54 protein-coding genes are annotated in these 57,671 nt (G+C 70.0%); 30 read left to right on the forward strand and 24 right to left on the reverse strand.

Annotated features, from left to right (window positions below):
- Positions 1–166 precede the first annotated feature (166 nt).
- From ASF96_RS13390 to ASF96_RS13420, 7 genes are all read left to right on the forward strand, one after another.
- Positions 167–1,378, forward strand: coding sequence for an MFS transporter (locus ASF96_RS13390; RefSeq protein WP_055940050.1), 1,212 nt, complete (start codon positions 167–169; stop codon positions 1,376–1,378).
- Positions 1,379–1,503: 125 nt separating this feature from the next.
- Positions 1,504–3,768: a maltose alpha-D-glucosyltransferase gene (gene treS / locus ASF96_RS13395; RefSeq protein WP_244630765.1), complete on the forward strand. Its 2,265-nt coding sequence runs from the start codon at positions 1,504–1,506 to the stop codon at positions 3,766–3,768.
- 35 nt (positions 3,769–3,803) lie between these two features.
- The gene (locus tag ASF96_RS13400) at positions 3,804–4,355 is read left to right on the forward strand and encodes a GIY-YIG nuclease family protein (protein ID WP_055940052.1); all 552 of its coding nucleotides are present in this window, start codon (positions 3,804–3,806) and stop codon (positions 4,353–4,355) included.
- Between the two features lie 89 nt (positions 4,356–4,444).
- The gene (locus ASF96_RS17445) at positions 4,445–4,807 is read left to right on the forward strand and encodes a hypothetical protein (protein ID WP_055940053.1); all 363 of its coding nucleotides are present in this window, start codon (positions 4,445–4,447) and stop codon (positions 4,805–4,807) included.
- A gap of 55 nt (positions 4,808–4,862) precedes the next feature.
- Positions 4,863–5,162, forward strand: a complete 300-nt coding sequence (locus ASF96_RS17450) for a hypothetical protein (RefSeq protein ID WP_235560612.1) — start codon at positions 4,863–4,865, stop codon at positions 5,160–5,162.
- Between the two features lie 97 nt (positions 5,163–5,259).
- Positions 5,260–6,867 carry a sensor histidine kinase gene (locus ASF96_RS13415; RefSeq protein WP_055940058.1) on the forward strand — a complete coding sequence of 536 codons (1,608 nt, stop codon included), beginning with the start codon at positions 5,260–5,262 and terminating at the stop codon, positions 6,865–6,867.
- On the forward strand, positions 6,864–8,027 hold the full coding sequence (locus ASF96_RS13420; protein ID WP_055837775.1) for a diguanylate cyclase domain-containing protein: 1,164 nt from the start codon (positions 6,864–6,866) through the stop codon (positions 8,025–8,027). Before ASF96_RS13415 ends, ASF96_RS13420 begins: the two co-directional genes overlap by 4 nt.
- Positions 8,028–8,064: 37 nt before the next feature.
- On the opposite strand, the gene ASF96_RS13425 is transcribed toward ASF96_RS13420, so the two are convergent.
- Entirely contained in the window at positions 8,065–8,433 is a 369-nt protein-coding gene (locus tag ASF96_RS13425; protein ID WP_055940063.1) for a response regulator transcription factor, read from the reverse strand.
- 116 nt (positions 8,434–8,549) lie between these two features.
- Here ASF96_RS13425 and coaE point away from each other — a divergent pair, with 116 nt between their 5' ends.
- From coaE to ASF96_RS13440, 3 genes are all read left to right on the forward strand, one after another.
- On the forward strand, positions 8,550–9,152 hold the full coding sequence (gene coaE / locus ASF96_RS13430; RefSeq protein ID WP_055940400.1) for a dephospho-CoA kinase: 603 nt from the start codon (positions 8,550–8,552) through the stop codon (positions 9,150–9,152).
- Positions 9,153–9,230: 78 nt separating this feature from the next.
- Entirely contained in the window at positions 9,231–11,300 is a 2,070-nt protein-coding gene (gene uvrB / locus ASF96_RS13435) for an excinuclease ABC subunit UvrB (protein WP_055837767.1), read from the forward strand.
- A 114-nt stretch (positions 11,301–11,414) separates the two neighbouring features.
- Positions 11,415–11,837 (forward strand): VOC family protein, encoded by a 423-nt coding sequence (locus ASF96_RS13440; RefSeq protein ID WP_055940065.1) that lies wholly within the window; start codon positions 11,415–11,417, stop codon positions 11,835–11,837.
- Between the two features lie 198 nt (positions 11,838–12,035).
- Here ASF96_RS13440 and ASF96_RS13445 read toward each other — a convergent pair whose 3' ends face one another.
- Positions 12,036–12,272, reverse strand: a complete 237-nt coding sequence (locus ASF96_RS13445; protein ID WP_055837761.1) for a hypothetical protein — start codon at positions 12,270–12,272, stop codon at positions 12,036–12,038.
- 36 nt (positions 12,273–12,308) lie between these two features.
- On the opposite strand from ASF96_RS13445, the gene ASF96_RS13450 reads away from it, so the two are divergent.
- The 11 genes from ASF96_RS13450 to ASF96_RS13500 all read left to right on the forward strand — a co-directional run bounded on the left by ASF96_RS13450 (position 12,309) and on the right by ASF96_RS13500 (position 24,479).
- Positions 12,309–12,737, forward strand: a complete 429-nt coding sequence (locus ASF96_RS13450) for a MarR family winged helix-turn-helix transcriptional regulator (protein WP_055940067.1) — start codon at positions 12,309–12,311, stop codon at positions 12,735–12,737.
- Between the two features lie 82 nt (positions 12,738–12,819).
- On the forward strand, positions 12,820–15,789 hold the full coding sequence (uvrA, locus tag ASF96_RS13455; protein WP_055940068.1) for an excinuclease ABC subunit UvrA: 2,970 nt from the start codon (positions 12,820–12,822) through the stop codon (positions 15,787–15,789).
- 21 nt (positions 15,790–15,810) lie between these two features.
- Positions 15,811–17,736: an excinuclease ABC subunit UvrC gene (uvrC, locus tag ASF96_RS13460; protein ID WP_055837751.1), complete on the forward strand. Its 1,926-nt coding sequence runs from the start codon at positions 15,811–15,813 to the stop codon at positions 17,734–17,736.
- Between the two features lie 30 nt (positions 17,737–17,766).
- On the forward strand, positions 17,767–18,645 hold the full coding sequence (gene rapZ, locus ASF96_RS13465; protein ID WP_055940070.1) for an RNase adapter RapZ: 879 nt from the start codon (positions 17,767–17,769) through the stop codon (positions 18,643–18,645).
- A gap of 40 nt (positions 18,646–18,685) precedes the next feature.
- Positions 18,686–19,663, forward strand: coding sequence for a DNA-binding protein WhiA (gene whiA / locus ASF96_RS13470; protein WP_055837743.1), 978 nt, complete (start codon positions 18,686–18,688; stop codon positions 19,661–19,663).
- A 327-nt stretch (positions 19,664–19,990) separates the two neighbouring features.
- Entirely contained in the window at positions 19,991–20,617 is a 627-nt protein-coding gene (locus ASF96_RS13475) for a superoxide dismutase (RefSeq protein ID WP_055837740.1), read from the forward strand.
- Positions 20,618–20,720: 103 nt separating this feature from the next.
- Positions 20,721–21,731, forward strand: a complete 1,011-nt coding sequence (gap, locus tag ASF96_RS13480) for a type I glyceraldehyde-3-phosphate dehydrogenase (protein ID WP_055837737.1) — start codon at positions 20,721–20,723, stop codon at positions 21,729–21,731.
- A 6-nt stretch (positions 21,732–21,737) separates the two neighbouring features.
- The gene (locus ASF96_RS13485; protein WP_055837734.1) at positions 21,738–22,952 is read left to right on the forward strand and encodes a phosphoglycerate kinase; all 1,215 of its coding nucleotides are present in this window, start codon (positions 21,738–21,740) and stop codon (positions 22,950–22,952) included.
- On the forward strand, positions 22,943–23,761 hold the full coding sequence (gene tpiA / locus ASF96_RS13490) for a triose-phosphate isomerase (RefSeq protein WP_055837733.1): 819 nt from the start codon (positions 22,943–22,945) through the stop codon (positions 23,759–23,761). The genes ASF96_RS13485 and tpiA overlap by 10 nt, the downstream gene beginning before the upstream one ends.
- 114 nt (positions 23,762–23,875) lie before the next feature.
- Positions 23,876–24,124: a preprotein translocase subunit SecG gene (gene secG / locus ASF96_RS13495; RefSeq protein WP_013586744.1), complete on the forward strand. Its 249-nt coding sequence runs from the start codon at positions 23,876–23,878 to the stop codon at positions 24,122–24,124.
- A gap of 1 nt (position 24,125) precedes the next feature.
- On the forward strand, positions 24,126–24,479 hold the full coding sequence (locus tag ASF96_RS13500) for an RNA polymerase-binding protein RbpA (protein ID WP_055837729.1): 354 nt from the start codon (positions 24,126–24,128) through the stop codon (positions 24,477–24,479).
- A 280-nt stretch (positions 24,480–24,759) separates the two neighbouring features.
- Here ASF96_RS13500 and pgl read toward each other — a convergent pair whose 3' ends face one another.
- Genes pgl through tkt form a run of 6 tightly spaced genes read right to left on the reverse strand, consistent with a single transcriptional unit; the run spans position 24,760 to position 32,905 of the window.
- On the reverse strand, positions 24,760–25,551 hold the full coding sequence (gene pgl / locus ASF96_RS13505) for a 6-phosphogluconolactonase (protein ID WP_055940072.1): 792 nt from the start codon (positions 25,549–25,551) through the stop codon (positions 24,760–24,762).
- Positions 25,548–26,495 carry a glucose-6-phosphate dehydrogenase assembly protein OpcA gene (locus tag ASF96_RS13510; protein ID WP_055837723.1) on the reverse strand — a complete coding sequence of 316 codons (948 nt, stop codon included), beginning with the start codon at positions 26,493–26,495 and terminating at the stop codon, positions 25,548–25,550. The genes pgl and ASF96_RS13510 overlap by 4 nt, the downstream gene beginning before the upstream one ends.
- Positions 26,492–28,042: a glucose-6-phosphate dehydrogenase gene (gene zwf / locus ASF96_RS13515; RefSeq protein ID WP_055837719.1), complete on the reverse strand. Its 1,551-nt coding sequence runs from the start codon at positions 28,040–28,042 to the stop codon at positions 26,492–26,494. Before zwf ends, ASF96_RS13510 begins: the two co-directional genes overlap by 4 nt.
- Positions 28,043–28,044: 2 nt before the next feature.
- Positions 28,045–29,670 carry a glucose-6-phosphate isomerase gene (locus tag ASF96_RS13520; protein WP_055940074.1) on the reverse strand — a complete coding sequence of 542 codons (1,626 nt, stop codon included), beginning with the start codon at positions 29,668–29,670 and terminating at the stop codon, positions 28,045–28,047.
- Positions 29,667–30,788 (reverse strand): transaldolase, encoded by a 1,122-nt coding sequence (gene tal, locus ASF96_RS13525; protein ID WP_055940076.1) that lies wholly within the window; start codon positions 30,786–30,788, stop codon positions 29,667–29,669. Before tal ends, ASF96_RS13520 begins: the two co-directional genes overlap by 4 nt.
- Before the next feature lie 17 nt (positions 30,789–30,805).
- On the reverse strand, positions 30,806–32,905 hold the full coding sequence (gene tkt / locus ASF96_RS13530) for a transketolase (RefSeq protein ID WP_055940078.1): 2,100 nt from the start codon (positions 32,903–32,905) through the stop codon (positions 30,806–30,808).
- 229 nt (positions 32,906–33,134) lie between these two features.
- Here tkt and ASF96_RS13535 point away from each other — a divergent pair, with 229 nt between their 5' ends.
- Positions 33,135–34,061, forward strand: a complete 927-nt coding sequence (locus ASF96_RS13535; RefSeq protein ID WP_055837705.1) for a heme o synthase — start codon at positions 33,135–33,137, stop codon at positions 34,059–34,061.
- Positions 34,062–34,405: 344 nt separating this feature from the next.
- On the opposite strand, the gene ASF96_RS13540 is transcribed toward ASF96_RS13535, so the two are convergent.
- Together ASF96_RS13540 and ASF96_RS13545 are read right to left on the reverse strand one after the other, a co-directional pair.
- Positions 34,406–34,888 carry a hypothetical protein gene (locus ASF96_RS13540; protein WP_055940080.1) on the reverse strand — a complete coding sequence of 161 codons (483 nt, stop codon included), beginning with the start codon at positions 34,886–34,888 and terminating at the stop codon, positions 34,406–34,408.
- 259 nt (positions 34,889–35,147) lie between these two features.
- Entirely contained in the window at positions 35,148–36,134 is a 987-nt protein-coding gene (locus tag ASF96_RS13545; protein ID WP_055940081.1) for a COX15/CtaA family protein, read from the reverse strand.
- Positions 36,135–36,381: 247 nt separating this feature from the next.
- On the opposite strand from ASF96_RS13545, the gene sufB reads away from it, so the two are divergent.
- From sufB to ASF96_RS13575, 6 genes are all read left to right on the forward strand, one after another.
- On the forward strand, positions 36,382–37,800 hold the full coding sequence (gene sufB / locus ASF96_RS13550; RefSeq protein ID WP_055837990.1) for a Fe-S cluster assembly protein SufB: 1,419 nt from the start codon (positions 36,382–36,384) through the stop codon (positions 37,798–37,800).
- Between the two features lie 64 nt (positions 37,801–37,864).
- Positions 37,865–39,058: a Fe-S cluster assembly protein SufD gene (sufD, locus tag ASF96_RS13555; protein WP_055940083.1), complete on the forward strand. Its 1,194-nt coding sequence runs from the start codon at positions 37,865–37,867 to the stop codon at positions 39,056–39,058.
- Positions 39,055–39,384 carry a non-heme iron oxygenase ferredoxin subunit gene (locus tag ASF96_RS13560; RefSeq protein ID WP_055837695.1) on the forward strand — a complete coding sequence of 110 codons (330 nt, stop codon included), beginning with the start codon at positions 39,055–39,057 and terminating at the stop codon, positions 39,382–39,384. The genes sufD and ASF96_RS13560 overlap by 4 nt, the downstream gene beginning before the upstream one ends.
- Positions 39,385–39,421: 37 nt before the next feature.
- Entirely contained in the window at positions 39,422–40,192 is a 771-nt protein-coding gene (gene sufC / locus ASF96_RS13565) for a Fe-S cluster assembly ATPase SufC (protein ID WP_055837692.1), read from the forward strand.
- 9 nt (positions 40,193–40,201) lie between these two features.
- Positions 40,202–40,531, forward strand: coding sequence for a metal-sulfur cluster assembly factor (locus ASF96_RS13570; RefSeq protein WP_055837689.1), 330 nt, complete (start codon positions 40,202–40,204; stop codon positions 40,529–40,531).
- Between the two features lie 107 nt (positions 40,532–40,638).
- Positions 40,639–41,802 (forward strand): MalY/PatB family protein, encoded by a 1,164-nt coding sequence (locus ASF96_RS13575; RefSeq protein ID WP_055940084.1) that lies wholly within the window; start codon positions 40,639–40,641, stop codon positions 41,800–41,802.
- A gap of 141 nt (positions 41,803–41,943) precedes the next feature.
- Here ASF96_RS13575 and ASF96_RS13580 read toward each other — a convergent pair whose 3' ends face one another.
- Genes ASF96_RS13580 through ASF96_RS13600 form a run of 5 tightly spaced genes read right to left on the reverse strand, consistent with a single transcriptional unit; the run spans position 41,944 to position 46,964 of the window.
- The gene (locus ASF96_RS13580) at positions 41,944–42,852 is read right to left on the reverse strand and encodes a siderophore-interacting protein (RefSeq protein ID WP_055940086.1); all 909 of its coding nucleotides are present in this window, start codon (positions 42,850–42,852) and stop codon (positions 41,944–41,946) included.
- The gene (locus tag ASF96_RS13585; RefSeq protein WP_055940088.1) at positions 42,836–43,690 is read right to left on the reverse strand and encodes an ABC transporter ATP-binding protein; all 855 of its coding nucleotides are present in this window, start codon (positions 43,688–43,690) and stop codon (positions 42,836–42,838) included. Before ASF96_RS13585 ends, ASF96_RS13580 begins: the two co-directional genes overlap by 17 nt.
- A 52-nt stretch (positions 43,691–43,742) precedes the next feature.
- Positions 43,743–44,807 carry a FecCD family ABC transporter permease gene (locus ASF96_RS13590; protein ID WP_055940403.1) on the reverse strand — a complete coding sequence of 355 codons (1,065 nt, stop codon included), beginning with the start codon at positions 44,805–44,807 and terminating at the stop codon, positions 43,743–43,745.
- A 56-nt stretch (positions 44,808–44,863) separates the two neighbouring features.
- Entirely contained in the window at positions 44,864–45,910 is a 1,047-nt protein-coding gene (locus ASF96_RS13595; RefSeq protein ID WP_235560613.1) for a FecCD family ABC transporter permease, read from the reverse strand.
- A gap of 31 nt (positions 45,911–45,941) precedes the next feature.
- On the reverse strand, positions 45,942–46,964 hold the full coding sequence (locus ASF96_RS13600; protein ID WP_055940090.1) for an iron-siderophore ABC transporter substrate-binding protein: 1,023 nt from the start codon (positions 46,962–46,964) through the stop codon (positions 45,942–45,944).
- A 268-nt stretch (positions 46,965–47,232) separates the two neighbouring features.
- Between ASF96_RS13600 and ASF96_RS13605 the strand changes: the two genes are divergently transcribed.
- A complete protein-coding gene (locus ASF96_RS13605; protein WP_055837672.1) occupies positions 47,233–48,831 on the forward strand; it encodes an ABC-F family ATP-binding cassette domain-containing protein in 1,599 nt (532 codons plus the stop codon).
- A 40-nt stretch (positions 48,832–48,871) separates the two neighbouring features.
- Here ASF96_RS13605 and menC read toward each other — a convergent pair whose 3' ends face one another.
- The 5 genes from menC to ASF96_RS13630 are packed head-to-tail and all read right to left on the reverse strand — an operon-like array spanning position 48,872 to position 53,445.
- The gene (gene menC, locus ASF96_RS13610) at positions 48,872–50,017 is read right to left on the reverse strand and encodes an o-succinylbenzoate synthase (RefSeq protein ID WP_235560614.1); all 1,146 of its coding nucleotides are present in this window, start codon (positions 50,015–50,017) and stop codon (positions 48,872–48,874) included.
- Positions 50,014–50,835, reverse strand: coding sequence for a hypothetical protein (locus ASF96_RS13615; RefSeq protein ID WP_055940092.1), 822 nt, complete (start codon positions 50,833–50,835; stop codon positions 50,014–50,016). The genes menC and ASF96_RS13615 overlap by 4 nt, the downstream gene beginning before the upstream one ends.
- Entirely contained in the window at positions 50,832–51,614 is a 783-nt protein-coding gene (locus ASF96_RS13620; protein WP_055837667.1) for an amino acid ABC transporter ATP-binding protein, read from the reverse strand. Before ASF96_RS13620 ends, ASF96_RS13615 begins: the two co-directional genes overlap by 4 nt.
- Positions 51,611–52,549, reverse strand: a complete 939-nt coding sequence (locus ASF96_RS13625) for an amino acid ABC transporter permease (protein WP_055837664.1) — start codon at positions 52,547–52,549, stop codon at positions 51,611–51,613. Before ASF96_RS13625 ends, ASF96_RS13620 begins: the two co-directional genes overlap by 4 nt.
- Positions 52,546–53,445, reverse strand: coding sequence for a transporter substrate-binding domain-containing protein (locus ASF96_RS13630; protein WP_055940094.1), 900 nt, complete (start codon positions 53,443–53,445; stop codon positions 52,546–52,548). Before ASF96_RS13630 ends, ASF96_RS13625 begins: the two co-directional genes overlap by 4 nt.
- Before the next feature lie 98 nt (positions 53,446–53,543).
- Here ASF96_RS13630 and ASF96_RS13635 point away from each other — a divergent pair, with 98 nt between their 5' ends.
- On the forward strand, positions 53,544–55,151 hold the full coding sequence (locus ASF96_RS13635; RefSeq protein ID WP_156458871.1) for a PucR family transcriptional regulator: 1,608 nt from the start codon (positions 53,544–53,546) through the stop codon (positions 55,149–55,151).
- Positions 55,152–55,204: 53 nt separating this feature from the next.
- Here the strand turns inward: ASF96_RS13635 and ASF96_RS13640 are convergent, their stop codons facing one another.
- From ASF96_RS13640 to ASF96_RS13655, 4 genes are all read right to left on the reverse strand, one after another.
- Positions 55,205–56,059, reverse strand: coding sequence for an SURF1 family cytochrome oxidase biogenesis protein (locus ASF96_RS13640; protein ID WP_055940413.1), 855 nt, complete (start codon positions 56,057–56,059; stop codon positions 55,205–55,207).
- Positions 56,060–56,191: 132 nt separating this feature from the next.
- On the reverse strand, positions 56,192–56,398 hold the full coding sequence (locus tag ASF96_RS13645; RefSeq protein WP_055940098.1) for a hypothetical protein: 207 nt from the start codon (positions 56,396–56,398) through the stop codon (positions 56,192–56,194).
- Entirely contained in the window at positions 56,395–56,769 is a 375-nt protein-coding gene (locus ASF96_RS13650; RefSeq protein ID WP_082509693.1) for a DUF3099 domain-containing protein, read from the reverse strand. The genes ASF96_RS13645 and ASF96_RS13650 overlap by 4 nt, the downstream gene beginning before the upstream one ends.
- 118 nt (positions 56,770–56,887) lie before the next feature.
- The gene (locus ASF96_RS13655) at positions 56,888–57,604 is read right to left on the reverse strand and encodes a DUF4190 domain-containing protein (protein WP_055940100.1); all 717 of its coding nucleotides are present in this window, start codon (positions 57,602–57,604) and stop codon (positions 56,888–56,890) included.
- Positions 57,605–57,671 lie beyond the last annotated feature (67 nt).

Genomic DNA, 57,671 nt, shown 5'->3' on the forward strand with positions numbered 1-57,671 from the left:
GACACCGCCGGACTTCTTTTAGTCGGAATGGCCACCCAATGTTGGGTGGCCATTCCGCATTTACGGGCACATTTCGTGTTCGTGGTCAGCGCCGGGTGGCGTTCCCCGTTGTGGGGGACACCACCCGGCGCTTCGTCGTACCCCGACGACTGGCTAGAGTCGAGGGGTGAGCGCGTTCTCGGGGCACGTACCCGGGAGTCGCGACTACCGGATGCTGCTGATCGGTCTGTTCTTCGGCGGCGTCGCGACGTTCGCGCAGCTGTACGCCACCCAAGCGGTGCTTCCTCAGATCGCCGACGACATCGGGTCTGGACCGGCCTCGGCAGCCCTCACGGTTTCTGCGTCGACGCTGGGGCTGGCGGCCGCGGTGCTTCCCTGGTCCTTGGTCGCCGACCGCATCGGTCGGGTGCCCGCGATGGCATCCGGTCTCGTCGTGGCGACCGTGCTCGGGGCGGCGACCCTGCTCGCCGACGACCTCGTCGTGCTGCTGACGCTGCGGCTGCTCGAGGGGGCGGCGCTCGGCGCCGTTCCTGCCGTGGCCTTGGCCTACCTGAGCGAAGAGGTGCATCCTCGACACGTGGCGGCGGCGGCCGGCTCGTACATCGCGGGAACCACCGTGGGCGGCCTGTCGGGCCGGGTGGTGTCGGGTTGGGTCGGCGAGCTCGCCGGATGGCGGTGGGGAGTGGCATCCGTCATTCTTGTCTGCGTCGTGGCGGCGGTGATCTTCCTGGTTCTCATTCCCCGTGCGCGGGGTTTCGTGTCGGGGCGCGATCGCGAAGAGCGCGGACCCACGGTGCGCAGGAGGATCGGCGTCAATCTGCGATCCCCGGTGCAGCGGGCGCTGTACGCGCAGGGCTTCCTGCTCATGGGTGCGTTCGTGGCGGTCTACAACTACCTGGGGTTCCACCTCGCCGCTCCACCCTTCTCGCTGGCGCCCGCCCTGGTCACCCTGCTCTTCCTCGCCTATCTCGCGGGCACGGCGTCATCCCCACGCGCGGGGGCCCTGGCCGTGCGGTACGGGCGGTTCCCCGTGCTGGCGCTCTCGATCGGCGTGATGGCGACGGGGGTCGCGCTGATGGCGGTCCCGGCTCTGGTCGTCGTGGTGGTGGGGTTGATCCTCTTCACCGCGGGCTTCTTCGGCGCGCACGCGGTGGCATCGGGGTGGACGCCCGTCGCAGCCGCGCCCGAGGCGCGCGCGCAGGCGTCGTCTCTGTACTACCTCGGTTACTACGCCGGGTCGAGCGTGTTCGGATGGCTGCTCGGCGTGGTGTTCGGCTCGGTGGGGTGGTTCTCGTTCCTCGTCGTGGTCTTGGCGATGTGCGCCGCGGCTCTCGGCGCCGCCCTCGTGTCGCTGCGCGCGGTTCGCCCCTCGCCGTGACCGTCTGAGCCCTTCTCCTATCCGACCCGCCGAGGTCAATGGCCCGGGGCGATGTCGCCGGAACCGGGTAGCGTCGGAGGTCAGACGTGAGGAGGTCGGGAGTGGACGACGCCGACGAGCGGACGATGGATCAGGGTACCGATGGCGAGACGGTGGGAGAGGTGACTGCAGACGACGTGGCCGAGACCGCGTCGGAGATCAGTTACGACGAGCAGAGGTACCCGGCTCGACCCCGCAGGCTCCGCCCGCGGGATCAGTTCCGAGGGGGAACTCTGCGACGGTTCCTGACGGATCCGCGCAACGCGAACGGAATGAACCCCTCGTACGTCGAGTGGCTCGTGCGCCAGTCGATGCTCAAAGACGCCGACGTCCTCAGCCGACAGCTGTCGGGACAGCCGTCGATGTGGCGGAACCCCTACGCTCGGCCCGACGCGCGACGCGCCATCGATTCGACGGACGTGTGGTTCACCGCCTATCCCATCTCGCTGATCACGCGACCGGGGGAATCCTTCCTCGAATCCCTCGGCAACGAGGCGCTCTGGGAGGCCTTCGAGTGGGTGGGCATCAACGGCATCCACACGGGTCCGGTGAAGCGGGCCGGCGGGATCACCGGATGGCAGGAGACCCCCAGCGTCGACGGCCACTTCGACCGCATCAGCACCCAGATCGACCCGGACTTCGGCGATGAGAACGCTTTCCGCCGCGTCGCCGACGTGGCCGACGCACACGGTGGCAGCGTCATCGACGACATCGTGCCCGGCCACACCGGCAAGGGCGCCGACTTCCGGCTCGCCGAGATGGCGTACAAGGACTACCCCGGCATCTACCACATGGTCGAGATTCCCCGGGAGGACTGGGGACTGCTGCCGGAGGTGCCCGCGGGACGGGACTCGGTCAACCTCGACTCCGACACCGAGCGCGAGCTCAGTGCGCGCGGATACATCATCGGCGAACTGCAGCGGGTCATCTTCTACACGCCGGGCGTGAAAGAGACCAACTGGAGCGCGACCGCCCCGGTGGTCGGCACCGACGGCATGGAGCGCCGGTGGGTCTACCTGCACTACTTCAAAGAGGGCCAGCCGTCGATCAACTGGCTCGACCCCACCTTCGCGGGGATGCGTCTGGTGATCGGCGACGCGCTGCACTCCCTCGGAGACCTGGGCACCAGCGCTCTGCGCCTCGACGCCAACGGCTTCCTCGGCGTCGAGAAGAGCGCGGAGGGTCTTCCGGCCTGGTCGGAGGGGCACCCCCTGTCGCACGCGGCGAACCACATCATCGCCGGCATGGTGCGCAAGGTCGGGGGGTTCACCTTCCAGGAGCTGAACCTCACGATGGAGGACATCCGCGACACCGGTGCGGTGGGTGCCGACCTCTCGTACGACTTCGTCACGCGTCCGGGATACCACCACGCTCTGGCGACGGCCAACACGGAGTTCCTTCGCCTCGCGTTGACCACCGCGCTCGAGACCGGTCTCGAACCGGCGCAGCTCGTGCACGGCATGCAGAACCACGACGAGCTGACGTACGAGCTGGTTCACTGGGCGACCACGCATCGCGACACCCTGTATCCGTTCCGTCACGGCGAGCACACCGGTGGCGAGATCGCCGAGATGGTGCGATCCGAGTTGACCGAGAAGCTGACCGTCGAGGCCGACTACAACCTCGTCTTCACGCAGAACGGCATCGCGTGCACGATGACGTCGCTCATCGCGGCGACGCAGGGCAAGGCGACTCTCGCCGAGATCTCCGAGAGCGACGTGCCGGCGATCCGCGACGCCCACCTGCTGCTGGTGAAGTACAACTCGTGGCAGCCCGGGGTGTTCGCGCTGTCGGGATGGGATCTGACCGGATCCCTGACCCTCCCCGCCGACGATGTGCGACACCTCATCTCGTCGGGCGACACGCGATGGATCGAGCGCGGGGCGCACGACCTGCTCGACGTGGCCCCGGAGGCCTCGTCATCGGCATCCGGGATGCCGCGGGCCCGGTCGCTCTACGGCTCGCTGGGCAGCCAGCAGGACGACCCCGATTCTTTCCTCTCGGGGCTCCGCGACGTGCTGCGGATCCGGCGCGAGAACGGCATCGCCGTCGCCTCGCAGGTCGACATCCCGCAGGTCGGACACCCGAGCATGCTCGTGATGGTGCACCGGCTCGACGGTGGCGACAAGCACCTCGACGAGGCCCCGCTGCAGATCACGGTGCTGAACTTCTCGGGCGAGACGATCGAGGGAACGGTGCGCTCCGAGTGGTTGGTCCCGCAGAGCACCGCCGTCGACGCCGAGACGGGCGACGTGGTGGGTCGCGTCGACGAACTGCAGAGCTTCTCGCTCGAGCTCGGGCCGTACGCCGGGCTCTTCCTGACGCTGGAGGCCCCGGTCGCGGGGGAGTGAGCCCCGATGTCGGGGGCCGGACGTAGCGTGGAGCCGTGTCCGCCCCCGACTGTCTCGCCGATCGCTGCCTCGCGCCCGCCGTCGCCGACGCCCCCGTCTCGCTCTGCGCGTGGCATCTGGCCGTCAGCGCCGAGTGGGCGGCATCCGCCGACGGGGTGACCGATCTGCTCCCGACCCCCTGCATCCTCTGCGGATCGCGTCTGGGGGTGCGGTGGCCGAGTGGGTGGCTGTGCGCCGTGTGCGAATGGCGGCACGGGGATCCGATCGACGGGGAGCTCCCGCCGCCGCGCGTCGACGTCGTCTACTACCTGCGATTCGGCGACCACATCAAGATCGGCACCTCGGCCCGCCCTCGCAGGCGTCTGGCCGCGATCTGGCACGACGAGCTGCTGGCGTTCGAACTCGGCGATCGTCTGGTCGAACGGCGCCGGCACGCCCAGTTCGCCGACGACCGATTCGACCGGACGGAATGGTTCCGCCGCAGCCCGGTGCTGTCGGCACACGTGGCAGCTCTGGCCGAGGGGGTCGACGACCCCTGGGCGCGATACGCGCGGTGGACGAGCGAGGCTCTCGCCCGACGGGGATGAACGGGGCGCCGGGGAGGACAGCACAAGCCCCAGCCCGCTCCAAGCCTCGCCTCCTACCGTGAGCGGACACCACCCGGGAAAGGGATCTGATGGGCTTCCTCGATCGACTGTTCGGCTCCGGCGACACCCCTGAGCGCGGCCCCGCCGTACCACCCGCACCCCGGCAGGCGGCCAGCGGACTGCGCGACGGCGACGGGCGCTATGCGCCGCCCCCGCCCCAGAGCCCGACCGGGGCGATGTCGAGCCCGGTCGCGGGCCCCGACGCAGGGTCCGACGAGGATCGCCAGGCCGTCGAGCGGTACCGCTACCTTCTGCGCACGGCGCCGCCCGAGACGGTCGAGCAGGTGCACGCCGAGGCGTTCGGCCGGTTGACTCCCGCGCAGCGCCAGCAGGTGCTGCAGGAGATGTCGGCCGGCCGGCCTGCCGGCGTCGGAGCGACCGACCGGCGATGATCCGTCGTCGTTGGCGCGCGCGGCGACCCGCGCCGAATACACGCAGCCGGGTTTCATGGAGCGCACCTTCGGCGGGCGGTCGTTCGGGGGCGGACCCGGGTTCGGATCGATGCTCGGGGCCTCGATGCTCGGCACCATCGGCGGCTACGTGGTGGGGTCGGCGCTCGTGGGCGCGCTCTTCGATCCCGGCTACGACGCCGGATTCGCCGACGGGGCGTCCGCGGATTCAGCCGACGCCGACCTCGCCGGGGGAGAGAGCGACGCCGGTGCAGCAGACGTCGGCGGGGGTGATTTCGGAGGCGGTGACTTCGGCGGCGACTTCGGCGGTGATTTCGGAGGAGACTTCGGCTTCTGAACCGAGCGCTGCGCGACGGGCGCCATTTCTGCGCGCCACGGGTGCCCGCGCCCCCACCGAGCCAATGAAAAGGCTATGGTCGAGGCCATGGCGCACCATGAACAGTGAGCGTCTCGGCCTCCGTCGCAGCATCCTGTCGAACCAGTTGCTTCTGTCGGCAGCGACCCTGATCGTTGTCGTGGTGTCGATCGCGCTCGGTCAGGTCGTCTCGAGCCCCTTCTTCGTCGCCGGTGCGGCAGTGATCTTCATCGTCGCCATCGTCAGCGTCCTGGCGCCGTGGCAGCGGATTCCGTGGTGGACCGTCGGTCTCGTGCCCATCGTCGACGTGCTCGCGGTCGCCATGCTGCGTGTGGGCGCTCCCCTCGCCGGAGTGGGTCTGCTCTGGGCCTTCCCCGCGATCTGGGTGGGCATGATCCTCGGCCTGCGCGGCGTGATCGCGTTCACCGCGGTGATCTGCGCGGTCATGGTGCAGCAGTTGGCGACCGACCCCCTGCAACGCTTCAGCGCCTCCACGCTGATCCTTCCCTTCACCCTCGCCGCTCTGGCATCCATGGCGCACTTGACCTCCCGCCGGACCCGCGCCCAACGTGCTCTGCTGGAGAAGCAGTCCACCGAGCTCCGGCGCGCCGTCGACCGGTCGCGCCGACAGGAGGATCTGGTCACCGAGGTGCTGGATGCCGTCGACTTCGGCGTCACGAGCGTGACGCCGACGGGGGAGCTCGTGGTCACGAACACCGCGCACGCGCGCCTGCTCGACCCCGTCGACGCCCTGGGACGCGACCTGGCCGTCTTCGCCGCGGACGGCGCGACGCCCATCGCGCCGCGGGACGCCCCGCTGGCCCGCGCGCGCGCCGGCGAAGCCTTCGAGGGCGAGCTCGTCTGGTACGGACAGCCCGGCGAGGGCCGCCGCGCGCTGAGCGTCACCGCGCGGCGTCTCCCCGCTCGAGCGGGCGAGGATGCCGGCGGCATCATCGTGTCGCGCGACGTCACCGTGGAGGAGCAGGCGCGTCGCATCCGGGAGGACTTCGTCGCGAGCGTCTCGCACGAGCTGCGCACCCCGCTGACTTCGATCCTCGGGTACCTCGATCTGGCCCTCGACGACGACACGATCACCGAGGCCACCCGGGAGCGGCTCGAGGTGGCCGAGCGCAATGCGGCACGTCTGTCGGAACTGGTCGCCGACATCCTCGCCCTGTCCACGGCGTCGGGAGAGGGCTTCGGGGTCGACCTGGAACGTGCGCCGGCCGATGTCTCGGCCCTGGTCCGCACCGCCATCCACTCGATCATGCCGCGCGCCGTCGAACAGCAGATCCGCCTCGACGGAACGGGGATCGACGACGGAGTCATCGCCGTCGTCGACGCGCACCGAGTGCGGCAGGTGATCGACAACCTGCTCTCCAACGCGGTCAAGTACAACCCGCGCGGCGGAGCGGTGGCCGTCACCGTGACGGCGGATGCCCGATCCGTGACCGTCGTGGTCGCCGACGACGGCCCGGGCATCAGCGTCAGCGAGCAGGCGCGTCTGTTCGAGCGCTTCTTCCGCGGTGACGCCGTGCGCAAGTCCTCGACGCACGGGAGCGGGCTGGGGCTGGCCATCAGCCGCGACATCGTGCGAGCCCACGGCGGCGAGATCACGGTGCGCACCGCACCCGGTGACGGCGCCGCCTTCGCCGTGCGGCTTCCCCGGACCGGAGAAGAGGGGTGAACCTCGACGTGCTGACGCTGCAGGCGGCGGCGTCGCTCGTCATCGTCGTGTCCACCGTCATGTTCCTGCTCGACACCCTCATGTCGCAGGATTCCCCGCCGGGACGATTGTGGGCGGGCGCCTACCTGTCGGGCACGCTGTCGGCCGTCTGCTATCTCGCGTGGATGCTCCTCCCCGACGCATGGATGGCCGTCGCGCTCGGCAACGGCGCCTTCGTCGCCGCCACCGGTTTCATCTGGCTGGGGTGCGTGTCGTACAACCGGCACGCCATGAGGGCGCCCGCCGTCGTGATGGCGGTGACGGTTTTCATCGTCATCTCGGCCGCGCTCATCGCCGGCCCCGAGGGCGGCGAATGGGCCGGTGCCGTGCCGTACTTCCTCGGCAACGCGCTGTTCGCGATCGCCGGCGCCGTCGAGACGCGGCGCGCCGCCATCGGCCGACGCTGGAGTTCGGGCGGGCTCACCCTGGTGCTGAGCGTGGAAGCGGTCTGGTTCCTCGCCCGCAGCGTGGTCTTCGTCACCGTCGGCCCCGACAGCGACCTGTTCCGCACCGTCTTCGACACCCGTGTGTCCGCACTGCTCACCATGACCCTGGTGATCGCCGCGGTCATCGTCACCTCGGCGCTGCGCGCGAACGAGTCGGCGCTGCGCGGACTGCCCGACATCCGACGGCTCTCCGTCGATCGCGACGGCGTGCTGTTGCGCGAATCGTTCGAAGCCGCTCTGGCCATCACCTGTGCGCGGGCGGAACGGGCGGGCGAGGGCGTGTGCGTCATCGGCATCCGTATCGACGACCTGCGTCGCGTGGTGACCGCCTTCGGACCCGACGAAGGCGAGGGGATCGCCCGCGAGCTCTGGGCGTCGGTCCGCCGCCACGCGCCCACGATGGCGCTGGTGGGGGAGATGGATGCCACGGGGCTGAACGTGGCGTTCACGACCACGCCGACGACCGACGTGCGCCGCGCCGCGCGGGTGCTGCACGCGCGGGTGATCGCCGACCTGGCGGGAGTGGGGGCGTCGGTCGTCCCGGTCGTCGGGGTCGGGATGGCGCTCTCGGACGAGCACGGGCACGACGCGGCGGTCCTGTCCGAGCGGGCCGACGCCGCGGCGGCGCAGGCGGCGCTCACGGGCGATCAGCCGTTCGGCCTCACCGGGCACTGAACGCCGGCGGGCCTGCCCGGGCGTCGCCCGGCGTCGCTCAGCTCGACGCCACGAGCTTCTGGACGAGCTTGCGCAACTCTCGCGGGCGGAAGGGCTTCGTGAGGTAGTCGTCGGCGCCGGCATCGCGGCCCGAGAGCTGCTCGAGTTCGTCGACGCGGGCGCTCACCATCAGGATTTTCGTGGAGCTGAACTCGCGGATCCGCCGGGCCGTCTCGAACCCGTCGATGCCGGGCATGCTCACATCGAGCGTGGTCACGGCCGGATCGTAACGTTGGACGAGATCGATCCCGTCGAAGCCGTTCGGGGCCGTGTGCACGACGAAGCCCGCGCTCTCGAGCACCGCGGCGATCAGCGTGCGGATGTCGAGGTCGTCCTCGATCACCACCGTGATGTTCGGGTCGGTCATCGTCGTGCTTCCTCGGTGGGGGCCGGAGAAGATCCCGCCTCTGGACGAATGCTAGACCACGCTCCGCCCGCGGGACGTCTCCGGGCGCGAGGGCCGAGGTGTGGCATCCTCGGATCGTGCCTCTTCTCGCGTTGACGGGCGGAATCGCCTCGGGCAAGTCCACCATCTCCGGTTTTCTCGCCGCCAAGGGTGCCGTCGTCGTCGACGCCGACGCGATCGTGCGCGAAGTGCAGGCGCCGGGGACCCCGGTCCTCGACGGCATCGCCGCGGAGTTCGGCCCCGAGGTGCTCCGCGCCGACGGATCGCTGGACCGCGCGGCGCTGGGTGCTCGCGTGTTCGGGCACCCCGATCGACTGGCCGCGTTGAACGCGCTCGTGCATCCCGCGGTGCGGGCGGAGTCGGTCCGGCGCTTCCGGGCGGCGCTCGACGCCGACCCCGAGGCCGTCGTCGTCTACGACGTCCCCCTGCTCGCCGAGGCGCGGGCGGGCGACGAGTGGGATCTCGTCGTCGTCGCCCACGCCCCGGCGGCGGTGCGCGTGCGGCGTCTGGTCGAGACCCGGGGGATGAGCGAGGACGACGCGCGTGCGCGGATCGCATCGCAGGTCAGCGACGACGAACGCCTCGCCCTGGCCGATGTGGTCATCGACACCGCCGCCGACCTCGATGCCACGCGCCGCCAGGTCGACGAGCTCTGGGCGCGCGTGACCGAGGCCGGCTGAGGGCGATCGCGCCGGCGCGCTCGCCCAGGGCGAACGCAACCCGCCCCCGATGTCGGAGGCCCCGCCTACGCTGGAAGCATGCAGGCCACCCGATCCGTTCGCCCCTTCGAGGTCATCAGCGAATACACCCCCTCCGGCGATCAGCCACACGCGATCGCCGACCTCGCCGCGCGCATCAACGCCGGCGAGACCGACGTGGTCCTGCTGGGCGCGACCGGAACCGGCAAGTCGGCCACCACGGCGTGGCTGGTCGAACAGGTGCAGCGCCCCACCCTGGTGCTGGCGCACAACAAGACCCTGGCCGCGCAGCTGGCGAACGAGTTCCGAGAGCTCATGCCCAACAACGCCGTCGAGTACTTCGTGTCGTACTACGACTACTACCAGCCCGAGGCGTACGTCCCGCAGACCGATACGTTCATCGAGAAGGACAGCTCGATCAACGCCGAGGTCGAGCGTCTGCGGCACTCCACCACCAACTCCCTCCTGTCCCGCCGCGACGTCATCGTGGTGTCGACGGTGTCCTGCATCTACGGCCTCGGTGCGCCCGAGGAGTATCTGCGCGCCATGGTCGCGTTGCAGGTGGGGGAGCGCTACGACCGCGACGCGCTGATCCGCAAGTTCATCTCGATGCAGTACAACCGCAACGACGTCGACTTCTCGCGCGGGAACTTCCGCGTGCGCGGCGACACGATCGAGATCATCCCGGTGTACGAGGAGTACGCCATCCGCATCGAGATGTTCGGCGACGAGATCGAGGCGCTGTACACGCTGCACCCGCTCACGGGCGACGTCATCGAGAAGATGGACTCCGTACCGATCTTCCCGGCCTCGCACTACGTGGCCGGTACCGAGACGGTCCAGCGCGCCATCGGCACCATCGAGCACGAGCTCGAGGAGCGACTCAAAGAGTTCGAGTCCCAGGGCAAGCTGCTCGAGGCGCAGCGGCTGCGCATGCGCACGACGTTCGACCTCGAGATGCTGCAGCAGCTGGGCTTCTGCTCCGGGATCGAGAACTACTCGCGTCACATGGACGGCCGCATGCCCGGCGACCCGCCGCACACCCTGCTCGACTTCTTCCCCGACGACTTCCTGCTGGTGATCGACGAGTCGCACGTGACGGTTCCGCAGATCGGGGCCATGTACGAGGGCGACGCCTCGCGAAAGCGCACGCTCGTCGAGCACGGCTTCCGCCTCCCCAGCGCCATGGACAACCGACCGCTCCGCTGGGACGAGTTCAAGGAGCGCATCGGGCAGGCGGTGTACCTCTCGGCCACGCCGGGGCGGTACGAGATGGGGATCGCCGACGGTGTCGTGGAGCAGATCATCCGCCCCACGGGGCTGGTGGATCCCGAGATCATCGTGAAGCCCTCGAAGGGGCAGATCGACGACCTGCTCGAAGAGATCCGGGTGCGTGTCGAACGCGATGAGCGCGTGCTCGTGACGACCCTGACGAAGAAGATGGCAGAGGAGCTGACCGACTTCCTCGGCGAGCACGGGGTGCGCGTGCGCTACCTGCACTCCGACGTCGACACCCTGCGCCGCGTCGAACTGCTGACCGAGCTGCGGGCCGGCGTCTACGACGTGCTGGTGGGCATCAACCTCCTGCGCGAGGGGCTCGACCTTCCCGAGGTCTCCCTGGTGGCGATCCTGGATGCCGACAAAGAGGGGTTCCTGCGCAGTGGCACCTCGCTGATCCAGACGATCGGCCGCGCGGCGCGAAACGTGTCGGGCGAGGTGCACATGTACGCCGACCGCATGACCGACTCGATGCAGAAGGCCATCGAAGAGACCGAGCGCCGCCGGGAGAAGCAGGTCGCCTACAACCTGGAGCACGGGATCGACCCGCAGCCGCTGCGCAAGAAGATCGCCGACATCACCGACGTGCTCAACCGTGAGGCCTCCGACACCAAGAAGCTGCTCGCGCGCACCGACAAGGGGGGCAAGGGCAAGTCGCCGACTCCGTCGCTGCGCCGGACCGGTATCGCCGCCGAGGGTGCCGACCAGCTCGAATCGACCATCGCCGATCTGACGCAGCAGATGCTCGCGGCCGCGGCGGAGCTGAAGTTCGAGCTCGCCGGCCGACTGCGCGACGAGGTGCAGGACATGAAGAAGGAGCTGCGGGCGATGGAGCGGGCCGGTCACGCCTGACCCGGTGGCAGAACCGTCGCGCAGCCGGGGGAGTCACGAGATGCGGCAGGCGATGACGTTGCAGGCGATGACGTCGCGGGGGATGATGCCACAGGGGATGCCGCAGGAGGGCTCATGCAGCAGAGAGTGTCGCTGATCACGCTGGGCGTGCGCGACCTGGCTCGGTCGCTGGAATTCTACGAGGGCCTCGGGTGGAGACGCCACGCGGATTCTGTCGAGGGTGAGGTGGCGTTCTTCGACACCGGGGGCATGGTGGTGGCGCTCTGGGCCCGCGCGTCGCTCGCCGAGGACTCCGCCGTGGACGACGCCGGGGGATGGGGCGGGATCACACTCGCCCACAACGTCCGGCGAGCCGACGAGGTCGATGCGATCCTGCACGCCGCCGTTGCCGCCGGTGCACGCCTCGGTCGTGGCGGTGCGCCGACGCCGTGGGGCGGGTACTCGGGTGTGTTCGTCGACCCCGACGGGCATCCGTGGGAGATCGCGGTCAATCCGGGATGGCCCCTCGACGAGAACGGGCGGCCGCGCCTCGGGTGACGGCGCGGCCGGGGCGCGCTGCGCCTCGGCTCAGCGCACGGCTGATGAGCGCTCCGCCTCGGCCGAACGCGCGGCTGACGAGCGCTGCGCCTCGGCCGGACGCGCGGCTGATGAGCGCTGCGCCTCGACCGAACGCACGGTGGGCGTGCGCACGAACCGCGGGCATCGATCGCGCGCGTGCGCACGATCGGGACCTGGTCAGGGGCAGTGCAGCAAGGGCTTCGGGCCGGTGCGGTCGACCGAGTGCTCCGTCATCGCGTGCCCGCAGAGCGGGCAGGGCCGACCGGTTCGAACCGGCTCGGGGGTCGTCTCGTACGGGCCGACCGATGCCGGGCCGGCCACCTTGATGAGGCGCGTGTTGAGGTACTGGTACCAGCCACCGGCTTCGCGCACGCGCTCGCGGAGCGGTGGGCGATCGGCATCCTTTCGTGTCATGATCTTTAGTGTACTAACGAATGGGAAGGTGCGGTGATGGACGATCCCCTGAAGCTCGAGAACCAGGTGTGCTTCGCGCTCGTGACGGCCGCACGCAACGTGGTGTCGATCTATCGCCCCGTGCTCGAGCCGCTCGGGCTGACGCACCCGCAGTACCTGGTCATGCTCGCGCTGTGGCAGCGCGCCCCGCGATCGCTCGGCGACCTCGCCGCCGAACTCGCCATGGAGCCGGCCACGCTCTCGCCGCTCGTCAAGAGACTCGAGGCGCAGGGGCGCGTCGCGCGTACCCGGCGGGCCACCGACGAGCGCGTGCTCGACATCGACCTGACGGACGAGGGTCGGGCGCTGCGCGAACGCGCGCTCGCGGTGCCCGCGCAGATCATGGCGCGCGTCGGCATCGACGAGCGTCAGCTCGTCGCCCTGCGCGATGATCTCGCGCCCTTCGCCGCCTCGCCGCGCGACTGAGGAGACCGGGCGCGGGTATGCACATCCGTGCGCCGGGTGCGAACCCGGGGCCGATGTCGGAGGCCCGACCTAGACTTAACACGTGCCCATCGTTCCCGTTTCCTCCCCCTCGTCGTCAGCGAACTCCGGCACCAGCGGAAAGCTGAGCGTTCGGGGTGCCCGTGTCCACAACCTGAAGAACGTCGACCTCGACATTCCGCGCGACTCGCTCGTCGTGTTCACGGGGCTGTCCGGCTCGGGAAAGTCGAGCCTCGCGTTCGACACGATCTTCGCCGAGGGCCAGCGACGCTACGTCGAGTCCTTGAGCGCCTACGCACGTCAGTTCCTCGGCCAGGTCGACCGGCCCGACGTCGACTTCATCGAGGGACTCAGCCCGGCGGTCTCGATCGACCAGAAGTCGACCAACCGCAACCCCCGATCCACGGTGGGCACGATCACCGAGATCCACGACTACATGCGTCTGCTGTGGGCGCGCATCGGCGTCCCCCACTGCCCCGACTGCGGCGCGCGCATCCAGCGTCAGACCGTGCAGCAGATCGCCGATCAACTCATGGAGCTGCCCGGGCGCACGCGGTACCAGATCGTCGCCCCCGTGGTCACGCAGAAGAAGGGCGAGTTCGTCGACCTCTTCAAGGAGCTCAGCGCGAAGGGCTACGCCCGCGCCGTCGTCGACGGTGACCTCGTGCAGCTCGCCGAGCCGCCGACGCTGAAGAAGAGCTACAAGCACGACATCGCCGTCGTCGTCGACCGGCTCGTGGCATCCGGAGACAACCTCAGCCGCGTCACCGACTCGGTCGAGACGGCCATGGGCCTGGCCGGTGGCATCATGCAGGTGAACTTCGTCGACGAAGAGGGCGACGACGCCTGGCAGTCGTTCTCCGAGAAGCTCGCGTGCCCCAACGGCCACCCGCTGCAGCTGACCGAGATCGAGCCGCGCACCTTCTCGTTCAACGCCCCGTTCGGCGCCTGCCCGGTGTGCTCCGGCCTCGGCACGCGCATGTCGGTCGACGTCGACCTCATGCTCGGCGACGAAGACCTGTCGATCCGCGAAGGGGCGATCCTCCCGTGGACCACGCAGGGCAAGGGGCTCTTCCAGTACTACGAACGCCTGCTCGAGGGACTCGCGCGCGACCTCGACTTCTCGCTCGACACCCCGTGGCGCAAGCTTTCCCACGACGTGCAGCAGGCCGTGCTGCGCGGCGAGAACTACAAGGTCACGGTCAAGTGGAAGAACCGTTACGGCCGTGAGATGCGGTACGCGTCGGGCTTCGAGGGCGTCGTGCCCTACATCGAGCGGCAGTACCTGCAGGCCGAATCCGACACGCAGCGTCAGCGGTGGTCGGAGTACCTGCGCGAGGTCCCCTGTGCCGTCTGCGACGGCGACCGCCTCAAGCCCGAGGTGCTGGCGGTGCTCGTCGACGACACGTCGATCGCCGCGGCCTCGCGCATGAGCCTCGCCGACGCCCGGGAGTTCTTCTCGAAGCTGAAGCTCACGGCCCGTGAGGCCACCATCGCCGCCGCGGTGCTGCGCGAGATCCGCGCCCGCCTCGACTTCCTGCTGCAGGTCGGCCTGAACTACCTCAGTCTCGGTCGGGCGGCCGGAACGCTGTCGGGCGGAGAGGCGCAGCGCATTCGACTGGCCACGCAGATCGGCTCCGGCCTCACCGGCGTGCTCTACGTGCTCGACGAGCCCTCGATCGGTCTGCACCAGCGCGACAACCGCCGCCTGATCCAGACGCTTGAGACGCTGCGCGACCTCGGCAACACCCTCATCGTCGTCGAGCACGACGAAGAGACCATCCACGCGGCCGACTGGGTCGTCGACATCGGTCCCCGGGCCGGCGTCGACGGCGGCAATGTCGTTCACTCCGGCCCCCTCGCCGGGCTCCTGACCGACGAGAACTCTCTCACCGGCGCGTACCTCTCGGGGCGCCGCGCGATCGAGGCGCCCACGAAGCGCCGCAAGATCGACAAGAAGCGTCAGGTGACGGTCGTCGGCGCACGCGAGAACAACCTGCAGAACGTGACGGTCGACTTCCCGCTCGGGGTGCTGACGGCCGTCACCGGCGTCAGCGGCTCCGGCAAGTCGACGCTGGTCAACGGCATCCTGTACGAAGTGCTCGCCTCGAAGCTCAACGGTGCCCGCCGCGTTCCCGGCAAGCACACGCGCGTCACCGGGCTCGACAACCTCGACAAGGTCGTGCACGTCGATCAGGCGCCCATCGGCCGCACCCCGCGCTCGAACCCGGCGACCTACACCGGCGTGTTCGACCGCGTGCGCAGCCTGTTCAGCGAGACGCCCGAGGCGAAGGTGCGCGGCTACCAGGCCGGGCGCTTCAGCTTCAACGTCAAGGGCGGACGCTGCGAGGCCTGCTCGGGCGACGGCACGCTGAAGATCGAGATGAACTTCCTGCCCGACGTGTACGTCGACTGCGAGGTCTGCCACGGCAAGCGGTACAACCGCGACACCCTGTCGGTGCACTACAAGGGCAAGAACATCGCCGAGGTGCTCGAGATGCCGATCGCCGAGGCCGCCGAGTTCTTCGAGCCCATCCAGGCCATCCACCGCTACCTCAAGACGCTCGTCGACGTGGGCCTCGGCTACGTGCGCCTCGGGCAGTCGGCCACGACCCTGTCGGGTGGAGAGGCGCAGCGCGTGAAGCTCGCCACCGAGCTGCAGCGTCGGAGCAACGGTCGGTCGATCTACGTGCTCGACGAGCCCACCACGGGCCTGCACTTCGAAGACGTCTCGCTGCTGCTCAAGGTGCTCAACGGCCTCGTCGACAAGGGCAACACCGTGATCGTCATCGAGCACAACCTCGACGTGATCAAGAGCTCCGACTGGGTGATCGACCTCGGCCCCGAGGGCGGCTCCGGCGGCGGCATGGTCGTCGCGACCGGAACCCCCGAGCAGGTGTCGAAGGTCGAGGCGAGCCACACGGGTGCGTTCCTGGCCGAGCTGCTCGAGTCCGGACGCACGGGAACGCAGCGCAACGCCGCCGCGCTCGACGCCGCACGCGCCGAGCCGGAGCTCGTGAGCGCGGCGGGCTGAGCCGTGGCATCCCGAGAACGGATGTCGCACCTGCCCTATCGTCCGAAAGCCGGCGAGATCCCCACCAACCCGGGGGTTTACCGGTTCCGCGATGCCGAGGGCCGTGTGCTGTACGTCGGCAAGGCCAAGAACCTGCGCGCCCGGTTGTCGAACTACTTCGCGCCCCTGCACTCGCTGCACGAACGCACCCGTCGCATGGTCACGACCGCAGCGAGCGTGGAGTGGACGGTCGTGCCCAGCGACATCGACTCGCTGCAGCTCGAGTTCATGTGGATCAAAGAGTTCGATCCGCCCTTCAACGTGCGCTACCGCGACGACAAGTCGTACCCCTTCATGGCGATCACCCTCGCCGACGAGGCGCCGCGCGTGATCGTGACCCGCAACCCCAAGATCCGCGGGGCGAAGTACTTCGGGCCGTACCCCAAGGTGTGGGCGGTGCACGACACGATCGACCTGATGATCAAGGTCTTCCCGATCCGCACCTGCAGCGATTCGTCGTACAAGAAGGCCATGGCCTCGGGGCGGCCGTGCTTCCCCGGGCAGATCGGCCGCTGCGGCGGACCCTGCTCGATGAAGGTCACCATCGCCGAGCACCGCGCGATGGTCGACGATTTCGTCGCCTTCATGTCGGGCGGCGACCAGCGTTTCGCGCGCGAGCTCACCGCCCGCATGAAAGAGGCGTCGGCGGCGATGGACTACGAGGCCGCCGCCCTCTACCGGGACCGCCTGCAGGCCATCGACGCCGTGCTGGGCAAGAGCGCCCTGGTGCTGGCGCCCGACACCGATGCCGATCTCTTCGGCATCGCCGAAGACGAACTCGCCGCCACCGTGCAGCACTTCGTCGTGCGGGGCGGGCGCGTGCGCGGCGTGCGCGCCACGACGATCGAGAAAGAGATCGACATCTCGGGCGCCGACCTCGTCGACCAGGTGCTGCAGCGCACCTACGGCGATGCGGATGCCGCCGACATCCCGCGCCAGGTGATGGTTCCCGAGCTGCCCGACGACGCCCCGCAGCTCGAGGACTGGCTGCGCGAGCGACGCGGCCGCCCGGTGACGCTGCAGGTCGCCCAGCGCGGGCGCAAGGCCGACCTGCTCAAGACCGCCACCCTCAACGCGCAGCAGGCGCTGATGCTGCACAAGACGCGGCGCACGAGTGACTACGTCGCCCGGTCGCAGGCTCTCACCGACCTGCAGGAGGCGCTCGGCATGACCGAGGCGCCGTTGCGCATCGAGTGCTTCGACATCTCGCACCTGTCGGGGACCAACGTCGTGGCCTCGATGGTGGTCTTCGAAGACGGGCTTCCCCGCAAAGACCAGTACCGCTCGTTCGGGGTCGCCGAGACGACCGACGACACCGACTCGATGTACCAGGTGCTCACGCGACGCGTGGCGTACCTGGACCGACCCGACGAGATCGAGCCCGAGACGATCGACGGCGCGATCGTGACGTCGCCCGACTCCGAAGAGGCCACGGCCGACGGCGACGTCGTGACGGCGCGGAAGCGCCCCCGCTTCGCGTATCGCCCGCAGCTGCTCGTCGTCGACGGCGGTCAGCCCCAGGTCGCGGCCGCCGCACGGGCGCTGGCCGACGCGGGGCACGAGGAGATCGCGCTCTGCGGGATCGCCAAGCGTCTCGAGGAGGTGTGGCTGCCGGGGGAGGAGTACCCGGTGATCCTGCCGCGCACCTCCGAGGCCCTGTACCTGCTGCAGCGCCTGCGCGACGAGGCCCACCGGTTCGCGATCGTGCATCAACGCAAGCGCCGCAAGCGCGACATCACGAGCGTGCTCACCGAGGTGCCGGGACTCGGCGACACCCGCATCAAGGCGCTGCTGCGCCACTTCGGGTCGGTCTCGGCATTGAAGAACGCCACTCCCGACGAGATCACGGAGCTGCCGGGTATCGGTCCGACGCTGGCCGAGGCCATCCACACGCACCTGTCTCGGTAGGCTGGACACGACAACGGGAGGCGATCGCCCATGGAACCGGCACGCGACGAGCCAGGCGAGGTGCTGATCGTCACGGGAATGTCCGGCGCGGGGCGGTCCACCGTGGCCAACGCCCTCGAAGACCTCGACTGGTACGTCGTCGACAACCTCCCGCCGCAGATGCTGCGTCCACTGCTCGAGCTCACCGAGCTCGCCGGTGGGGCGGTCCCGCGCGTCGCGGTGGTCGTCGACGTCCGCGGTCGCAGCCTGTTCAGCGATCTGCCCGAGGCCATGCGCAGTCTGCAGGCGGGCCGCCAGGTGCGCGTGGTGTTCCTCAACGCCAGCGACGCGGTGCTGGTTCGGCGGTTCGAAGCCGTGCGGCGTCCCCACCCGCTGCAGGGCGAGGGCACCATCCTCGACGGCATTCGCCGGGAGCGCGAACGTCTCGCACCCGTGCGGGAGGCCGCCGACGTCGTGATCGACACCTCGTCGCTGAACGTGCACCAGCTGTCGTTGCGCACGGTCGCCCTCTTCGGCGACGAGGGCGCTGCACGCCACACGGTGACGCTCATGAGCTTCGGGTTCAAGTACGGGCTGCCCCCCGACGTCGACCTCGTCGCCGACATGCGCTTCCTGCCGAACCCGTTCTGGAACGAAGACCTGCGCGCTCTCACGGGCGAAGACCCGCGCGTGCGGGAGTACGTGCTCGGGCAGGAGGGGGCGGCGGAGTTCCTCGGCGCGTACGCCGCGGCGTTGAACCCCGTGCTCGAGGGCTACCAGCGCGAGAACAAGCGGCACTCGGTGGTGGCGATCGGCTGCACGGGCGGCAAGCACCGGTCGGTCGTCATGGCCCGTGAACTCGCTGCACGTCTGTCCGATGTGCCCGGGGTGGCCGTGCGTGTGGCTCACCGCGACCTCGGTCGCGAGTAGGCTGTACCGTCGTCCCCGCTGCCCCCACCCGAGGAGAACCGTGCCCCTGACCGCCGACGTGAAGGCCGAGCTCATCACCGTCCGCGACCCGCGCCCGACCGCGCGGATCGCCGAGCTCACCGCCCTCCTGCGCTTCTCCGGTGGTCTGCACTCCATCGCCAACCGCGTCGCCGTCGAGGCCGAACTCGACTCCGACATCCTGGCCCGCCGGGTGGCCCGCGACCTCATGGAGCTGTACGGCGTGCGCCCCGAACTGCACCACGTGCAGGGGTCGGGCGGACGCACCGGCGGCCACTACGCGGTGCGCGTCATCGAGGCGGGCGAGACACTCGCTCGTCAGACCGGCCTGCTCGACCAGCGCCGTCGCCCCGTGCGCGGCCTCCCCAACAAGCTCACGACGGGATCGCGTCCCGACCTCAGCGCCATCTGGCGCGGTGCGTTCCTGGCGAGCGGCACCCTGAGCGACCCCGGCCGCTCGGCTGCGCTCGAGATCTCGTGCCCGTCGTCGGAGGCCGCGATGGCCCTCGTCGGCGCGGGGCACCGCATCGGCATCCCCGCCAAGGCGCGAGAGGTGCGCGGTGTGCCGCGCGTCGTGGTGCGCGACGGAGAAGCCATTCGGGGCGCCCTGTACGAGATGGGCGCGCGCCGCACCGCGGGGGAGTGGGACCAGATGCGTCAGCGCCGCGAGGTGCGCGCGGGCGTGAACCGTCTCGTCAACTTCGACGACGCCAACCTGCGTCGCTCCGCCCAGGCGGCCGTCGCCGCGTGCGCGCGCGTCGAGCGCGCGCTCGAGATCCTCGGCGACGAGGTTCCCGACCACCTGCAGCAGGCCGGCGCTCTGCGCCTGGCCCACCGCGACGCGAGCCTCGACGAGCTGGGTCACCACGCCGACCCGCCCCTGACCAAAGACGCCGTGGCCGGTCGCATCCGCCGCCTGCTGGCGATGGCCGACAAGAAGGCCGAGGTCGAGGGCATCCCCGGCACCGAGGCCGCGGTTCCGGTCGGCGCCGAGGACTGATTCCCCGACTCCGGATGCCGCGCTGTCGACGCGCCGGCGGATGGGGGCCCGCGGGGCGTGCGTCGTCCCCGACTGCGGCCCGCGACGGCGCGCATCGAGCCCGCGTCTACGCCGCCCGTTTCTCGCCGTGTGTGTTCCGGCATCCGAGGCGCTCTCGTCACGCTGAGCGACGCGCCCGGGCGATCTATCCTCCGTCATTCGGGGAAGCAACCCCGTGGCTCGTGCGTTACCCGTCACTAGGATGAAAACGTCACCCTCGCTGCTCGGTTCCTCGGCACGCCTTCCCGGTGAAGAGGCCTCGGCAGCGACCGATCGGAAGTAGAGAACATGGCGACCTACACGCTGCCCGAACTGCCCTACGACTACTCGGCGCTGGAGCCGCACATCAGTGCGACCATCATGGAGCTGCACCACAGCAAGCACCACCAGACCTATGTCAACGGCGCGAACACCACCCTCGAGCTCCTCGCCGACGCGCGCGAGAAGGGCGATTTCGCCAACATCAACCGCCTGCAGAAGGACCTCGCGTTCAACCTCGGCGGTCACACCAACCACTCGATCTTCTGGACGAACCTCTCGCCCCACGGCGGAGACAAGCCCACCGGTGATCTCGAGTCGGCCATCGACGACCAGTTCGGTTCGTTCGACGCGTTCCGCGCGCAGTTCACCGCCGCCGCTCTCGGCGTCCAGGGCTCGGGCTGGGCGGGTCTGTTCTGGGACTCGATCGGTCAGAACCTGCTGATCCAGCAGTTCTTCGACCAGCAGGGCCAGATCGTCGCCGGCACGGTTCCGCTGCTGCTGCTCGACGTGTGGGAGCACGCCTACTACCTCGACTACAAGAACGTCCGCGCCGACTACGTGAAGGCGTTCTGGAACATCGCGAACTGGGCCGACGCCCAGGACCGCTTCGCCGCGGCCCGAGAGAAGACCACGGGTCTGCTGGTACTGTCGTAAACGGTGCGGCGTCCCGGTGGGACACCTCACCGGGACGCCGTTGTCCGCCAGCGAACACCGCAATCACGCGCTTCTCGCGCACAACTGATTCAGGAGATATTCCGTGACCGTCAAGATCGGAATCAACGGCTTCGGCCGTATCGGACGCAACTACCTCCGCGCGGCTCTCGCGCAGGGTGCCGACCTCGAAATCGTGGCGGTGAACGACCTCACCGACAACAAGTCGCTGGCGCACCTCCTCAAGTACGACTCCGTCGGCGGCGTTCTCGCCGAGGACGTCTCGTACACCGCAGACTCCATCACCGTCGGCGACAAGACCATCAAGGTCTTCGAAGAGCGCGACCCGGCGAACCTCCCCTGGGGCGAGCTCGGCGTCGACATCGTCATCGAGTCCACCGGCCGCTTCACCAAGGCCGAAGACGCCAAGAAGCACATCACCGGCGGTGCCAAGAAGGTCCTCATCTCGGCTCCCGCCACGGGTGACGACGCGACCATCGTGATGGGCGTCAACGAAGAGACGTACAACCCCGAGACCGACGTCATCATCTCCAACGCGTCGTGCACCACGAACTGCCTCGCTCCTCTCGCCCAGGTCTTCAACGAGGCCTTCGGTATCGAGCGCGGCTTCATGATGACGGCTCACGCCTACACGGCCGACCAGAACCTGCAGGACGGCCCGCACAGCGACCTGCGTCGTGCCCGCGGTGCAGCGATCAACATCGTTCCCGCCTCGACCGGTGCCGCCAAGGCCATCGGCCTGGTGCTGCCCGAGCTCAACGGCAAGCTCAGCGGCTCGTCGTACCGCGTTCCGGTTCCCACCGGCTCGATCGTCGACCTCACGATCGTCACGCCCACCGAGGGTCTGACCGTCGACCAGGTCAACGAGGTCTACAAGAAGGCCGCTGCCGAGGGTCGCCTCAACGGCATCCTGCAGTACACCGAAGACCCGATCGTCTCGAGCGACATCCAGGGCAACCCGCACTCGTCGATCTTCGACGCCGAGCTGACCAACGTCAGCGGCAACCTCGTCAAGGTCTCGTCGTGGTACGACAACGAGTGGGGCTACTCGAACCGTCTCGTCGACCTCACCGAGTACGTCGCCGAGCGCCTGTAAACCTTCATGGCTCTGCGCACCCTCGATTCGCTGGGGTCGCTCGCCGGCACGCGCGTCATCGTCCGTTGTGATCTCAACGTTCCTCTCAAGGACGGGATCATCACGGACGATGGCCGCGTGCGGGCGTCGCTTCCGACTCTCAACGCACTGATCAACGCCGGCGCGCGTGTGGTCGTGTGTTCGCACCTGGGCCGCCCCGACGGCGCGCCCGACCCGAAGTACTCGCTCGAGCCGGTCGCGCAGCGGCTGTCCGAGCTGCTCGGCCAGCCGGTCGCGTTCGCGCGCGACACGGTCGGCGAGTCGGCTCAGGATGCCGTGGCCTCGCTCGAGAACGGCGAGGTCGCCGTCATCGAGAACCTCCGCTTCAACGCGGGCGAGACCTCGAAGGACGAAGCCGAGCGTCAGGCCTTCGCACGGGAGCTCGCCGGACTCGGCGACGCGCTCGTGTCGGACGGCTTCGGCGTCGTGCACCGCAAGCAGGCGAGCGTCTACGACCTCGCCCAGCTGGTGCCCTCGGCCGCGGGTCTGCTCATCCAGAAGGAGCTCGAGGTCCTCGACCGCCTGACCGAGAACCCGGAGCGTCCGTACACGGTCGTGCTCGGCGGATCGAAGGTCAGCGACAAGCTCGGCGTCATCGAGCACCTGCTGCCCCGCGTCGACAAGCTCCTCGTCGGTGGCGGCATGATGTTCACCTTCCTCGTCGCCGAAGGGCACAAGGTCGGCTCGAGCCTGCTCGAGAAGGACCAGATCGACACCGTGAAGGGCTACCTCGCCACGGCGAAGGAGCGCGGCGTCGAGATCGTCCTCCCCGTCGACGCGGTCGTCGCGGCCTCGTTCTCGGCGGACGCCGAGCACGTGATCGCCGACGCGGACGCGCTCGAGGACACCGACTTCGGCGCCTCGGGTCTCGGTCTCGACATCGGCCCGCGCACGGCGGAGATCTTCGCCGACGCGATCCGCGCCTCGCGCACCGTCTTCTGGAACGGCCCCATGGGCGTGTTCGAGATGGCGGCGTTCGAAGCCGGCACCAAGACGGTCGCTGCCGCCCTCACCGAGGTCGACGGCCTCAGCGTGGTCGGTGGCGGCGACTCGGCCGCGGCCGTGCGTCAACTCGGATTCTCGGATGACGAGTTCGGCCACATCTCCACGGGTGGTGGCGCGAGCCTGGAGTTCCTCGAAGGCAAGAAGCTCCCCGGACTGGAGGTCCTCGGATGGTCGTAATCGACACGGAATCGTCTGCTGCGCAGAACAGGCGAACCCCCCTCATCGCAGGCAACTGGAAGATGAACCTCGACCACCTGCAGGCGGTCGCGTTCGTCCAGAAGCTGCACTGGACGTTGAAGGACGCCCAGCACGACGACAGCAGCGTCGAGGTGGCGGTCTTCCCGCCGTTCACCGACCTGCGTACCGTTCAGACGCTGCTCGACGCCGACAAGATCCCGTTCGCCCTCGGCGGCCAGGATCTGTCGGCACACGACTCCGGTGCGTACACGGGTGAGATCTCGGGCCAGTTCCTGGCCAAGCTCAACGCGCGGTACGTCATCATCGGTCACTCCGAGCGTCGTCAGTTCCACGCCGAGACCGACGAGGTCGTCGCGGCCAAGACGCAGGCGGCTCTGCGCCACGGCGTCGTGCCGGTCATCTGCGTCGGCGAGACCTCGGAGGACCTCGAGAAGTTCGGCGCCAGCGCCGTGCCCGTGGGTCAGCTCGAGGTCGCGCTCGAGGGCGTGGCATCCGATGCCGACATCGTCGTGGCGTACGAGCCGGTCTGGGCCATCGGCTCCGGCCAGGCGGCGACGCCCGACCAGGCGCAGGAGGTCTGCGCGAAGCTCCGCGCCGTCGTCGCCGACAAGCTCGGCGCCGACGCCGCCGCACGCACCCGTGTGCTGTACGGCGGGTCGGTGAAGTCGGGCAACATCGCCGGCTTCATGCGCGAGCCCGATGTGGACGGCGCCCTGGTGGGTGGCGCGAGCCTCGTCGTCGACGAGTTCGCCGCGATCATCCGCTTCCAGAAGCACGTCGGGGTCTGACCCCCGCACGGATGCCCGCGGCGCTTCGCCGCGGGCATCCGTGCGCCCGGCACGCCTCCCCGTATACTTGACGCTTGTGCGGTCGACTGGGCCGCTCGCGAAAGGCTTTCGACAGTGCAGATTCTCGAGTTCGTCCTGCAGGTGCTCCTGGGAGTCACCAGCCTCCTGCTGACCCTGCTCATCCTGCTCCACAAGGGGCGTGGCGGCGGTCTGTCCGACATGTTCGGCGGCGGCATGAGCTCCGCGCTCGGCTCGTCGGGCCTGGCGGAACGCAACCTCAACCGATTCACGATCGTGCTCGCGCTGGTGTGGTTCGTCACCATCGTCGGCCTCGGTCTGCTGACCAAGTTCGCGGAGATCTGACATGGCGACAGGCGGAAACGCGATCCGGGGTTCGCGCGTAGGCGCGGGCCCGATGGGCGAGCAGGACCACGGCTTCCACGCCGACCGCGTGGCCGTGTCCTACTGGGATGCCCTCGGCAACGAGACCGTGCGGTACTTCGCGGCGGGCATCGCCGATGCCGAGATCCCCGAGACCATCGACTCCCCGCACTCCGGCCTCCCCGCCGGTCGCGACAAGAGCAACCCGCCGGCCCTCGCGAAGGCCGAGCCCTACAAGACGCACCTCGCGTACGTGAAAGAGCGTCGCACCGAAGAAGAAGCGGCGTCGCTTCTCGACGACGCGCTGCAGCAGCTGCGCGATCGCCGCGGCCAGTAATCTCGAGCGAAAGGGCCGGATGCCGAGGCATCCGGCCCTTTCGCGTTCCTCCGGGCGTCGACGCGCAGCGACGAGGAAGCCGCCGGGCATCGGCATCGTCCGATGACCGAGCAGCCGTGCAGCGCGAGGCCCGCTCTCCGGCTCTGTGCGTCGTCCGGCGGCGCCACGTGTGTCTCGCGGCCTCGAACGCCGGGGGCGGCCGCATGGAGCCGCACGGAGCGCGACAGCGAAGAGGGCCGGATGCCTGGCATCCGACCCTCTTCGCTGTCTCCCGCGTGTCTCAGTACTCGCGTTCGATGAGCTGCGGCGGCACCTGATCTGCGGCCGCCTCGTCGACGAAGAACGCGGTGCGGCGACGACCCTTCGCCCCGGCGGCGGGCACGCTCTGGTAGCTGGCTCCCGCGAGGGCGAGTCCGAGGGCGGCTGCCTTGTCGGCGCCGGCGATCACCATCCAGACGCGCTTCGACGAGTTGATCACCGGGCGCGTCAGCGAGACGCGATCACTCGGCGGCTTCGGTGATTCGCGCACGGGAACCGTGGCGCGGTCGGTCACCGAGATCTCGGGACGATCGGGGAAGAGCGAGGCGATGTGCGCATCGGGACCGACACCCAGGAAGCAGATGTCGAACGACGGCCACGGCCCGGTCTCGCTGCGGTCCGACGGCGCGAACTGCGCGAGCTCGTCGGCGTAGGCGATCGCCGCGGCATCCAGATCGAGCCCCTCGTCGCTCGAGGCGACGGTGTGGATGTTCTCGGCCGGGATGTCGAGATGGTCGAGGAAGGCCTCGCGCGCCTGCTTCTCGTTGCGGTCGTCGGAATCACGGGGGACGAACCGCTCGTCGCCGAACCAGAAGTGCACGAGCGACCAGTCGACCCGCGCCGCACGCTCGTCGCGCGCCGCGGTCCGCAGGACCGCTCCGCCCATCGTGCCGCCGGTGAGGCAGATGTGCATGCGCTTGCCTTCGGCCACGCGCTTCACGATGCGGTTCATGAAGCGCGTCGCGACGTACTCGGCGAGCGTGTCGGTGTCGTGCTTGATGATGACGTTCTTGGTCGCTCCGGTGTCGGTCATGAGGCGTTCCGTTCGCTCGCGGCCAGCAGCATCTCCTGGCCCTCGGTGATGACGCGGCCGTAGAGCACATCGGGGTCGAGGCGGCGCAGCTCTTCGGCCAGGCACTCGCGGAGCGTGCGCCGGGGGAAGGCCAGGTCGTGGGTCGGCTGACCCGGCTGCGTGAGCACCGCGACGCTCGCCTCGGGGCGCTCGAGCAGCGTGTCGCCGCTCGCGCGGGTGAGCCGCACCGATTTGATGCCGCTGGACCATTCGTCGGCGGGCAGGTACGCGTAGTCGACGGGGGCGTCGAGCTTCATGCCCAACCACGCTGCCAGCAGCGCCGTGGAGGGGGAGTCGGCGGCGCCGCGCACCTCGATCGCGGTGACGGGCTCGTACGGCGGCTGGTCGAGCACGGCCGCGAGCTGCTCGCGCCAGCGGGTGACGCGCGTCCACGCGAAGTCGGTGTCGCCGGGGGAGTAGTGCTCACCGAGGTGGGCCACCCACGCGGCGGGGTCGGACTGCGACGAGGCGTCGGTGATGCGGCGCTGCGCGATGCGCCCGATGGGGGAGTGCGCGGGGTCGGCGGGCGCCTCGGCCGGCCACCAGGCCACGACGGGGGCGTCAGGCAGCAGCAGGCCTGTGACCAGGCTCTCGGCGTTGGAGCCGGCGGCGCCGTGCGCGCGCAGCACGACGACCTCGCTCGCGCCGGCGTCGCCGCCCACGCGGATCTGGGCGTCGAGTCGCGGCTCTTCGTCCTCATCGCCGAACAGCACGGCGATGACCCGCATGGGGTGCTCTCGGGAGGCGTCGTTGGCGGCCTCGATGACCTTCTCTTCGGCCCCGTGGTGGGTCACGATGATGAGCGTGAGCACGCGGCCGAGGGCGACGGCGCCGCCCTCTTCGCGCACGCTGACGAGCTTCTTCGAGATCGCGCTGACGGTGGTGTCGGGCAGATCGATGATCACGGGCGTCTCCAAGTGCGGCCGTCACGGGCGAGCAGTTCGTCGGCGGATGCCGGTCCCCACGACCCGGGCGAATACTGTTCGAGCGGACCGCTCTGGGCGGCCCAGAACTCCTCGATCGGGTCGAGGATCTTCCAGCTGAGCTCCACCTCTTCGTGACGCGGGAACAGCGGCGGGTCGCCGAGCAGCACGTCGAGGATGAGGCGTTCGTACGCCTCGGGGCTGGCTTCGGTGAACGCGTGGCCGTAGCCGAAGTCCATGGTGACGTCACGCACCTGCGTGCCGTCGCCGGGGACCTTGGAGCCGAAGCGGATCGTGACGCCCTCGTCGGGCTGCACGCGGATGACCAGCGCGTTCTGACCGAGCTCCTGCGTCTGGCTGCGCGAGAAGAGCTGCTGCGGGGCGCGCTTGAACACGACGGCCACCTCGGTGACGCGACGGCCCAGCCGCTTTCCGCTGCGCACGTAGAACGGCACGCCCGACCAGCGGCGGGTGTTGATCTCGAGCTTGATGGCCGCGTAGGTCTCGGTGACGGACTCGGGGGCCATGCCGTCTTCTTCGAGGAAGCCGAGGACCTCCTCGCCGCCCTGCCATCCGCCGGCGTACTGGCCGCGGGCCGTCGCCTCGGCGAGGTTTTCGGGCAGGTGCACCGCCGCGAGGACCTTCTCTTTCTCGGCGCGCAGATCGGAGGCGTTGAAGCTGATGGGTTCTTCCATCGCGGTGAGCGCGAGCAGCTGCAACAGGTGGTTCTGGATGACGTCGCGCGCGGCGCCGATCCCGTCGTAGTAGCCGGCACGGCCGCCCACTCCGATGTCCTCGGCCATCGTGATCTGCACGTGGTCGACGTAGTTGCGGTTCCAGAGGGGCTCGTACAGCTCGTTGGCGAAGCGCAGCGCCAGGATGTTCTGCACCGTCTCTTTGCCGAGGTAATGGTCGATGCGGAAGATCGAGTCGGCGGGGAAAGCGCTCTCGACGACCTCGTTCAGCTCTCGCGCCGAGGCGAGGTCGTGGCCGAAGGGCTTCTCGATGACGACGCGGCGCCACCCGGTGGTGTCGTCGGCGGATTCTCCGACGAGTCCCGACGCCTTGAGCTGCGTCGTCACCAGGGGGAACGCCTTGGGCGGGATCGACAGGTAGTACGCGTGGTTGCCCATGGTGCCGCGCTCGGTGTCGAGCTTGTCGACCGTGCTCTTCAGCCGCTGGAACGCCTCGGGGTCGTCGAACTCGCCCTGGACGAAACGGATGCCCTCGAGCAGTTCCTTCCACGTCTCTTCGCGGAACTCGGTGCGCGCGTACTTCTTGACGGACTCGTAGACGACCTCGGCGAAGTCCTGGTCTTCCCAGTCGCGTCGCGCGAAGCCGACCAGCGCGAAGCCGGGGGGCAGCAGCCCCCGGTTCGCCAGGTCGTAGACCGCGGGCATGAGCTTCTTGCGCGAGAGGTCGCCGGTGACGCCGAAGATGACGAGGGCGCTGGGCCCCGCGATCCGGCTCAGTCGGCGGTCCTCGGGGTCCCGGAGGGGGTTGTGACCCGGTGTGATCTCTACGACCATGCTTATTGTGCCGCCTCGAAGAGTGAGAGCACCTCGACCTGCGGGTCGGTCAGCGTCAGCGTGACGACGGGACGGCCGTGGCCCTCCGCCAACACGCTCGCGTCTCCCGCGGCCTGTGCCTGGATGAGTTGTCCGAAGGTGAACGGCCGACCGGGGATCTCGAGATCGAGGTCGGTGCGTTCGAGGATCTGCAGGAAGACGCCGTTGGCGGGTCCGCCCTTGTGGTACTGACCGGTCGAGTGCAGGAAACGCGGACCCCAGCCGAACGTCGTGGGGCGACCGGAGTCGGCCGCGACGAGCTCGCGGAGCCCGGCCAGCTGCGACAGGTCGAGACGGTTCACGTACGCCTGGATGCTGACGTAGCCGTCGGCGGGAACCGTCTGCCACAGCGCCGCCAGCACGCCGGCGACCGTGCCGCTGGAGGCCAGGGCCGGGTCGGAGACGCGCACCTCGACGCCGTCGACGACGAAGGCCGGCGCGGTCGGTTCGGGGCGGGCGTCGAGCAGGCCGCGGGTGGCGACCTTCGCCGACTCGACGTCGGGCTGGTCGAAGGGGTCGATGCCGATCATGCGGCCGGCGATCGCGGTGGCGTACTCCCACACGACGAACTGCGCCCCGAGCGAGCCGCTGACGAGCACCTCGCCGGTGTGCCGCTCGAAGAGGTGGAAGGCGTGGGCGTCGTCGACGAAGCGCACGACCTGGAGGTCGGCGGGCTTCGCGTCGAGCTCGGGCGAGACGGGCAGCAGCACCACGGGCAGGATGCCGGTTCCCTGCTTGCCGGTCGACTCGGCGACGAGCTGCTCGATCCAGTCGGGCAGGCCGATGAGGTGGCTGCCGTCGGTGACGAGCCCGAGCTTGTCGCGCCGCGCGACGCCGCCTCCGGCGATCGCCGCGGCGAGCACGAGGGCGGGGTTGTCGGGCGAGTCGATCGCGACCTCGAGCAGGGTGGCATCCGCCTCGTCGAGGAGGTCGCCGATGTCGACGCCGGCCAGTCCCGCGGGCACGAGGCCGAAGGCGGTGAGCGCGGAGTACCGGCCGCCGACGGTGGGGTCGGCCATGAAGACGCGGTAGCCGTCGGCGCGGGCCGATTCCTCGAGCGGGGAGCCCGGGTCGGTGACGACGACGATGCGTCCGGCGGGGTCGATGCCCAGATCGCGGAAAGCGGCTTCGAACGCGCGCTTGGCCGAGTCGGTCTCGATGGTGGAGCCGGACTTGCTCGAGACGACGAGCACCGTCTGGGCGAGACCACCGGACTCGGCGTCGCCGTCGATGGCGGCGAGCACCTGTCCGGGCGAGGTCGAATCGAGGATGACCAGCGGAACGCCGGCCGACTGCGCGATGACCTCGGGGGCGAGCGAGGATCCGCCCATGCCCGCGAGCACGACGCGGGTCACGCCCTGCGCGACGAGTTCGTCGCGCAGGGCGGTGACCTCGGCCACGAGCGGGCGCGAGACGGAGACCGCTCGCACCCACCCGAGGCGATGTGACGCCTCGTCTTCCGCGGCGGCGCCCCAGAGGCTGGCGTCGCCCGCGGTGATCCCCGACGCGATGAGTGAACCGGTCAGGCCCGGCAGCTCCGCGTCGACGACCGACTTGACGTGGCCCGTGACCTTGACCGCGAAGCTCACTGGGCGGCCTGGGCGCTTCCGGCGTCGAGAGCGGTCTTGACCGTGTCCTGCAGCTCGTGCCACGAGGCGATGAACTTCTCGACACCCTCGTCCTCGAGCGTCTGCGTCGCGTCGGTGACGTCGACGCCGGCCGCGGCGAGGCGGTCGAAGACGTCGTGCGCCTCGGCGTAGCCGCCGGTCACGGTGTCGCCGGTGATGACGCCGTGGTCGAAGGTCGCCTCGAGCGTCTTCTCGGGCATCGTGTTGACGGTGCCGGGGGCGACGAGCTCGGTGACGTAGAGCGTGTCGGGCAGGGCGGGGTCCTTGACGCCGGTCGACGCCCACAGCGGACGCTGCACCGTGGCGCCGGCCTCGAGCAGCTTCTTCGCGCGGTCCTCGCCGAACTTCCGCTCGAAGAGCTCGTAGGCCAGGCGGGCGTTGGCGATGCCGGCCTTGCCCTTGAGGGCTGCGGCCTCGTCGGTGCCGATCGCGGCCAGACGCTTGTCGATCTCGGTGTCGACGCGCGACACGAAGAACGAGGCCACGGACTGCAGGTTCGCGATGTCGTGACCGGCGGCCCGCGCCTTCTCGACACCAGCGAGGTACGCGTCGATGACCTCGGCGTAACGCTCGAGGCTGAAGATCAGCGTGACGTTGACCGAGATGCCCGCGCCGATGACCTCGGTGATGGCCGGGAGGCCGGCCTTGGTCGCGGGGATCTTGATGAGGACGTTCTTGCGGTCCACGCGGGCCGAGAGGTCCTTCGCCTGGGCGATCGTGCCCTCGGTGTCATGCGCCAGATCGGGCGAGACCTCGATCGACACGCGGCCGTCGACGCCGTTGGTGGCGTCGAAGACGGGGAGGAAGATGTCGCACGCGTCGCGCACGTCGTCGGTGGTGATCGAGAAGATCGCCTCGTCGACGCTGGCGTCGGCCGCGGCGAGCTCCTTCACCTGGCCCTCGTAGGCCTCGCCCTTGGACAGGGCGCCGGCGAAGATCGTCGGGTTGGTGGTGACGCCGACGACGTTGCGCTGCTCGATGAGCTCGGCGAGGTTGCCGGACTGGATGCGCTGGCGCGAGAGGTCGTCGAGCCAGATGCTGACGCCGGCGGCCGAGAGGTTCTCAGTGGGAGTGCTCATGGTCGTTATCTCCTCGATTACTTCTTCGCCGCAGCGAGCGACTCGCGTGCGGCCTCGACGACGGCCTCAGCCGTGATGCCGAACTTCTGGAACAGGGTCTTGTAGTCGGCCGACGCACCGAAGTGGTCGATCGCGACCGAGCGGCCGGCGTCGCCGACGATGCCCTGCCAGCTGAGGGCGGATCCGGCCTCGACCGAGACGCGCGCCTTCACCGAGGCGGGCAGCACCGACTCGCGGTACGCCTCGTCCTGCTCGGCGAACCACTCCAGCGAGGGAGCCGACACGACGCGGGCGTGGACGCCCTCGGCGGCCAGCGTCTCGCGCGCCTCGACGGCGAGCTGCACCTCGGAGCCCGTCGCGATGAGGATGACGTCGGGCTCGCCGTTCGCGGCCTCGGCCAGCACGTACGCGCCCTTGACGGCACCGGCGGCCGAGGCGAACTCGTCACCGGATGCCGCACCCTCGCCGCGGGCGAACACGGGGATGTTCTGGCGGGTCAGGGCGATACCGGCGGGTCCGGCCGTGCGGCGCAGCATCTCGAGCCACACGACGCTCGTCTCGTTGGCATCCGCGGGACGCACGAGGGCGAAGTTCGGGATGGCGCGGAGCGTCGCGATCTGCTCGATCGGCTGGTGCGTCGGGCCGTCCTCGCCGAGCGCGACGGAGTCGTGCGTCCAGACGAAGATGGTCGGGATGTTCATCAGCGCGGCCAAGCGCACCGGGGGGCGCATGTAGTCGCTGAAGATCAGGAACGTGCCGCCGAAGGGGCGCGTGGGCCCGTGCAGCACGATGCCGTTGAGGATCGCACCCATGGCGTGCTCGCGGATGCCGAAGTGCAGCACGCGGCCGTAGGGGTCGCCCGACCACTCGTGGGTCGACCACTCCGACGGGATGAAGGACTTGGCGTCCTTGATCGTGGTGAGGTTCGATTCGGCGAGGTCGGCCGAACCGCCCCAGAGCTCGGGGAGCTCGGCGGCGAGGGCGTTGATGACGGTGCCGGAGGCGGCACGGGTCGACACGTCCTTGCCGGCTTCGAAGGCCGGGAGCGCGTCGGCGATGTCGGCGGGGAGCTCGCGCGCCTGCAGACGGTCCCAGAGCTGCTTGCGCTCGGGGTGAGCCGCGGCCCACTCGTCGAACTTCTGCTGCCAGGCGGCCTTCTCGGCCTCGCCGCGCTCGACGAGCGCGCGGGTGTGCTCGAGCACGTCGTCGGCGACGGCGAAGTGCTGCTCGGGGTCGAAGCCGAGGACCTCTTTCGTGGCCTTCAGTTCGTCGGCGCCGAGGGCCGAACCGTGGATCTTGCCGGAGTTCTGCTTGCCGGGCGAAGGCCAGCCGATGATCGTCTTGAGCACGATGAGCGAAGGCTTGCTCGTCTCGCCCTGGGCGGCCTCGATCGCGGCGTGCAGCTCGGCGACGTCTTCGACGTACTGACCGGTCTTCTTCCAGTCGACCGTCTGGACGTGCCAGCCGTACGACTCGTAACGCTTCTGGACGTCTTCGGTGAAGGCGACGTTGGTGTCGTCTTCGATCGAGATCTGGTTGGAGTCGTAGATCGCGATGAGGTTGCCGAGCTCCTGGTGGCCGGCGAGCGACGACGCCTCGCTGGTCACTCCCTCTTGCAGGTCGCCGTCACCGGCGATCACGTACACGAAGTGGTCGAACGGGCTCTCGCCGGCGGGCGACTCGGGGTCGAACAGGCCGCGCTCGTAGCGGGCGGCGTAGGCGAAGCCGACGGAGGAGGCCAGGCCCTGGCCGAGAGGGCCGGTCGTGATCTCGACGCCGTCGGTGTGGCCGTACTCGGGGTGACCGGGGGTCAGCGAACCCCAGGTGCGCAGCGCCTCGAGGTCCTTCTTCTCGAGACCGAAGCCACCGAGGTAGAGCTGCACGTACTGCGTGAGCGAGGAGTGACCGACCGACAGGATGAAGCGGTCGCGGCCCGGCCAATGGGTGTCGGCGGGGTCGTGGCGCATGACGCGCTGGTAGAGCAGGTACGCGGCGGGTGCGAGCGACATCGCGGTTCCGGGGTGGCCGTTGCCCACCTTCTCGACGGCATCCGCCGCGAGGATGCGGGCGGTGTCCACCGCGCGCCGATCGATGTCATCCCATTCGAAGTCCGACAACAGGGTCGCCTTTCTCGATACTGAGCGCCCGGTTTCACTTCCGACGCCGCACTCACCACCGTAGGAGTGGGAGTGGGGTGGGGTGTCGGCGCGGGGCGCGCGTTCTTCGCCAGCATAGCGAGAACGACCGGCACCGTTGCCTCTCGTGACGGGGGTCGACAGGCGGCCGGTCGTGTGGTGGACATGGCATAGAATCGTGGAGGTTCTATACGCGCTACCCCGGGGGACGATGGACATCTCGACGACGTCGCACGTCACTGCGACGACCGATCGCCGCTCCGTCGGACGCACCCTTCGGGCGTACATCGCCCTCACGAAGCCGCGCGTCCTCGAGCTGCTGCTGGTGACGACCGTGCCGGTCATGATCCTGGCGCAGAACGGTCTGCCCCACCTGGGGCTGGTGTTCGCGACCGTCATCGGCGGCTCGCTGAGCGCGGGCTCGGCGGCGGCGTTCAACATGTACCTCGACCGCGACATCGACGCGCACATGCAGCGCACCGAGAAGCGCCCCCTCGTCACCGGCGAGGTCTCTCCGCGCGGTGCCCTGGTGTTCGCCTGGTCGCTCGCGGTGGTCTCGACCGTGTGGCTGTGGGTCTTCACCAACCCGCTCGCGGCGGGGCTGTCGGCCGCGGCCATCTTCTTCTACGTCGTGATCTACACGATGATCCTCAAGCGCCGCACCGAGCAGAACATCGTGTGGGGCGGCATCGCCGGCTGCTTCCCCGTGCTCATCGGCTGGTCGGCGGTCACCGGATCGCTGTCGTGGGCGCCGGTCATCCTGTTCGTGCTCGTCTTCCTGTGGACGCCGCCGCACTACTGGCCGCTGTCGATGAAGTACGCGGACCAGTACGACGAGGTCGACGTGCCCATGCTCGGCGCGACCCGCAGTGGATCGCAGGTCGGCCTGCAGGTCATCCTGTACGCGTGGGCCACGGTGGCCTGCTCGCTGCTGCTCATCCCCGTGGCATCCATGGGCCTGGTGTACTCCGTGTCGGCGCTGGTGTTCGGCGGGTGGTTCATCTACGAGTCGCACCGTCTCTACGCGCGTGCCGTGCGCGGTGGTGAGCCGCGGCCGATGCGCGTGTTCCACGCGTCGATCACGTACTTGACGCTGCTCTTCGTCGCGATCGCCGTCGACCCGCTGCTGCCGTTCTGACGGCGGCCCCGCACGCCGCGAAAGCGCCCACCCCGACGTGAGGGGGTGGGCGCTTTCTCGTGGGGGAGCGGGTCGGGATCGTCGGCCGACCGCGTCCGGCGTCGGGGGCGCGGACTCCGCAACATCGAGAGCGCGGAGCGGGCCTGGGCGGGGTGCGGATGCCGCGAGCCGGGCGCCGCGGACGGGCTGCCACCTCCGTGCAGGCGGTGGCCGGGCGGCGGGGGTGCGCGCGAGCGCATCGGCGAACGAGACGCTCGTCGTCACGGCATCCGGTCCGGGCGACGAGGGCACACACGAAAAAGCGCCCGCCCCGGGGATCGGGGCGGGCGCCTCGTATCGCGGTGTCAGCGACGGCTGGGATCGTCGTTCGCGTCCTGCTGCGCGGCGGCGGCGGCGGCCGGCGGAGCGGGGGTGTTCGACGACGTCTCGACGTCGGCGTCTTCGACCGCCAGGGGCGCCGCGGTCGCGGCGGGGGCGGTGTACGACGGAATCGACGACACGTGCGGCTCGGCCGAGGTCTCGTCGTCGCTCGTCCAGTCGATGGTCTCGATCGCGACGTCGGCGCGGGCACGCGTGGTCACCACGGCGGCCACGGCCAGGGCGGAAGCGATGCCGATGGCACCGGCGGCGAGGACGGCGGCGCCCACCGAAACCCACGCCTGTGCGACGTAGACGGTCACGACCGTGGCGTTGGGGTCGTTGACGAGGGCTTGGATCTCGTCGACCTGACGGAAGACGAGGACGAGTCCGCCGATCACTGCGGCGAGCGACGCGACCACGAGCACCCAGAACGGGATGCTGGTCACCAGGCGGGGACGGGTCTGCATGAGATGAACTCCTTGTCGTACCGTGCTCCGGGGATGCACGACGGCTGTTTCCGGTACCGGGGCACCGGGAGGGGATCCGGGCCTCTCAGGGCACCGGAAGTCCCACAGTGTCGCACGGGTCGGGGTGTCGGCTAGGGGACGCCGATGAATCGCCTATGAGGGTATAAGGGCCGCGGGCTGCCGGGGCGACCGCGCGGACGATGGTGGCCTCCCCGCGGAAACGCGCGAGAAGTGCCGCCCCGAAGCGATTCTTCCGGCCTCAGCCGCGTGCGGCCGCCGTCTGGCGCGGGGGCGCGGGGCGTTCGGTGACCGCGGGCTCCTTGAGGCGCAGCACGACCACCGTCATGGTGGCCGCGGCGAGGGCGGCGAGCACCATGTGCGTGCCGACCGCGATCTCGGGCAGGCCGTTGCGGGCCTGGTACAGGCCCACCGCGATCTGCACGAGCTCGACCGCGAGCAGCGCCGTCGCCCAGCGTCGAACGCCCAGGCGCAGGCGCCACGCGAGCACCACGACGATGAGCGTGAGGAAGAACAGCGCGTAGCCCGGCCACGCGTGCACGTGTTCGAGCACCTGGGCGTCGAAGCCGTTGCGCACCGAGGCCGCATCGCCCGAGTGCGGCCCCGCTCCGGTGGTGAGCACGCCGAACACGATCGTGAGGGCGAGGACGGCGGTCGTCGTGTGCACGAGACCGGCGAACCACTGGGGAACCGCGAGCGTACGCGGGCCGGCGGGTGCGTTCATCAGCACCAGGAAGGCGGCGCACACCGCCACCAACGACACCGAGGCGACGTAGTGGAATCCGACGATGAAGGGGTTCAAGCCGGTCAGCACGGTCACGCCGCCGACGAGCGCCTGAGCGACGACGCCGCCGAGCACGATGAGCGACAGGACGAAGAGGGCGCGACGCTCGCGACGCAGGCGCCAGACCAGCACGACGACCACGATCGCCAGGATGCCGACGAGCCCCGTCAGCGTGCGGTTGCCGAACTCGATGATGCCGTGGATGCCCATCTCGGGCGTGTTCACGATCGAGTCGGCGGTGCAGCGCGGCCAGGTGGGGCATCCGAGGCCCGAGCCTGTCAGGCGCACGGCACCGCCCGTGCCGATGATGAGCACCTCGGCGAGGAACGACAGCCAGGCGAAGACGCGCACGCGCCGATCGACGTCGGTGGGAAGCCACGCGAGGAAGCGACCGGGGATCGTGGCGGCGCGGGACGAGGGGGGCGTGGTCGAGGCGGGGGACATGCGCTGGCTTCCTGGCATCGGTCCGCTCGGGCTGCGGGAACAGCGGACCTGCCGTGCCGGGAGCGGGTGTTGCCTGTAGAATCAAAGGGTCCGGGTGCAGCGCTCACGCGATCCGCACCGGAGACAGTCTAGGCGCGCAGCCAGCGCCTTCGAACGGGCCCACCAGCGACATTCCTGGGACTTCGACCGGAGTCCGGAATGCCGGGGCGGATGACACCGTTGAGGCCCGAGAAGGAGAGTGATCACCATGTCCGATGTACTCATCGACCGACCCGAGCTCGAAAGCCTGGGGCAATACGAGTTCGGCTGGCACGACACCGACGCCGCCGGTGCGCTCGCGCAGCGCGGCATCAACGAGGACGTCGTGCGCGGGATCTCCGCTCTGAAGTCCGAGCCCGAGTGGATGCTGAAGACGCGCCTCAAGGGCTACCAGCTCTTCGGTCGCAAGCCCATGCCCACGTGGGGTGCCGACCTGTCGGACATCGACTTCGACAACATCAAGTACTTCGTGCGCTCCACCGAGAAGCAGGCGCAGACCTGGGAAGACCTTCCGGAAGAGATCCGCAACACGTACGAGAAGCTCGGAATCCCCGAGGCTGAGCGTCAGCGCCTGGTCGCCGGCGTCGCCGCGCAGTACGAGTCCGAGGTCGTCTACCACCAGATCCGCGAGGACCTGGAGCAGCAGGGCGTCATCTTCATGGATACCGACACGGCGCTGCGCGAGCACCCCGAGTTCTTCGAGGAGTACTTCGGCACCGTCATCCCCGCCGGTGACAACAAGTTCGCCGCGCTCAACACCGCCGTGTGGTCGGGCGGATCGTTCGTATACGTGCCGAAGGGCGTGCACGTGGAGATCCCGCTGCAGGCGTACTTCCGCATCAACACCGAGAACATGGGCCAGTTCGAGCGGACCCTGATCATCGCCGACGAAGACAGCTACGTGCACTACATCGAAGGCTGCACGGCGCCGATCTACAAGAGCGACTCGCTGCACTCGGCCGTCGTCGAGATCATCGTGAAGAAGAACGCCCGCGTTCGCTACACGACGATCCAGAACTGGTCGAACAACGTGTACAACCTGGTCACCAAGCGGGCCGTGGCCCACGAGGGCGCGACCATGGAATGGGTCGACGGCAACATCGGCTCTAAGGTGACGATGAAGTACCCCTCCATCTACCTCATGGGCGAGCACGCCAAGGGCGAGACCCTGTCGGTCGCCTTCGCCGGTCCCGGACAGCACCAGGACGCCGGCGCCAAGATGGTGCACATGGCGCCCTACACGCAGTCGTCGATCGTGTCGAAGTCCATCGCGCGCGGCGGCGGTCGCGCGGGCTACCGCGGCGAAGTGCGCGTGGATGCCAACGCGCACCACTCCGCGAACACCGTGCGCTGCGACGCGCTGCTGGTGGACACCATCTCGCGCAGCGACACGTACCCCGCGATCGATATCCGCGTCGACGACGTGCAGCTCGGACACGAGGCGACCGTCTCGAAGGTCAGCGAAGAGCAGCTCTTCTACCTGCAGTCGCGCGGCATGCCCGAAGACGAGGCCATGGCCATGATCGTGCGCGGGTTCATCGAGCCCATCGCGCGCGAACTCCCCATGGAGTACGCCCTCGAACTCAACAAGCTCATCGAGATGGGCATGGAGGGCAGCGTCGGATGATCTCTTCGGCGACATCCGCGCCTCCCGTGTTCTCCCCTCTCGCGCCGAACGGAGTATCAGCTCAGTGACCACAGCGACCACGACCCCCGCGGATTCCGCGGCGGGTCACATCGACCCGGCCGCCCTCGTGGCATCCATCGTTCCGGTGCAGACGCGCTCGGAGCGGGCGACCTCGTTCGATCCGGCCGACTTCGGCACGCCGACAGGCCGCGAGGTGAACTGGAAGCTCAGCCCGATCGACCGGCTCGCGCCGCTGTTCGTCGACCAGGCCGGTCCCACGGGCGTCATGCAGGTCGAGGTGCACGCCCCGGCCGAGCTCGAGCAGCTGCGTCTCGGTCACGGTGACGCGCCCCGCGGCGAGCACTTCCGCCCCGAAGACCTGCCCAGCGCCATCGCCTGGTCGCAGGAGGCCGAGGCACCGCTGCTGCGCATCCCCGCCGATGTCGAGCTGACCGAGCCGGTCGTCGTCCGCCTGACCGGCACGGGCGGCCTCGCGCACGCCCACGTGGTCATCGAGGCGCAGCCGCACTCGCGCGGCACCGTCGTGCTGCGCCACGAGGGCACCGCCCAGCACACGCAGAACGTCGAGATCATCGTGCGCGACGGCGCCGACCTCACGGTCGTGTCGGTGCAGAACTGGGACGACGACGCGATCCACTCCTCGGCGCACCAGGCGCGCGTCGACCGCGACGCGAAGTTCACGCACATCGTCGTCAGCTTCGGCGGCGGCGTCGTGCGCGTGAACCCGTCGCTGGAGCTCTCGGGCGCCGGCGCCGAGGGGCGCATGTACGGCCTGTCCTTCTCGGACGCCGGCCAGCACCTCGAGTCGCAGGTGTACCTGCACCACAAGGGCCCGCACACCGTCGGCGACGTGCTCTACAAGGGAGCCCTCCAGGGCCAGGGCGCTCGGAGCGTCTGGATCGGCGACGTGCTCATCGGACCGGATGCCACGGGCACCGACTCGTACGAGGCCAACCGCAACCTCGTGCTCACCGACGGCGCGCGCGCCGACTCGATCCCGAACCTCGAGATCGAGACCGGTGACATCCAGGGCGCCGGCCACGCGAGCGCGACCGGTCGTTTCGACGACGAGCAGCTGTTCTACCTGCAGGCGCGCGGCATCGACGAGTACGAAGCCCGCCGTCTGGTGGTGCTCGGGTTCCTGAGCGAGATCGTGCAGCGCATCGGCATCCCGGAGCTCGAGACCGAGCTCACCGCGGCCATCGAGCGCGAATTGGCCGACGGAGCCGCGGCGTGAGCGCCGCGCGCGCCTGCGCCCTCAGCGACCTGACGCAAGACGAGGCGCACCGCGTCGAGCTCGACGGCGTCGCGATCGCCGTCGTGCTCGACGGCAACGGAGAAGTGCACGCGATCGGCGACGTCTGCACGCACGGCGACATCTCGCTGTCGGACGGCTTCGTCGAGGGCGAGACCCTCGAATGCTGGGCCCACGGCTCGGCGTTCTCGCTGCGCACCGGCCGCCCCCTCAACCTGCCGGCCTTCGAGCCGGTCCCCGTGTACGAGGTCGTGATCGACGGAGACGACGTGCTCATCGACACGTCCGTCACCAAGGCGACGGCCTGAGCCGCGCCCACGACCCGAGACTTACGTAAGGAACCCCATGTCTGTCCTCGAGATCCGCGACCTCCACGTGACGGTCGAGACGGAGAACGGTACGACCCCCATCCTCAACGGCGTGACGCTGACCATGCGCACCGGTGAGACCCACGCCATTATGGGGCCCAACGGCTCCGGCAAGTCGACCCTGGCGTACACGATCGCCGGTCACCCCAAGTACACGGTGACGAGCGGCTCCATCACGCTCGACGGCGAAGACGTGCTCGCGATGACCGTCGACGAGCGCGCGCGTGCCGGCCTCTTCCTCGCCATGCAGTACCCGGTCGAGATCCCCGGCGTCACGGTCACCAACTTCCTGCGCACGGCCAAGACGGCCATCGACGGCGAGGCGCCGGCGATCCGCACGTGGACCAAGGACGTCAAGCAGGCCATGGGCAACCTGCGCATGGACCCCAAGTTCGCCTCGCGCAACGTCAACGAGGGATTCTCGGGCGGCGAGAAGAAGCGCCACGAGATCCTGCAGCTCGAGCTCCTCAAGCCGAAGATCGCCGTGCTCGACGAGACCGACTCCGGCCTCGACGTCGACGCGCTGAAGATCGTCTCCGAGGGCGTGAACCGCGCCAAGGAGCAGACCGGTCTCGGCGTGCTGCTCATCACGCACTACACGCGCATCCTGCGCTATATCCGTCCCGATTTCGTGCACGTGGTCGTTCAGGGCCGCATCGTCGAAGAGGGTGGATCCGAACTCGCCGACCGTCTCGAGGAAGAGGGTTACGACCGTTTCCTCGAGGCCGGTACGCCGATCGACGCGTAGGATCGTTACATGACCGCAACGCTCGCTCCCGAGAAGTACGACGAGGTCACCGAGGCCTTGAAAGACGTCATGGACCCCGAACTGGGGATCAACGTCGTCGACCTGGGACTCATCTACGACCTCGCGTGGGACGACGAGAACGACGCGCTCGTCATCCACATGACCCTGACGTCGGCCGGCTGCCCGCTGACCGACGTGCTCGAAGAACAGACGGCGCAGTCGCTCGACAACGTCGTGGACCGTTTCCGCATCAACTGGGTGTGGATGCCGCCGTGGGGTCCCGAGCGGATCACCGACGACGGCCGCGACATGATGCGCGCCCTCGGCTTCGCGATCTGAGAATGCTCGACGAAACGCCCGCTCCGCTCCGGCGGGGTGGGCGTTTCGTGTGTCGCCGTCTGACGCCGACCCCCGCGTGGCGCGAGCGTGCTCGTTAGGCTTTCGGGATGAGCGTTCCCCCCTTGAAGGCCCTGCCGCTCGAGCTCCTCCGTCAGCGCAGCAGTACCAAGTGGCGCTCGTACGGCGACGACGTCATCCCCATGTTCGTCGCCGAGACCGACTTCGCCCTCGCCCCCGCGATCACCGCGGCGCTCACCCGCGCGGTCGAGATCGGCGACACCGGCTACACCCCGCCGCGTCCGGGCATCGACGTCGACTTCGCCGCGTACGCCGAGCGGCAGTGGGGGTGGCGACCCGATCCGGCGCGCATCCGGTGGACGGGTGACGTGATGATGGGCGTGGTCGAGGTGCTGCGCGCGGTCACCCGGCCGGGCGACCGTGTGATCGTCACGCCGCCGGTGTACCCGCCCTTCTACGACACCGTCGAAGAGGCCGGTACGGTCGTCGAGCGCGTGCCCCTCGTCGACGACGGCGAGCGGTGGTCGCTCGATCTCGACGGCATCGAGCGCGCCCTCGCCGCCGGCGCCCGCTCGGTGCTGCTGTGCAACCCGCACAATCCCACCGGCACCGTGCACACCCGTGCGTCGCTCGCGGCGCTCGCGCGCCTCGTGCACCGGTACGGCGCCACCGTGGTGAGCGATGAGATCCACGCCCCGTTGACGCACGCTCCGACGACCTTCACCCCCTTCTTGGATGCCGGCCCCGAGGCCGCCCTCGTCGGCTACACCGTCACGAGCGCGAGCAAGACCTACAACCTCGCGGGTCTGAAGTGCGCGGTCATCGTGACCGGCGACGAGTCGACCGCTGAGGTGGTGCGCGGGCTGCCCTGGGAGGTCGAGTGGCGCGCCGGATTGTTCGGGGTCATCGCCAACCGGGCGGCGTTCTCGGCCGAGAGCGACGAGTGGCTCGAGGGGTTGCTGGCCGCCCTCGACGAGAACCGGCACCTGCTCGCCGACCTGTTGGCCGAGCACCTGCCGCTCGCGCGGTACCGGCCGCCCGAGGCCGGCTTCCTGGCGTGGGTCGACGTCTCGGCCTACGGCTGGGGCGACAACCCGGCACCGTACCTCCGCCGCGAAGCGGGGGTGGCCCTGCACCACGGCCCGCTCTTCGGAGAGCAGGGCGTGGGGCACGTGCGCATCAACGTCGGGTGCGCGCCCGAGGTCTTGCGCGAGGCGATCGAACGCATCGGCGCGCTGGCTCGCCGCGCCTGACGCGGGTGGGGCGTCGCGTCGTTACTCCGCGCCTGACGCGGGTGGGCCGTCACGCCTGACGCGCGTGCATCGGTACTCCATGCGCGACGTGGGCGGGTCGTCGCGTCGGTACTCCGCGCCCGACGGGGGCGGGTCGTCGCGTCAGTACTCGGCGCGACCCGTGCGCCAGTAGCCCATGAACGCCACGGCGCGGCGGTCGACGCCGCGCTCGGTGACGAGGTGGCGGCGCAACGCCTTGATCGCCGATGCCTCACCCGCGAGCCAGGCGTACAGCGGGGCCTTCTTCAGCGCCGCCCCGCCCTTGGCCGTGCGGGGAACCTCCCAGAGCATGCCCTCGTCGATGTCGATCTCCTCGACCTCGTCGCCGTGGCCCTCGGGGGTGAGGGCGAAGGCCGCGTCGCGCGTCGCCGTGACCAGGTGCGCGTGGCGGTCGCCGCCCGCGCGGGCAGCGATCCGGAACGAGAAGCCCGGATGCTGCGGGAGATACGCGCAGTCCTCGGGCGTGGGCACTTCGAGCACGACCGTGCCGGTGGCATCCGGGGGCAGCTGCTCGAGGATGACGGCGATGGCGGGGGCTGCGGTCTCGTCGCCGGCGAGCAGGTACTCCCCGGTCTGCGCGGGCGGAACGAAGTCGACGCCGAAGCTCACGTCGGTGAGGGCGATGGTGGGGGCGAAGATGAGCACCTCGTCGCCGGGGCGCGCGTTCTCGATCCACGCCGACGCCGGTCCGAGCACCTCGTGCGCGACCATGTCGATGTCGACCTCACGGTCGCCGCGTCGCACCGCCCGCGTCGTGTAGGTGCGGAAGGGCAGGCGGCGCTCGTCGGGCAGGGCGCGCCAGTCGGTCCACCAGTCCGCGCCCGTGGGCATGGCATCCAGTCCCAGGTCGTCGGTGGGGAAGACCACCTTGATGCGCTGGTCGAAGCCGGGGTCGCCGTACTCGTGCAGGTCGTCGCCGGTGAAGGTGAACCGGCGGAAGCTGGGGGTGAGGTCGGTGATGCGGGCGACGCGGACGCGGAAGAACCGCGCGGTGTCAGGAGTGGAGGGCATCGAGGGTCTCCGGCGAGGCGTCGGGGGCGGGAACGCGGGCGCTCACGTGGTGGCGACCGCGGGGGAGGACGAGGGGCGTGCCCGAGACGGGGTCGGGGACGACGAGGGCATCGAGGCCGAAGACGTCGGCGATGAGCTCGGAGGTCATGACCGCGCTCGGGTCTCCGGCGGCGACGATGCGGCCGTCGCGCAGGGCCACCAGGTGGTCGGCGTAGCGCGCGGCCATGTTCATGTCGTGCAGCACCATCACGGTGGTGGTGCCGCGGTCGCGGTTCAGGTCGGTCAGCAGGTCGAGCACCTCGACCTGGTGGGCCACGTCGAGGAAGGTCGTCGGCTCGTCGAGGAGCAGGATGTCGGTCTCTTGCGCCAGAGCCATGGCGATCCACACCCGCTGGCGCTGGCCGCCCGACAACTCGTCGATGGAGCGGTCGGCCAGGTCGCTGATGCCGGTGGCCGCGAGAGCCTCGGCGACGACCTCGTAGTCGCGCGCGCTCCACCGCGCCAGAGCGCGCTGGTGGGGGTGGCGCCCCCGGCCGACGAGGTCGGCGACGGCGATGCCCTCGGGGGCGATCGGGCTCTGGGGAAGCAGACCCAGGATGCGGGCGATCTCTTTGGAGGGGCGCTCGTGCAGCGCCTTCCCATCGAGGACGACGCGCCCCGTCTTGGGGGGCAGCAGGCGCGCGAGGGCGCGCAGCAGCGTGGACTTGCCGCACCCGTTCGCACCGACGATGGCGGTGATCCGCCCGGCGGGGAGTTCGAGGTCGAGCTCGTCGATGATCGTGCGGTCGCCGTACGAGAGGGTGAGCTTCTCGGCCGAGAGCGTGCGGTGAGCAGTCACGAGAGGCCTCCCCGGTCGACGGGGATCGGCGGGATGGTGCTTCGGGTCGCGATCACAGCGAGCCTCCGGAACGGTTCGTTCTGATGAGCAGGTAGATGAGGTAGGGGGCACCGAGCACGCCGGTGATGACGCCGACGGGGTAGCGGTTGTCGAAGGCGAACTGGCCGACCAGGTCGGAGACCATCACGAGCAGGGCCCCGACGAGTCCCGCGGGCAGCAGCAGCGAACCGCCCGGGCCGATGAGTCGCGCGGCGATGGGGCCGGCCATGAAGGCCACGAAGGCGATGGGACCGCTCGCGGCGGTGGCGACGGCCAGCAGCACGACGGCGCCGACGATGAGCAGCAGACGCGTGCGTTCGACGCGTACGCCCAGCCCCGCCGCGGAGTCGTCGCCGAGGCGCAGCACGGCGAGACCGCGGGTGTTCGCGGCCATGAGCGGCACGATGACGACGACGGCGATCGCCAGGGGGAGCAGGCGCCCCCACGAGGCGTTGTTCAGGCTGCCGGTCAGCCACTGCATGGCGGTCTGCAGGTCCCAGTTGGCGGCGCGGGTGAGCATCCAGGTCGTGACGCTGTCGAGCATCGCGGCGACGCCGATCCCGATGAGCACGAGCCGGGTGCCCGTGAAGGCTCCCCGTCGCGAGAGCAGGTAGATCGCTCCCGCGGTGCCCAGGGCGCCGACGAGCGCGAAGGCCGAGACCGCGGCATCCGACAACGAGAAGCCGACGATGGCGACGACGGCGAAGGCGCTCGCGCCCGACGAGATGCCGATGATGTCGGGGGAGGCCAGGGGGTTTCGCAGCATGGTCTGGAACGTCACGCCCGCCATGCCGAAGGCGAGGCCCGCGAGAAGACCGAGGCTCGCGCGGGGGAGGCGCAGCTCGCCGATGGTGAAGGAGGCGCCGGGCACGGTCTGCCCGAGGAGCACCCGCACGACCTGGTCGGGCGTGTAGAAGGTGTTGCCCACCATCAGGATGATGACGAAGGCGGCGACCACGGCGGCGACCAGGATGCCGGTGACCGTGGTGCGTCGACGGGCGCGGCTGCGCCGGCCGCGCACGAGGGCGGCGACGTCGGGGGCGGCGGCTCCGGACGTGGCGGCGGCGGGCGTGGCGATCCGGGGCGTGAGGGGGGTACGCGCGGTGGTCCGGCGGTCGCGGGTGTCGGGGGCGCTCACAGCTCGCGTACTTTCTGCCGACGCACGATCCAGATGAAGAACGGCGCTCCGATGAGGGCGGTGAGGATGCCGACCTCGATCTCGGTCGGACGAGCGACGAGGCGCCCGATGACGTCGGCGCCGACGAGCAGCACCGCCCCGCCCAGGGCCGAGAAGGGGACGAGCCAGCGATGGTCGGTGCCGATCAGCAGTCGGCAGACGTGCGGCACGACCAGGCCCACGAAGGCGATCGGGCCGGCGACAGCGGTCGCCGCCCCCACGAGCACGACGGCGCCGGCCGAGGCGACCAGGCGGGTGCGCCCGACGTGCTCGCCGAGGCCCGTCGCGACGTCGTCGCCGAGCGCGAGGGAGTTCATACCGCGCGAGCACAGGACGCAGACGAGCGCGCCGGCGGCCAGCACGGGGATCACGACCTGCACGCGGTCCCACGTGGCGCCGCCGATACCGCCGATCTGCCAGAACCTGAACGTCTCGAGCAGATCCACCCGGGGGAGCAGGATCGCACTCGAGAGCGATCCGAACGCGGCCGTGGTCGCCGCTCCCGCGAGGGCGAGCTTGAGCGGGGTCGCGCCTCCGCGTCCGAGCGAGCCCACGGTGTAGACGAACACCGCGGCGACCGCCGAGCCCACGATCGCGAAACCCAGGTAGCCGAACGAGCTCGACAGGCCGAAGAAGGCGATGCCGGTGACGACCGCGAGCGAGGCTCCGGCGGACACACCGAGGATGCCGGGGTCGGCGAGCGGGTTGCGGGTCACGGCCTGCATCGTGAGACCGGCCATGGCCAGGGCCGCGCCGACGAGCAGGCCCAGGACGGTGCGCGGGATGCGCGTCGTCACCGCGGCTTCGCCGACCCCGGTCCCGCCGGTGAAGGCCGAGACGATCTCGGTGATCGACACGTCGCGCGTGCCGAAGGCGACGGATGCCACCGACACCACGACCACGCCCACCGTGAGCACCAGCAGCCAGAGGAGCCGTCGGCTCGCCGGGCGCCGCAGGGAAGCGGCATCCGGGAGCACGTCGACGACGGTGGAGCGGGAGGTCACGATGGGCGCGGTCCGGTGTGCGGGGTGGGGATCAGCCGACGGCGGCGGTGAGCAGGTCGAGGTACCGGCTGAAGCCCCAGCTGATCGACAGCGGCGAGGGGTTCGCCGAGGCCGCGAGGGGCGTGCCGTCTTCGAGGACCGCGATGTGGCCGGCGGCGATGGCGGGGATCTTCGACAGCAGCGGGTCGGCCTGCAGCTGCGCGACGGTCGAGCCGTCGGTGTTGCCGTAGGTGATCCACAGGCCCACGTCGCTGAACGTATCGGCCTCTTCGGCGCTGATCTCGCTGTAGAACGCGTCGATCTCAGCCGAGGTCTTGCTCACCTGTGCGGGCACGGGCATGCCGAGCTGGTGCAGGTAGCCCGCGCGCGGGTCGTGCGAGGTGTAGTAGGTGATCTTGCTCATGTTGGTCGGGTCGGTGAACGCGAACAACGGCGCGACGTCGGCGAGGGCGGGATGGGCGTCGAACGCCTCCTGCGACTCGGTCTTGATCTGGTCGATGAGGGCGTCGCCCTCGCTCTCGAGCCCGAGGGCCTTCGAGTTGAGCTGGATCATCTGGTCGAGCGTGGTTCCCCAGGCGGCGTCGGGGTAGGCGATGACGGGGGCGATCTTCGACAGGGTGTCGTAGTCCTCCTGCGTCAGGCCGGAGTACGCGGCGAGGATCACGTCGGGCTGCGTGTCGGCCACGGCCTCGAAGTCGATGCCGTCGGTCTCGTCGAAGAGCACGGGGGTCTCACCACCCAGCTCGGTCAGCTTGTCTTCGACCCAGGGGAGGATGCCGTCGCCGTCATCGTCGCCCCAGGTGGCCTTGGCCATGCCCACGGGCACGATGCCGAGGGCGAGGGGGACCTCCTGGTTCGACCACGCGACGGTGGCCACGCGCTCGGGCTTCTTCTCGATCACGGCCTGGCCGAGGGCGCTGTCGACCGTGACGGGGAACACGCTGTCGGACTCCTGCGCCGCCCCGCCTTCCGACGTTGCGGGCGACCCGGCGCAGCCGGCGAGAACGAGGGCGGAACCGGCGGCGAGAGCAGCCAGGGCGCGGAATCGGGACACAGAGAGCCTCCTGTGATCTAAGTAAGGACAGGCTTAGCTTATGTCCTCGATCGGGTGAGAACGCAAACCCGTGGGCCCGCTCCCGCGCCGATCGTCTCGACACCGAGGTATCGACGGCGACCACCCCGCGCGCGGATCGGGTGCGCGTCCACGACCGCCGGGACGGGGCTGTCGGGACGCTGTCGGAATGCGTGCAGGAAGCCGCCGTATACTGGGTGGCTGGCCTTCTGGGCCACCCACCCCCAACCCCGAAGAACGGACGTTCGCTGTGCTCGCCGTGCACGACCTCGAGATCCGCGTGGGTGCCCGCGTGCTCATGTCCGACGTGGCGTTCCGCGTCTCCGACGGCGACAAGATCGGCCTCGTCGGGCGCAACGGCGCGGGGAAGACGACCCTGACCAAGGTGCTCGCGGGCGACCTGCTCCCCGCGAACGGCGGCGTCGACCGCGTGGGCGAACTGGGCTACCTGCCGCAGGACCCCCGCTCGGGCGACCCCGAGATGCTGGCCCGCACGCGCATCCTCGACGCCCGCGGCCTCGGCTCACTGGCGCTCGGCATGCACGAGGCCTCGATGGCGATGGGCGACGACGACCCCGCCGTGGCCGCGAAGGCCATGAAGAAGTACGGCACCCTCACCGAGCAGTTCGAGGCGCAGGGCGGGTACGCGGCCGAAGCCGAGGCGGCATCCATCGCCCACAACCTCTCGCTTCCCGACCGCATCCTCGAGCAGCCGCTGAAGACCCTCTCGGGAGGACAGCGTCGCCGCATCGAGCTCGCGCGCATCCTGTTCTCGGACGCCCAGACGATGATCCTCGACGAGCCCACCAACCACCTCGACGCCGACAGCGTCGTGTGGCTGCGCGAGTTCCTCAAGGGGTACAAGGGCGGGCTCATCGTGATCTCGCACGACGTGGAGCTCGTCGGCGAGACGGTGAACCGCGTGTTCTACCTCGACGCGAACCGTCAGGTCATCGACGTCTACAACATGAACTGGAAGAACTACCTGCGCCAGCGGGTGGCCGACGAGGAGCGCCGCAAGAAGGAGCGCGTCAACGTCGAGAAGAAGGCCACTGCCCTGCAGCTGCAGGCGGCGCGCTTCGGCGCGAAGGCCTCGAAGGCCGCGGCCGCGCACCAGATGGTCGCCCGCGCCGAGAAGATGCTGTCGGGACTCGACGAGGTGCGCGCCGAAGAGCGCGTGGCGAAGCTCCGCTTCCCCAAGCCCGCGCCCTGCGGAAAGACCCCGCTCATGGCATCCGGACTGTCGAAGTCGTACGGCTCGCTCGAGATCTTCACCGACGTCGACCTCGCGATCGACCGCGGCTCCCGCGTGGTGATCCTGGGCTTGAACGGTGCGGGGAAGACGACGCTGCTGCGTATCCTCGCCGGCGTCGACCAGCCCGACACCGGTCAGCTCGAGCCCGGGCACGGCCTGAAGGTCGGCTACTACGCCCAGGAGCACGAGAACCTCGACGTGAATCGTTCGGTGCTCGAGAACATGATGTCGTCGGCGCCGCACATCACCGCCACCGAGGCCCGCAAGGTGCTGGGTTCGTTCCTGTTCGTCGGCGACGACGTGCTGAAGCCCGCCGGGGTGCTCTCGGGCGGCGAGAAGACCCGTCTGTCTCTCGCGACCCTCGTGGTGTCGTCGGCGAACATGCTGCTGCTCGACGAGCCCACGAACAACCTCGACCCGGCCTCGCGCGAAGAAATTCTCGGGGCGCTCTCGCACTACGAGGGTGCCGTCGTGCTCGTCTCGCACGACGAGGGGGCCGTCGAGGCGCTGAACCCCGAGCGCGTGCTGATCCTGCCCGACGGCGTCGAGGACATCTGGGGTCGCGACTACGCGGACCTGATCACGCTGGCCTGACGGCCGGCGCTGCGCGCGCGGCGCGGCTCATCCGCGCTGTTCATCCGTGCGAGAGATCGACCCGCTGGGCGTGGATCCGCGCCGCTGCGACGCGATCCTCGTCGGGCTCCACGCCGAACCCGGGCCCGCGGGGAATGGCGATGAACCCCTCGTCGTCGAGGACGAAGGGCGCGGTGATGTCCTCGCGGTAGAAGCGGTCGGATGCCGAGATGTCGCCGGGCAGAGTGAAGCCGGGAAGACCCCCCAACGCGGCGTTCGCCGCCCGCCCGATGCCCGTTTCGAGCATGCCGCCGCACCACACCGGCACCCCGTGGGCCCGGGCGACGTCGTGCACCCGCCGTGCTTCGACGTAGCCGCCGACGCGTCCCGGCTTGACGTTGATGATCGCCGAGGCGCCGAGCGCGATGGCATCCGCGGCCGTCTCCGCCGAGACGATCGACTCGTCGAGGCAGACGGGGGTCTGGAGCTGTCGGGCCAGGAGGGAGTGCTGGCGCAGATCCTCGTCGGCCAGGGGCTGCTCGATGAGCAGGAGGTCGAAGGCGTCGAGCCGCCGCAGGTGCGCCGCGTCGCCCAGCCGGTACGCGGTGTTCGCGTCGACCTGCAGGGGGATGTCGCCGAAGCGTTCGCGGACGGCCCGGACGGGCTCGACGTCCCACCCGGGCTCGATCTTCAGCTTGACGCGTCGGTACCCCTCGGCGAGATACCCGCCGACCACGTCGAGCAGCATCGGCACGGAATCCTGGATGCCGACCGACACCCCGGATGCCACCCGGGTCGCGGTCACGCCGAGCCACGACGCGAACGAGCGGTCGCTCGCGCGCAGCTGTGCGTCGAGCACCGCCATCTCGACCGCGGCCTTGGCCATGCGGTGGCCCCGGATGGGCGCGAGGAGGTCGCCGACGTTCTCGGCGGTGACCTCGATGCCGCTCGTCTGCGCTGACCGCAGGGCCGGCGCGATCTCGCTCGCGATGATCTGACGCGCCCCGTCGAGGAACTCGGACGAGTAGACGGGACGGGGGAGAGCCACGCACTCGCCCCACCCGATCACGGTGCGCGCGCCGACCGCCGCTTCGACGCGGACGAGCATCGGCGTGCGATCGGTCTGCACGCCGAACGAGGTGCGGAAGGGACTCACCAGGGGGAGACGGAGGGTCAGGAGGTCGAGCGACAACAGGTGCACGGTCATGCCTTTCGGAGGAGATAGCCGCGGTCGCGGAGGAAGCCGTCGATGTGCCAGCCCTCGGCGAGCGCCGTGGTGAGAACGGTGCGCACGGCGAGCCGCCACCGGTGGGCGCGTCGCGGGTCGACGGAGCGCAGACGTTCGATGTCGGCGGGGATCACGACCACTCCGTATCCCCGGGCGGGCAGGGGGACGACGACGGGAGAGCCGTCGCGTTCCGACAGCACGTTCGGCACCGGTCCCGGAGGCGAAGACACCGCTGCGGGGTGGGAGAGCTCCCACGTCACGTGCAGGCGATCGCTGGGCTCGCCGCGGTTGAGGGTGTCCTGCATGGGCCCGTAGAGATCGGGCAGGTACGCCACGCCGCGCGCACCCAGACGGGTCAGGTTGAAGTGGGCGTTGCGGCGCACCAGGGGATCGAAGGTCCATGTGATCGTCCGGATGCCCCGGTGCAGAGCCCAGGCGCGCTGCTGGAGCTTGAGCGTGAGGCCGATCCCGCGTCCCGAGGTACCCGGCCGCGTCGCCGCGACGTGCGAGTGCAGCGCGGTCGGATCGTCGGCGTGCACGAACCCCGCGCAGACGCCCGCGACGCCCTCGTCGTCCTCGGCGAGCGCGACGTGGTTGCCGGTCTGGGCGAGGGCGACGAGGAGTCCGGTGCTGGCGATGCGGTTGTCGGGTCCCCAGACGTCGCCGATGAGCTGCATCGCGGCGCGGGCCCCCTCGGCATCCGTCACCGCTCGCACGCGAACGCCGGAGCGAGTGGACGCCTCGCCCCAGGCCCGATCGGCAGCGGCGAGGCCGGGGAGCGTCGAGGGGGCACTCACAGGACGCTCTCGATGAACGCGCGGGTGCGTTCGTGACGCGGCGCGCCGATCACCTCGTCGGGGGTGCCGGCTTCGACCACGACCCCCGCATCCATGAACACCACCGTGTCGGCGACCTCGCGGGCGAATCCGATCTCGTGGGTCACCACGATCATCGTCATCCCGTCGCGTGCGAGGTCGCGCATCACGCCGAGGACGTCGCCGACCAGCTCGGGATCGAGCGCCGAGGTCGGCTCGTCGAACAGCATGAGCTGCGGGCGCATGGCGAGGGCCCGCGCGATCGCCACGCGCTGCTGCTGACCGCCCGAGAGCTGCGCCGGGTAGTGGTCGGCGTGATCGGCCAAACCCACGCGGTCGAGGAGTTCGCGCGCGTCGACCAGGGCGTCGGCACGGCGTCGGCCGGCCACCCGCATCGGTGCCTCGATGATGTTCTCCCGCGCCGTCAGGTGGGGGAACAGGTGGAAGCGCTGGAACACCATTCCGATGCTCCGGCGTTGCACCGCCACTTCGCGCGGACGCATCTCGCGCAGTCCGCCGCGGTGCTCGCGGTAGCCGATCAGTTCGCCGTCGACGAGGATGCGCCCGCCGTCGATGGATTCGAGGTGGTTGATGCAGCGGAGGAACGTCGATTTGCCCGAGCCGGACGGACCGAGCAGGCACGCGACGCTTCCCTGGTCGACGCGCAGGTCGATGCCGTCGAGCACGCGGTGCGTGCCGAAGCTCTTGCGCACCTGTCGTGCGTCGACGAGGGTCCGGGTGGGGGAGGGAGTGGTGGTCACGGGGTCGTCTCCTTTCGTCGGCGCAGGCGCGCGATCACCCGGTCGGCGAGGTCGAAGGCCCGCTGGCGCGGGGTGGGCGGCAGGATCCTGCCGATCCCTCGGCCGTAACGGCGCTCCAGGTAGTACTGGGGGATGGACAGGATCGAGGTCAGGATGAGGTACCACACCGCCACGACCACGAGCAGTTCCACCTGCCGGAGGTTCTGGGCCGAGATGTCGGTCGCGCGGGTGTACAGCTCCTGCACGGCGATGAGCTCGAGCAGGGCGCTGTTCTTGAGCATCGAGATGGTCTCGTTGCCCATCGGCGGGATGATGACGCGCATCGCCTGCGGGAGCACGATGCGCCGCATGGTGGCCGCCTCGCTCATTCCGAGCGACAGCGCCGCCTCGCGGTTGCCGCGATCGACCGACAGCAGGCCGGCGCGGACGATCTCCGAGGCGTAGGCGGCCTCGTTGAGTCCCAGGGCGAGCACGCCGGCGATGAAGGGGGTGATGACCGTGCTCGTGGGCGCGGTGAAGATCACCACGTCGGTGAACGGGATGCCGAGGGTGATGTCCTGGAAGAGGAGTCCGAGGTAGCCCCAGAACACGATCTGCACCAGCAGCGGCGTGCCGCGGAAGAACCAGGTGTACAGCCAGGAGAACGTGCGCAGCACGGGGTTGGCCGACTGGCGCATCACCGCGAGCACGACCGCCAACGACACGGCCAGCAGCATCGAGCAGGCGGTGAGGACGATGGTGGTGACGACGCCCTCGAGGATCGGCGTCGCGAAGAGGTACTTCTCGATGACGTCGTGCTCGATGTTGTCGTTGCCCCAGACCGAGACGGCGAAGGCGACGAACAGCAGGGCGACGGCCGTCGCCGCGACCCAGCGCAGCGGATGCCGCACGGGGGTCGCGACGACGTCGTCGTTCGTCGAAAGGGTGGTCGTCACTGCAGGGTGCCGTTGACGGTGGCGGCGGGGACGGCGTAGTCGCCGAGGTCGTACTTCTGCAGCAGCGTCGTGTACGTCCCGTCGTCGATGACCGCCTGCAGAGCGGCCTCGAGGGCGGAGGTGAGCGCGGAGTTCTCTTTCAGGACCCCGATGCCGGTGAACACGACACCGTAGCCGGCGGGGTTCGCCGGGTCGTGGACGACCTCGAAGTCGTCGCCGTCGCCGCTGGTCTGCGCGGCGTACGCGGCAGGAGCGGCATCGAAGACGTCGGCGACGGCCTGGCCGGACTTCACGGCGAGGATGGCGTCGTTCTCGGTCGGCAGCTCGATCGAGGTGATGGCGCCGCTGGCGCATTTCGCCGATTCGGCGGCGACGAAATCGGCCTGGGTGGTGCCCTTGGCCACGGCGACGCTCTTTCCGCAGAGGTCGCTCATCGAGGTGATCCCGGCGGGGTTGCCCTTCTCGACCATGATCGCGAGGCCTGCTTCGAAGTAGTCGACGAAGTCGAGCACCTCCCGGCGCTTGGCGGTGTCGTTCATGCCGAACATGATGATGTCGTGCTTCTGGGACTGCAGTGACGGAATGATGCTGGTGAAGTCCTGAACCTCGAAGGTGAAGGGCACGCCGAGCTGGGCGGACATCGCCTGCCCGAGGTCGTAGTCGAAGCCTCCCCACTCGCCGGTGTCCGAGCGCGTCACCATGGGGGCGTAGATGCCGCTCGCGACATTGATGCCGTCGCTGAATTCGGCGGGGACCAGGGATGCCAGCGGCGCGGCGCTCATGCCGGGCGTGGGGGCGGCCGTATTCGGGGCGGCGCACCCTGCCAGGGTCAGCAGGAGTACGGCGCCGACGGCCACGGAGCCGGCGATCGGGGAGGCGGTGCGGAAGGAAGCCACGGGGGTTCTCGCTCTCGTTCTACGGGTGGGGCAGGACACCTCTCACGCTAAAGAGTGGGCGTGCGGGGCGGTGTGTCGGATCGGCCTAAGATCACGGCATGCCGTTAGCCGATCGACTCATTCCCGACGGCGAGGAGTCATCGACCCTCGACACCCTTCTCGCTCGCGTGGGACCAGCGATGCTGCACCCCCTCGGCGAGGGGCACGGCAGCGGGGCGGGCGGTGCGGCGGTCGTCGCGCGAATCGTGCTGCACGATCCGAGCGACCCGCTTCCCGACGTCGCCCAAGCGCTGCTCCTGGTGCCCGCCGCGCGGGTGGACGACGATCTCGAGGCGTTGCTCGCCCACGCCGCGGAGCGGGGCTGCCCGGGCGTGGCGGTCAAGGTGCGTGGGCTCGACGTGGAGGCCGCCGTCGAGAGGGCCGCTCGCCACGGGGTGGTCCTTCTCGCCGTCGATGACGCCGCCGCCTGGCAGCATGTGGTGTCGGTGCTCGAATCCGCGTTGGGATCCAGCGCCGTCGACGGCACGCGGTCGGCGCCGGACACCTTGTTCGCGCTCGCCAACGCGGCGGCCGCCGGCATCGGCGGTGCCGTCGCGATCGAGGATCTCGATCGCAGCGTGGTCGCCTACTCCGTGATCGAGGGGCACCTCCTCGACCGGCTCCGCGAGGAGGGCATCCTGGGTCGCCGGGTGCCGGATGTCGCCCACAACATCGAGCGGTACCGCGCCCTGTTCGCCGCTGCGGGCGTGGTGCACTTCCCCGAGGTCGACGACGCGTTGGCTCGCACAGCCCTGGCCGTCACGGCAGGGACGCGCGCGCTCGGGTCGATCTGGGTGATCGATCCCCCCGGTGGGGTGAGCGAGGCGGGTGAGCGCACCCTCCGCGAGGCGGCGAGCCTGGCGGCGCTGCACATGCTGCGGCGTCGCACCAACGACGAGGTGAGGCTCCATCTGCGTGCCGATGTCGTGGGCGGCGCTCTGGAGGGCCGGTGGAGCGATCGCGAGACGCAGCGCCGCCTGGCACTCTCGCCCGGGGCTCGCCCGGGGTTGGTGGGCTTCGCCGCCTCGCGCGTCGGCGCCGAGTGGCTGACGATCCTGCCGTATCTCTCGCACGCACTCTCACGCTTCGTGGCCACGTTCCGCCCCGACGCAGGCCTCGTGGACACTCCGTCGGCGGTGTACGTGCTCGTGCCCGACGGCGGGGAGAAGGCCGCCCTGCGCCTCGCTCAGCAGGGCGTCGCGGCCTTGGCTCGCAGCTTCCGCGATCAGGTGCGCGCGGGGGTCGCCGGGGCGATCGACGGTGTCGCCGACCTGGTCGCCGCTCGCCGTGAGATCGACGAGATCCTGAGAGAACTGTCGTCCGACCCGGAGCTCCCGCGCGTGGGGCGCCTCGACGACGTCCGGGAGCGGGTGCTCCTGCAGCGCGTGCGCGACGAATTCGCCGCGGATGCGCGGCTGCTGTCTCCCGGCATCCTCGCTCTGCTCGACAACGACGAACAGCAGGGCACCGACTACCGGCGCACGCTGCTGGTGTGGTTCGAGGAGCACGGTGACGTGCGCGCCGCGGCCGCGCGACTGGGGGTGCATCCCAACACGCTCCGGTACCGCGTGCGCCGCGCCGCGGAGCAGTTCGCCCTCCCCCTCGAGGATCCGGCCTCGCGGCTGGCCCTCTGGCTACAGCTTCGGACGTTCGAGCTGCAGAAGTAGACCGCGCCTCTGCACCGCACGTGCCGGCGCGCGGCACGATCGAGGTCGCTGCCTCACCGCGCGTCGAGCAGGGCGTCCTCGTCGTCGGCATCGCGGTCGCGGGGGAGCTTGCGCGAGCGGTGCAGGGCGACCGGGTCGACGCGGCGGCGGCCCTCGCCGGCGCGCACGGGCGCGGCGGCGGGAACGACGTCGTCATCGTCGTCTTCGGCATCCTCTCGGCGCAGGCGCCGTTCGCTCACGATCACGTAGGTGATGAACCCGAAGCCCATGAGGGCGAAGAGGATCCACTGGATCGCGTACGACAGGTAGGGGCCGGGATCGTTGCTCGGGGGGTCGACCGTCAGCGGCGCGGTGGCCGGGGCGGGGGTCTCGGACATCAGCAGTCCGTACGCGCCGGGCTCGAGGGGGCCTGTCTGCTCGGCGACCAGGCCGAGGTTGATGGTGGGAACCTGGCCGGCTTCCGCGGTGCGGCCCGACGTGGGGGCGGCCTCGCCGGGGCGGAGGCGGACCTCGACGGTCACCTCACCGGACGGCGGGTCGGGGATGTCGTCGGGGAGCGACTGGCTGTTGCCGGGCGGGAGCCATCCGCGGTCGACGAGCAGCGTGCGTCCGTCGTCGAGGCGGAAGGGCACGAGCTGCTCGTAGGCGGCGGAGCCGCCGTGGGCGCGGTTGCGCACGAGGAGCTCTTCGTCGGCGAGGTACCGCCCCTCGAGGCGTACGGGCCGCCACTCGTCGGAGGGGGTGAGTTCCGCGCCGGGCGCGAGCAGATCGCCCAGGGCGACCGGGGCGGCGTCGTAGTTGTTCGCCACGAGCTCGAGCTGTTCGCTGCGCTCGGCGTTGCGCGAGAACTGCCAGTTCGACAGGAAGGCGCATGCGATCGCGAACAGGATCGCCACGCCGACGTACATGGCCCAGCGCGCGGCTGCGGGGGTCTCGCGGGCGCTCACGCCGCACCGTCCCTCTGCCGCGTCTCGCGCGCGCTCACCTGCAAGCTTTCGGCCACGCCTTCCAGCGTACGTCGATCGGCGGCGTGCGCGAGTTCATCGCGCGTCTTGAGCGAGGGCGGCGACGTCGACGGGAAAGTCCCGGGCGTGGAGGAACTCGCGGAGGTAGCCCACGTGGGCGTCGCAGGCGACCCAGGTCTTCCTGCGGTCGGCGGCATGGATGCGGGGATTGCGCCAGCCGATGACCCAGACGGCGGTGTCACGGCATCCGGCCCGCGAGCACTCGGCGGCGGCCTCGGTCACGACCGGTCGTCGCGCGGCGGGGCGAGACGCGGGCTCTCGGCGATGCGGATGACGAGCGGCTCGTCGGCGGCGGGAGCCGGCGTCGGCGCAGCCGCCCGCGGTGCGTCGATGGCGCGTTCGGGGTTGATCGCGGTGGTCGGTGCGGCATCCTGGCCGACGTTCGCCACGATGACGGCGAGGTAGGGCAGGAAGATCGCCCCCGCGGCGAACACGAAGGTGTACCAACCGTAGGGAGTGATGACGGCCATCGCGATGAAGCACGCGATGCGGATCCCCATCATCACCATGTACTTGGTGAAACGGGAGTCGGCGTCGTCCCGGGGTGCCTTCGGGAGCGACGTCGCGGATTGCGCACGGGACGGTGTCTTCACAGTGAGACCACAGTACGCCCGTCGCGACGGCACGGGGTGAGGGGATGCCACGTCTGTTCGACGTCGTGACAAGCGCGTCGCCGCCCTCCCCGTGCCGTCGGCGCGAGGCGCTGCGGTCTCAGGAGTACCGCGACCCGGGTGCGCTCGCGAGCGCTCCGATGAAGATCGCGAACGCGATGATGGCCAGCACGCCGAGGGCGAGCGTGGCGTAACCGATGATCACGCCGGCCAGGGCGAGGCCGCGGCCCTTCTCTCCCCGGGACTTGATCTGCGAGAGCGAGATGTGCCCCATCACCACCCCGGCGATCTGGCCGATGACCGGCAGCACGAACACCCCGGCCAACGACGCGATGAACGAGACGATCGCGAGGGTGTTGGTGCGCGCTGCGGCGTAGCCGTAGCCGTAGGCGGGCGCACCGTAGGCCGCGGTCGCCTGGTCGTACGCGGGTGCACCGGAGGGGGAGTCGTACGCCGGGGCTCCGTACGCGGGGGCGCCGTAGGCCGGTGCGCCGGAGGTGGATGCCGCGTCGCCCGCCACGTCGTAGGGCGGGGTGGCGGGAGCACCGTACGCCGGGGCGGCGGGGGCGGACCCGTACGGCGCCTCGGGAGCGGCACCGGGGGCCGGAGCCGGGGCTGCCGGGGCCTCGGGAGCCGTACCGGATGCCGACGGGGCACCGTCGCTCGAGACGGCGTCGCCGCCGTCGAACGGGCTCGCGCCGGGCGAGGGGTCGCCCGTCGGGGGAGCGTACGGCGACACCGGCACGCCGGAGGCGTCGGCGCTGGCGTCGGACGAACCGGCGGGCTGGTTCGGGTCGGTCGTGCGGTCGTCGCTCACGGGGTCCCTTTCATCGTGCGTCGCTCCAGAGTTCCAGCGCCGCTCGGGCCGTGTCAAACCTCCGGGG

The organism is Microbacterium sp. Leaf179 (assembly GCF_001423785.1).
Classification (GTDB): domain Bacteria; phylum Actinomycetota; class Actinomycetes; order Actinomycetales; family Microbacteriaceae; genus Microbacterium.

Bases quoted from the DNA above. Each gene is read 5' to 3' on its own strand.
- ASF96_RS13415 (WP_055940058.1), top strand. From the start codon at position 5,260: ATGAACAGTGAGCGTCTCGGCCTCCGTCGCAGCATCCTGTCGAACCAG.
- tal (WP_055940076.1), bottom strand. From the start codon at position 30,788: ATGAGCACTCCCACTGAGAACCTCTCGGCCGCCGGCGTCAGCATCTGG.
- uvrB (WP_055837767.1), top strand. From the start codon at position 9,231: ATGCAGGCCACCCGATCCGTTCGCCCCTTCGAGGTCATCAGCGAATAC.
- ASF96_RS13485 (WP_055837734.1), top strand. From the start codon at position 21,738: ATGGCTCTGCGCACCCTCGATTCGCTGGGGTCGCTCGCCGGCACGCGC.
- ASF96_RS13580 (WP_055940086.1), bottom strand. From the start codon at position 42,852: ATGCCCTCCACTCCTGACACCGCGCGGTTCTTCCGCGTCCGCGTCGCC.
- ASF96_RS17445 (WP_055940053.1), top strand. From the start codon at position 4,445: ATGGGCTTCCTCGATCGACTGTTCGGCTCCGGCGACACCCCTGAGCGC.
- ASF96_RS13500 (WP_055837729.1), top strand. From the start codon at position 24,126: ATGGCGACAGGCGGAAACGCGATCCGGGGTTCGCGCGTAGGCGCGGGC.
- ASF96_RS13475 (WP_055837740.1), top strand. From the start codon at position 19,991: ATGGCGACCTACACGCTGCCCGAACTGCCCTACGACTACTCGGCGCTG.
- menC (WP_235560614.1), bottom strand. From the start codon at position 50,017: ATGACCGTGCACCTGTTGTCGCTCGACCTCCTGACCCTCCGTCTCCCC.
- ASF96_RS13540 (WP_055940080.1), bottom strand. From the start codon at position 34,888: ATGCAGACCCGTCCCCGCCTGGTGACCAGCATCCCGTTCTGGGTGCTC.
- treS (WP_244630765.1), top strand. From the start codon at position 1,504: ATGGATCAGGGTACCGATGGCGAGACGGTGGGAGAGGTGACTGCAGAC.
- tpiA (WP_055837733.1), top strand. From the start codon at position 22,943: ATGGTCGTAATCGACACGGAATCGTCTGCTGCGCAGAACAGGCGAACC.
- zwf (WP_055837719.1), bottom strand. From the start codon at position 28,042: ATGGTCGTAGAGATCACACCGGGTCACAACCCCCTCCGGGACCCCGAG.
- ASF96_RS13635 (WP_156458871.1), top strand. From the start codon at position 53,544: ATGCCGTTAGCCGATCGACTCATTCCCGACGGCGAGGAGTCATCGACC.
- sufB (WP_055837990.1), top strand. From the start codon at position 36,382: ATGTCCGATGTACTCATCGACCGACCCGAGCTCGAAAGCCTGGGGCAA.
- ASF96_RS13545 (WP_055940081.1), bottom strand. From the start codon at position 36,134: ATGTCCCCCGCCTCGACCACGCCCCCCTCGTCCCGCGCCGCCACGATC.
- ASF96_RS13575 (WP_055940084.1), top strand. From the start codon at position 40,639: ATGAGCGTTCCCCCCTTGAAGGCCCTGCCGCTCGAGCTCCTCCGTCAG.
- ASF96_RS17450 (WP_235560612.1), top strand. From the start codon at position 4,863: ATGGAGCGCACCTTCGGCGGGCGGTCGTTCGGGGGCGGACCCGGGTTC.
- rapZ (WP_055940070.1), top strand. From the start codon at position 17,767: ATGGAACCGGCACGCGACGAGCCAGGCGAGGTGCTGATCGTCACGGGA.
- pgl (WP_055940072.1), bottom strand. From the start codon at position 25,551: ATGACCGACACCGGAGCGACCAAGAACGTCATCATCAAGCACGACACC.
- ASF96_RS13440 (WP_055940065.1), top strand. From the start codon at position 11,415: ATGCAGCAGAGAGTGTCGCTGATCACGCTGGGCGTGCGCGACCTGGCT.
- ASF96_RS13450 (WP_055940067.1), top strand. From the start codon at position 12,309: ATGGACGATCCCCTGAAGCTCGAGAACCAGGTGTGCTTCGCGCTCGTG.
- ASF96_RS13570 (WP_055837689.1), top strand. From the start codon at position 40,202: ATGACCGCAACGCTCGCTCCCGAGAAGTACGACGAGGTCACCGAGGCC.
- ASF96_RS13425 (WP_055940063.1), bottom strand. From the start codon at position 8,433: ATGACCGACCCGAACATCACGGTGGTGATCGAGGACGACCTCGACATC.
- uvrC (WP_055837751.1), top strand. From the start codon at position 15,811: ATGTCGCACCTGCCCTATCGTCCGAAAGCCGGCGAGATCCCCACCAAC.
- ASF96_RS13445 (WP_055837761.1), bottom strand. From the start codon at position 12,272: ATGACACGAAAGGATGCCGATCGCCCACCGCTCCGCGAGCGCGTGCGC.
- sufC (WP_055837692.1), top strand. From the start codon at position 39,422: ATGTCTGTCCTCGAGATCCGCGACCTCCACGTGACGGTCGAGACGGAG.
- ASF96_RS13535 (WP_055837705.1), top strand. From the start codon at position 33,135: ATGGACATCTCGACGACGTCGCACGTCACTGCGACGACCGATCGCCGC.
- ASF96_RS13640 (WP_055940413.1), bottom strand. From the start codon at position 56,059: ATGTACGTCGGCGTGGCGATCCTGTTCGCGATCGCATGCGCCTTCCTG.